General features: G+C 41.6%; 69 protein-coding genes and 3 pseudogenes (1 of these 72 cut by a window edge). 24 read left to right on the top strand and 48 right to left on the bottom strand.

All coding sequences use genetic code 11. From position 1 onward, the window contains the following. The 35 genes and pseudogenes from F899_RS07930 to F899_RS15785 form a co-directional block, all read right to left on the bottom strand. On the bottom strand, positions 1-761 hold the 5' portion of the coding sequence (locus tag F899_RS07930) for a hypothetical protein (protein WP_005221944.1). Its footprint begins 412 nt before the window's first position; only the first 761 of its 1,173 coding nucleotides appear in the window; its start codon is at positions 759-761; its stop codon lies beyond the left edge, outside the window. Beyond that, positions 758-4,840: a hypothetical protein gene (locus F899_RS07925; protein WP_005221942.1), complete on the bottom strand. Its 4,083-nt coding sequence runs from the start codon at positions 4,838-4,840 to the stop codon at positions 758-760. The genes F899_RS07930 and F899_RS07925 overlap by 4 nt, the downstream gene beginning before the upstream one ends. A 6-nt stretch (positions 4,841-4,846) precedes the next feature. Continuing rightward, positions 4,847-6,034: a WD40 repeat domain-containing protein gene (locus tag F899_RS07920; protein WP_005221941.1), complete on the bottom strand. Its 1,188-nt coding sequence runs from the start codon at positions 6,032-6,034 to the stop codon at positions 4,847-4,849. Next, entirely contained in the window at positions 6,031-6,339 is a 309-nt protein-coding gene (locus F899_RS07915) for a hypothetical protein (RefSeq protein ID WP_005221940.1), read from the bottom strand. Before F899_RS07915 ends, F899_RS07920 begins: the two co-directional genes overlap by 4 nt. Before the next feature lie 15 nt (positions 6,340-6,354). Next, on the bottom strand, positions 6,355-6,762 hold the full coding sequence (locus tag F899_RS07910; protein WP_005221939.1) for a hypothetical protein: 408 nt from the start codon (positions 6,760-6,762) through the stop codon (positions 6,355-6,357). Between the two features lie 84 nt (positions 6,763-6,846). After that, positions 6,847-7,518, bottom strand: coding sequence for a phage adaptor protein (locus tag F899_RS07905; RefSeq protein ID WP_005221938.1), 672 nt, complete (start codon positions 7,516-7,518; stop codon positions 6,847-6,849). Positions 7,519-7,520: 2 nt separating this feature from the next. Beyond that, on the bottom strand, positions 7,521-8,390 hold the full coding sequence (locus F899_RS07900) for a RyR domain-containing protein (protein WP_005221937.1): 870 nt from the start codon (positions 8,388-8,390) through the stop codon (positions 7,521-7,523). An 87-nt stretch (positions 8,391-8,477) separates the two neighbouring features. Continuing rightward, entirely contained in the window at positions 8,478-8,954 is a 477-nt protein-coding gene (locus tag F899_RS07895; RefSeq protein WP_005221936.1) for a hypothetical protein, read from the bottom strand. 56 nt (positions 8,955-9,010) lie between these two features. After that, positions 9,011-10,303: a phage capsid family protein gene (locus tag F899_RS07890; protein ID WP_004646854.1), complete on the bottom strand. Its 1,293-nt coding sequence runs from the start codon at positions 10,301-10,303 to the stop codon at positions 9,011-9,013. Positions 10,304-10,323: 20 nt separating this feature from the next. Continuing rightward, the gene (locus F899_RS07885) at positions 10,324-11,358 is read right to left on the bottom strand and encodes a hypothetical protein (RefSeq protein WP_005221934.1); all 1,035 of its coding nucleotides are present in this window, start codon (positions 11,356-11,358) and stop codon (positions 10,324-10,326) included. A 1,338-nt stretch (positions 11,359-12,696) separates the two neighbouring features. Beyond that, the gene (locus F899_RS07880) at positions 12,697-13,071 is read right to left on the bottom strand and encodes a hypothetical protein (protein WP_005221933.1); all 375 of its coding nucleotides are present in this window, start codon (positions 13,069-13,071) and stop codon (positions 12,697-12,699) included. Continuing rightward, a complete protein-coding gene (locus tag F899_RS07875) occupies positions 13,064-13,318 on the bottom strand; it encodes a hypothetical protein (RefSeq protein WP_005221929.1) in 255 nt (84 codons plus the stop codon). The genes F899_RS07880 and F899_RS07875 overlap by 8 nt, the downstream gene beginning before the upstream one ends. A gap of 10 nt (positions 13,319-13,328) precedes the next feature. Continuing rightward, positions 13,329-13,640 carry a hypothetical protein gene (locus tag F899_RS07870; RefSeq protein ID WP_228127795.1) on the bottom strand — a complete coding sequence of 104 codons (312 nt, stop codon included), beginning with the start codon at positions 13,638-13,640 and terminating at the stop codon, positions 13,329-13,331. Positions 13,641-14,476: 836 nt separating this feature from the next. Then, positions 14,477-14,782, bottom strand: a pseudogene (locus tag F899_RS16000) (Gp49 family protein); the annotation flags it as partial. Positions 14,783-14,799: 17 nt separating this feature from the next. Then, complete coding sequence (locus tag F899_RS07860; protein WP_228127794.1) at positions 14,800-14,991, bottom strand: hypothetical protein; 192 nt, start codon at positions 14,989-14,991, stop codon at positions 14,800-14,802. An 87-nt stretch (positions 14,992-15,078) separates the two neighbouring features. After that, positions 15,079-15,309, bottom strand: coding sequence for a hypothetical protein (locus tag F899_RS07855; protein ID WP_005221913.1), 231 nt, complete (start codon positions 15,307-15,309; stop codon positions 15,079-15,081). Positions 15,310-15,378: 69 nt separating this feature from the next. After that, on the bottom strand, positions 15,379-15,843 hold the full coding sequence (locus tag F899_RS07850) for a DUF2829 domain-containing protein (RefSeq protein ID WP_228127809.1): 465 nt from the start codon (positions 15,841-15,843) through the stop codon (positions 15,379-15,381). Positions 15,844-15,991: 148 nt separating this feature from the next. Continuing rightward, positions 15,992-18,289, bottom strand: coding sequence for a portal protein (locus F899_RS07845; RefSeq protein ID WP_005221909.1), 2,298 nt, complete (start codon positions 18,287-18,289; stop codon positions 15,992-15,994). A 13-nt stretch (positions 18,290-18,302) separates the two neighbouring features. Beyond that, positions 18,303-19,964: a terminase large subunit gene (locus tag F899_RS07840; RefSeq protein ID WP_005221907.1), complete on the bottom strand. Its 1,662-nt coding sequence runs from the start codon at positions 19,962-19,964 to the stop codon at positions 18,303-18,305. 88 nt (positions 19,965-20,052) lie between these two features. Next, a complete protein-coding gene (locus F899_RS07835) occupies positions 20,053-20,739 on the bottom strand; it encodes a hypothetical protein (protein WP_005221905.1) in 687 nt (228 codons plus the stop codon). A gap of 141 nt (positions 20,740-20,880) precedes the next feature. Beyond that, on the bottom strand, positions 20,881-21,264 hold the full coding sequence (locus F899_RS07830; protein ID WP_005221904.1) for a hypothetical protein: 384 nt from the start codon (positions 21,262-21,264) through the stop codon (positions 20,881-20,883). Between the two features lie 2 nt (positions 21,265-21,266). Next, positions 21,267-21,728 carry a DUF7352 domain-containing protein gene (locus F899_RS15790; protein WP_228127793.1) on the bottom strand — a complete coding sequence of 154 codons (462 nt, stop codon included), beginning with the start codon at positions 21,726-21,728 and terminating at the stop codon, positions 21,267-21,269. Then, complete coding sequence (locus F899_RS07820) at positions 21,709-22,230, bottom strand: hypothetical protein (RefSeq protein WP_005221901.1); 522 nt, start codon at positions 22,228-22,230, stop codon at positions 21,709-21,711. The genes F899_RS15790 and F899_RS07820 overlap by 20 nt, the downstream gene beginning before the upstream one ends. 10 nt (positions 22,231-22,240) lie before the next feature. Continuing rightward, positions 22,241-22,666, bottom strand: coding sequence for a DUF1064 domain-containing protein (locus F899_RS07815; RefSeq protein WP_005221899.1), 426 nt, complete (start codon positions 22,664-22,666; stop codon positions 22,241-22,243). 7 nt (positions 22,667-22,673) lie between these two features. Beyond that, positions 22,674-22,868, bottom strand: coding sequence for a hypothetical protein (locus F899_RS07810; RefSeq protein ID WP_005221897.1), 195 nt, complete (start codon positions 22,866-22,868; stop codon positions 22,674-22,676). After that, positions 22,865-23,080, bottom strand: coding sequence for a hypothetical protein (locus tag F899_RS07805; RefSeq protein WP_005221895.1), 216 nt, complete (start codon positions 23,078-23,080; stop codon positions 22,865-22,867). The genes F899_RS07810 and F899_RS07805 overlap by 4 nt, the downstream gene beginning before the upstream one ends. 16 nt (positions 23,081-23,096) lie before the next feature. After that, positions 23,097-23,798 (bottom strand): hypothetical protein, encoded by a 702-nt coding sequence (locus F899_RS07800; RefSeq protein WP_005221892.1) that lies wholly within the window; start codon positions 23,796-23,798, stop codon positions 23,097-23,099. Beyond that, entirely contained in the window at positions 23,776-24,153 is a 378-nt protein-coding gene (locus tag F899_RS07795; RefSeq protein WP_005221890.1) for a hypothetical protein, read from the bottom strand. The genes F899_RS07800 and F899_RS07795 overlap by 23 nt, the downstream gene beginning before the upstream one ends. Positions 24,154-24,219: 66 nt before the next feature. Then, a complete protein-coding gene (locus F899_RS07790; protein WP_005221889.1) occupies positions 24,220-24,624 on the bottom strand; it encodes a hypothetical protein in 405 nt (134 codons plus the stop codon). 73 nt (positions 24,625-24,697) lie between these two features. Then, positions 24,698-25,177 carry a hypothetical protein gene (locus F899_RS07785; RefSeq protein WP_005221888.1) on the bottom strand — a complete coding sequence of 160 codons (480 nt, stop codon included), beginning with the start codon at positions 25,175-25,177 and terminating at the stop codon, positions 24,698-24,700. Positions 25,178-25,236: 59 nt separating this feature from the next. After that, positions 25,237-26,184 carry a helix-turn-helix domain-containing protein gene (locus F899_RS07780; RefSeq protein WP_005221887.1) on the bottom strand — a complete coding sequence of 316 codons (948 nt, stop codon included), beginning with the start codon at positions 26,182-26,184 and terminating at the stop codon, positions 25,237-25,239. Then, the gene (locus F899_RS07775) at positions 26,181-26,426 is read right to left on the bottom strand and encodes a hypothetical protein (protein ID WP_005221886.1); all 246 of its coding nucleotides are present in this window, start codon (positions 26,424-26,426) and stop codon (positions 26,181-26,183) included. Before F899_RS07775 ends, F899_RS07780 begins: the two co-directional genes overlap by 4 nt. Further along, positions 26,423-27,196, bottom strand: a complete 774-nt coding sequence (locus tag F899_RS07770) for a phage antirepressor KilAC domain-containing protein (RefSeq protein WP_005221885.1) — start codon at positions 27,194-27,196, stop codon at positions 26,423-26,425. The genes F899_RS07775 and F899_RS07770 overlap by 4 nt, the downstream gene beginning before the upstream one ends. Positions 27,197-27,253: 57 nt before the next feature. Then, a complete protein-coding gene (locus tag F899_RS07765; RefSeq protein ID WP_005107094.1) occupies positions 27,254-27,610 on the bottom strand; it encodes a helix-turn-helix domain-containing protein in 357 nt (118 codons plus the stop codon). A 20-nt stretch (positions 27,611-27,630) separates the two neighbouring features. Continuing rightward, a complete protein-coding gene (locus tag F899_RS15785) occupies positions 27,631-27,855 on the bottom strand; it encodes a hypothetical protein (RefSeq protein ID WP_005107096.1) in 225 nt (74 codons plus the stop codon). 117 nt (positions 27,856-27,972) lie between these two features. Here F899_RS15785 and F899_RS07755 point away from each other — a divergent pair, with 117 nt between their 5' ends. The 4 genes from F899_RS07755 to F899_RS07740 all read left to right on the top strand — a co-directional run bounded on the left by F899_RS07755 (position 27,973) and on the right by F899_RS07740 (position 30,824). Continuing rightward, positions 27,973-28,746 (top strand): LexA family transcriptional regulator, encoded by a 774-nt coding sequence (locus F899_RS07755; protein ID WP_005221883.1) that lies wholly within the window; start codon positions 27,973-27,975, stop codon positions 28,744-28,746. 9 nt (positions 28,747-28,755) lie between these two features. After that, positions 28,756-28,974 (top strand): hypothetical protein, encoded by a 219-nt coding sequence (locus F899_RS07750; RefSeq protein WP_005107099.1) that lies wholly within the window; start codon positions 28,756-28,758, stop codon positions 28,972-28,974. 122 nt (positions 28,975-29,096) lie between these two features. Then, complete coding sequence (locus F899_RS07745) at positions 29,097-29,477, top strand: hypothetical protein (RefSeq protein ID WP_005221881.1); 381 nt, start codon at positions 29,097-29,099, stop codon at positions 29,475-29,477. 72 nt (positions 29,478-29,549) lie between these two features. Further along, positions 29,550-30,824 (top strand): hypothetical protein, encoded by a 1,275-nt coding sequence (locus F899_RS07740; protein WP_005221879.1) that lies wholly within the window; start codon positions 29,550-29,552, stop codon positions 30,822-30,824. Positions 30,825-31,049: 225 nt separating this feature from the next. Here the strand turns inward: F899_RS07740 and F899_RS07735 are convergent, their stop codons facing one another. Further along, positions 31,050-31,295, bottom strand: coding sequence for a hypothetical protein (locus F899_RS07735; RefSeq protein ID WP_005221874.1), 246 nt, complete (start codon positions 31,293-31,295; stop codon positions 31,050-31,052). A 216-nt stretch (positions 31,296-31,511) separates the two neighbouring features. Here F899_RS07735 and F899_RS07730 point away from each other — a divergent pair, with 216 nt between their 5' ends. From F899_RS07730 to F899_RS07690, 10 genes are all read left to right on the top strand, one after another. After that, a complete protein-coding gene (locus F899_RS07730; RefSeq protein WP_005221873.1) occupies positions 31,512-31,763 on the top strand; it encodes a hypothetical protein in 252 nt (83 codons plus the stop codon). Then, positions 31,760-32,149 carry a hypothetical protein gene (locus F899_RS07725; RefSeq protein WP_005221871.1) on the top strand — a complete coding sequence of 130 codons (390 nt, stop codon included), beginning with the start codon at positions 31,760-31,762 and terminating at the stop codon, positions 32,147-32,149. Before F899_RS07730 ends, F899_RS07725 begins: the two co-directional genes overlap by 4 nt. A gap of 26 nt (positions 32,150-32,175) precedes the next feature. Then, positions 32,176-33,261: an ATP-binding protein gene (locus F899_RS07720; protein ID WP_005221870.1), complete on the top strand. Its 1,086-nt coding sequence runs from the start codon at positions 32,176-32,178 to the stop codon at positions 33,259-33,261. 3 nt (positions 33,262-33,264) lie between these two features. Further along, positions 33,265-33,597: a hypothetical protein gene (locus F899_RS07715; RefSeq protein WP_005221869.1), complete on the top strand. Its 333-nt coding sequence runs from the start codon at positions 33,265-33,267 to the stop codon at positions 33,595-33,597. Positions 33,598-33,610: 13 nt separating this feature from the next. After that, entirely contained in the window at positions 33,611-33,835 is a 225-nt protein-coding gene (locus F899_RS07710) for a helix-turn-helix domain-containing protein (RefSeq protein WP_004646816.1), read from the top strand. Positions 33,836-33,858: 23 nt separating this feature from the next. Then, on the top strand, positions 33,859-34,755 hold the full coding sequence (locus F899_RS07705) for a hypothetical protein (protein WP_005221868.1): 897 nt from the start codon (positions 33,859-33,861) through the stop codon (positions 34,753-34,755). 226 nt (positions 34,756-34,981) lie between these two features. Further along, positions 34,982-35,227, top strand: coding sequence for a hypothetical protein (locus F899_RS07700; protein ID WP_005221867.1), 246 nt, complete (start codon positions 34,982-34,984; stop codon positions 35,225-35,227). Further along, a complete protein-coding gene (locus F899_RS07695) occupies positions 35,220-35,576 on the top strand; it encodes a hypothetical protein (RefSeq protein ID WP_004646813.1) in 357 nt (118 codons plus the stop codon). The genes F899_RS07700 and F899_RS07695 overlap by 8 nt, the downstream gene beginning before the upstream one ends. Continuing rightward, entirely contained in the window at positions 35,573-35,728 is a 156-nt protein-coding gene (locus tag F899_RS15650; protein ID WP_004646812.1) for a hypothetical protein, read from the top strand. Before F899_RS07695 ends, F899_RS15650 begins: the two co-directional genes overlap by 4 nt. Positions 35,729-35,856: 128 nt before the next feature. Beyond that, entirely contained in the window at positions 35,857-36,075 is a 219-nt protein-coding gene (locus F899_RS07690; RefSeq protein WP_227499332.1) for a hypothetical protein, read from the top strand. A gap of 93 nt (positions 36,076-36,168) precedes the next feature. Here F899_RS07690 and ybaK read toward each other — a convergent pair whose 3' ends face one another. After that, entirely contained in the window at positions 36,169-36,636 is a 468-nt protein-coding gene (ybaK, locus tag F899_RS07685; protein ID WP_005221865.1) for a Cys-tRNA(Pro) deacylase, read from the bottom strand. 871 nt (positions 36,637-37,507) lie between these two features. On the opposite strand from ybaK, the gene aroQ reads away from it, so the two are divergent. From aroQ to accC, 3 genes are read left to right on the top strand one after another with little or no spacing between them, the layout of a single operon-like run. After that, positions 37,508-37,963, top strand: coding sequence for a type II 3-dehydroquinate dehydratase (gene aroQ / locus F899_RS07680; protein ID WP_005221864.1), 456 nt, complete (start codon positions 37,508-37,510; stop codon positions 37,961-37,963). Positions 37,964-37,979: 16 nt separating this feature from the next. After that, positions 37,980-38,396 (top strand): acetyl-CoA carboxylase biotin carboxyl carrier protein, encoded by a 417-nt coding sequence (accB, locus tag F899_RS07675; RefSeq protein WP_004809213.1) that lies wholly within the window; start codon positions 37,980-37,982, stop codon positions 38,394-38,396. 21 nt (positions 38,397-38,417) lie between these two features. Further along, positions 38,418-39,782 (top strand): acetyl-CoA carboxylase biotin carboxylase subunit, encoded by a 1,365-nt coding sequence (gene accC, locus F899_RS07670; RefSeq protein ID WP_005221863.1) that lies wholly within the window; start codon positions 38,418-38,420, stop codon positions 39,780-39,782. A gap of 64 nt (positions 39,783-39,846) precedes the next feature. Here accC and F899_RS07665 read toward each other — a convergent pair whose 3' ends face one another. Further along, positions 39,847-40,272 (bottom strand): hypothetical protein, encoded by a 426-nt coding sequence (locus tag F899_RS07665; RefSeq protein ID WP_171056660.1) that lies wholly within the window; start codon positions 40,270-40,272, stop codon positions 39,847-39,849. Positions 40,273-40,601: 329 nt separating this feature from the next. Here F899_RS07665 and F899_RS07660 point away from each other — a divergent pair, with 329 nt between their 5' ends. Next, positions 40,602-42,029: a sensor domain-containing diguanylate cyclase gene (locus F899_RS07660; protein WP_004894573.1), complete on the top strand. Its 1,428-nt coding sequence runs from the start codon at positions 40,602-40,604 to the stop codon at positions 42,027-42,029. Positions 42,030-42,065: 36 nt separating this feature from the next. Further along, positions 42,066-43,556 (top strand): amidase, encoded by a 1,491-nt coding sequence (locus F899_RS07655; RefSeq protein ID WP_005221861.1) that lies wholly within the window; start codon positions 42,066-42,068, stop codon positions 43,554-43,556. A gap of 19 nt (positions 43,557-43,575) precedes the next feature. On the opposite strand, the gene F899_RS07650 is transcribed toward F899_RS07655, so the two are convergent. From F899_RS07650 to F899_RS15640, 4 genes are all read right to left on the bottom strand, one after another. Next, complete coding sequence (locus F899_RS07650; protein WP_034433981.1) at positions 43,576-44,742, bottom strand: MFS transporter; 1,167 nt, start codon at positions 44,740-44,742, stop codon at positions 43,576-43,578. A 1,359-nt stretch (positions 44,743-46,101) separates the two neighbouring features. Beyond that, the gene (locus F899_RS15645) at positions 46,102-46,242 is read right to left on the bottom strand and encodes a hypothetical protein (RefSeq protein WP_004809171.1); all 141 of its coding nucleotides are present in this window, start codon (positions 46,240-46,242) and stop codon (positions 46,102-46,104) included. 408 nt (positions 46,243-46,650) lie between these two features. After that, the gene (locus tag F899_RS07645; protein ID WP_005221855.1) at positions 46,651-47,085 is read right to left on the bottom strand and encodes an Hsp20 family protein; all 435 of its coding nucleotides are present in this window, start codon (positions 47,083-47,085) and stop codon (positions 46,651-46,653) included. Between the two features lie 708 nt (positions 47,086-47,793). Next, a complete protein-coding gene (locus F899_RS15640) occupies positions 47,794-47,934 on the bottom strand; it encodes a hypothetical protein (protein ID WP_004809164.1) in 141 nt (46 codons plus the stop codon). Positions 47,935-48,400: 466 nt separating this feature from the next. Between F899_RS15640 and F899_RS07640 the strand changes: the two genes are divergently transcribed. Beyond that, positions 48,401-49,045 carry an SOS response-associated peptidase gene (locus F899_RS07640; RefSeq protein WP_005221852.1) on the top strand — a complete coding sequence of 215 codons (645 nt, stop codon included), beginning with the start codon at positions 48,401-48,403 and terminating at the stop codon, positions 49,043-49,045. A 124-nt stretch (positions 49,046-49,169) separates the two neighbouring features. Here the strand turns inward: F899_RS07640 and F899_RS07635 are convergent, their stop codons facing one another. Beyond that, positions 49,170-49,370: a hypothetical protein gene (locus tag F899_RS07635; RefSeq protein ID WP_005221851.1), complete on the bottom strand. Its 201-nt coding sequence runs from the start codon at positions 49,368-49,370 to the stop codon at positions 49,170-49,172. A 388-nt stretch (positions 49,371-49,758) separates the two neighbouring features. Here F899_RS07635 and F899_RS07630 point away from each other — a divergent pair, with 388 nt between their 5' ends. After that, the gene (locus F899_RS07630) at positions 49,759-50,019 is read left to right on the top strand and encodes a WYL domain-containing protein (RefSeq protein ID WP_005221850.1); all 261 of its coding nucleotides are present in this window, start codon (positions 49,759-49,761) and stop codon (positions 50,017-50,019) included. A gap of 325 nt (positions 50,020-50,344) precedes the next feature. On the opposite strand, the gene F899_RS07625 is transcribed toward F899_RS07630, so the two are convergent. After that, positions 50,345-50,629 (bottom strand): hypothetical protein, encoded by a 285-nt coding sequence (locus F899_RS07625; RefSeq protein ID WP_004809157.1) that lies wholly within the window; start codon positions 50,627-50,629, stop codon positions 50,345-50,347. A 910-nt stretch (positions 50,630-51,539) separates the two neighbouring features. Next, positions 51,540-51,770: a hypothetical protein gene (locus tag F899_RS07620; protein WP_004809153.1), complete on the bottom strand. Its 231-nt coding sequence runs from the start codon at positions 51,768-51,770 to the stop codon at positions 51,540-51,542. 252 nt (positions 51,771-52,022) lie between these two features. Between F899_RS07620 and F899_RS07615 the strand changes: the two genes are divergently transcribed. Both F899_RS07615 and F899_RS07610 read left to right on the top strand, forming a co-directional pair. Further along, entirely contained in the window at positions 52,023-52,505 is a 483-nt protein-coding gene (locus F899_RS07615; protein ID WP_005221849.1) for a CinA family protein, read from the top strand. Positions 52,506-52,544: 39 nt separating this feature from the next. Beyond that, a complete protein-coding gene (locus tag F899_RS07610; protein ID WP_005221848.1) occupies positions 52,545-53,159 on the top strand; it encodes a hypothetical protein in 615 nt (204 codons plus the stop codon). 80 nt (positions 53,160-53,239) lie between these two features. Here the strand turns inward: F899_RS07610 and prpC are convergent, their stop codons facing one another. Together prpC and prpB are read right to left on the bottom strand one after the other, a co-directional pair. After that, positions 53,240-54,382 (bottom strand): bifunctional 2-methylcitrate synthase/citrate synthase, encoded by a 1,143-nt coding sequence (gene prpC / locus F899_RS07605; protein ID WP_004894563.1) that lies wholly within the window; start codon positions 54,380-54,382, stop codon positions 53,240-53,242. A gap of 4 nt (positions 54,383-54,386) precedes the next feature. Next, positions 54,387-55,271 (bottom strand): methylisocitrate lyase, encoded by an 885-nt coding sequence (gene prpB, locus F899_RS07600; RefSeq protein ID WP_004810717.1) that lies wholly within the window; start codon positions 55,269-55,271, stop codon positions 54,387-54,389. Positions 55,272-55,503: 232 nt separating this feature from the next. Between prpB and F899_RS07595 the strand changes: the two are divergent. Further along, positions 55,504-55,644 (top strand): annotated as a pseudogene (locus F899_RS07595) (TetR/AcrR family transcriptional regulator); the annotation flags it as partial. Between the two features lies 1 nt (position 55,645). Here the strand turns inward: F899_RS07595 and F899_RS15565 are convergent. Beyond that, positions 55,646-55,839 (bottom strand): annotated as a pseudogene (locus F899_RS15565) (IS30 family transposase); the annotation flags it as partial.

The raw sequence follows: 55,839 nt of genomic DNA, 5'->3' as shown, positions 1-55,839 counted from the left end.
TTATCTGCGGTCAGCAAGCGTCCACGCCATAACTTTAAAAATTTACCGGTGCGCATCGGTGAAAGGTGTTGAAACTGTGCAGCACGTGTCAGGTCTTTATCACTGCTGATTGTGAAAGTAGCTGTATTGACAGCAACAGCACCCACCTTCAACAGCTCAGATCCGTTACGCCCAGTCATATAAATCACGATCTGGTCAGCATCTTCGCTATAGTTATACGGCAAGATCAACTCAATACCGCCTTCAACATTTAAACTTAGACTTGTTGATAGTCCAGATTCACGTCCATCCTTGGACCAGGAAATTGCAACGGTGTATGTTCCATCCAAGAGTGATCCATTTGTTAAACGTGCTACCGGTTCTGGTGGAGTTTCAATCGTCAGCTTAACCACACTTGCGCCATCATATTTATACAAAGCAAGCGCATTTGAAATAATAATAAAATTATTCACCACCAGGTAATTCACACTTCCTTCTAGTTTGATACCAAGGCTTTCATGTGACCAGTCCGCCGGATTGACTTTAACCAGCTCTCCATTCAATGTGGCAAAAGTGTCGCCATGTAACGGACTATTCCATAAATTTTTATATGGTATCTCTGTAGCAATTACACCAGTATCACGCAACTCCACCCGGCCGCTTGAACTGATATTGACGTTCACAGCATCACGTAGCTTTACGAAAGGTTCACGACCGAAACTCGACATGCTTTCATCATCTGAAACATTATCAAGACCACGCAATGGAGTTAATCTTTTCATTTTGGAACACCTTTTCTATATTGATCTGAGTTTCCATCAGGTCGAATGTAATGTGTTTTCAAGCGAATATCTGGAACACCATAAACTGCTTGATTGAATGACTGTATTTCAATTGTTTTTGGTTCAATCACTTCAGCCTTCTTAACCAACACAACTTTCAGGCGACCACCAAAAGCACTTATATCCATATCCCCATTAAAACTATCAAAACCTTGCGCACTTACATCACGTACACGTAAACCGATCACTGTTTTTCCGAATACCGAAGCGTCATAACCTGCCGGGATAGTCGGCATTGGTTCGCCTACCCAAAGCCCCTTCGGTTTATATGCCTGGTCGCCATTCAGCTTGGTCCCTAATCGTGATACATCTTCACCGACTGGATAAATGTAGCGGTGGAAGAAGTCGATTTGGCTTGCAGTAAACACACTTCCCTCAAACCCTTTTACAGTCACGTATTGAGGACCGCGATAAATCGCTTCTACTCTGGCACCACCAAAACTGGTCATCGAATTTTTATTGAACTGCTCAATAGTCTGCGGTGAGCCATCAAGCAGCTGATGCCACCCCATACGAAAGGCATTAATTGACGATACGTTGATATAACGCAATCGCAAATCGATGTTAGGTTGGCCTGTGGTTAGACCATTAAATCCATTCGGACGCGCAAAACGGTGTTTATTGGTAATGATGGGTGAACCAAATACTTCAAAACTCTTAACATAGTGTCTTTCACCACGTACCGGATGGTTGTCTATCGCCTGCCCAGGTGCCTCCATGACCGCATAAATCGTATGTGGTGATAGTCTTGGCATTCCTTTCACCGAGCTTTGATCTCCAAGGCTTGGTATCTTGATCGTTCTGTTGCGTAAAACGACCGACGAATTACCAAAGTACAGATCAAAAATACCTGAATCCAGAATGATGCCATTAGATTGCGCATGATGCTCACCATAGCGCGAAGCGGAAAACCCTACTGGAAAGATGACGTTACCTTTAAACAATGGTACTGGCACCTGTCGCTCAGGTGGTGCAATACCATCTGCCGTGTAGGTATCAGGACGAACATCATTATCGTTCTTGGACACCCAATCTAGGGTAATTGTTTGCAAACTATAAGGCGGTGCACCGGTCTTGGTGGCTTTGGTTAAGCCGATACGCATAGTATCAATGCCGGATACGGTAATTAATCGGTCACGGTAGCCTATAGAATGCCGGCCAAACAGATCAGACTTAAAGCCATCAATGAAATAACTTTCTCGATCACGGCGTAAAGATGGGAAGCCAAATTCCTCAGTGACATTGCCACGTTGACGTAATTCCGGTGTGACGTTGCGCACAGCAGGATCACCGAAGTAATGGCGCAAGGTCCATCGTGGCGTAATGATATTCCACTTGATGAACAGTGATGGCCCACCAAAACGCATTAAATCAAAGCCAATTGGCTCAAGATAGCGCGTATGCAAATCAAATTTTGGTAATGGAATCGAAGGTGGATTGATCGAGTAGCGGCTTTCAATACTCAGGTTTCTCACCTTAAACGCCACCATTGATGTACCTGACTGGAAGGAATCAAATGCACCGACCCAACGATATTCGCGTCGAGTATTCACTACCGTTGCATTACCCCAGGCATCATGCTGTGCTGTAGCTGCCTTGATTACTGCTGCCTTGTTTCTCAGGTTAGCCCATGTGGAAATATACGGTGCTTCTATTGATTCTGGTCGTACCTGTCGAATACGGTCTGCAATCATGTTTAGGCCAAACAGCGATTGATCTTGACCAAGAGGAAGTATAGGACGTGCTTTGTTTTCAGGATGAGCGTAACCAAATCGCTGCGCATCAAAGGATTGAACCCCGATCACACGGTTACGGTTGTTAATCGTGGTCCAGTAGCCAAAGCCACCAGGATTCAGGCCGTCATTCGGATCAAAGATCTGATACACATATTGGCGGCTGTTCCAGACTTTTGCGGTACCGTAGCGGTCGGATGCCTGATTGCCAAAACTATGAAAGCCTAAAGGCCGGATCCATCGTTTAAATAACTCGACCTGGGCTAATCCGAAAGCATTGCTTGATAATCCCAAAGGATACAAGGACTGTCTTTCTGGAATGATACGGCTACCAAATTGGGTGGCGATAAAACCTGTAGGAACAAGGTACCGTGTGCCACCAATCTGATGATTACTTTCAAACTCACGATAGATGCTTGCCGTTACCAGGTAACGCACACGGAACCAGATTTGCGGAGAACCTAGCGCAGCATAATCCAATCCCTTGTGTAGCAATGACCGATTGCCGTGAGTAATTGTTGCAGCACCATATCTAGCCTGGTCCGCACCATTTGGTTTTAAGTTTCTGTAGCGGAACCAGGTACGTGCATCACCAAAGGCCAGATTATCCCGACCAACAGTAAAAATGTATCTACGCTTGTTACTGATAACCGCAGCACCGATCAGCATCGAATCAAATGCTTTAGGGTTTAATTCTGGTGACTTGCTGAACTGATGACGACCAAAGCGTTCCTGTTCCTGGTAGCCAAAGCCGCGAACATTTAAACGTCTTACTCTTTCAGCGATTAAGTGTGAACCGAAAGCCGCTGTATCCAAACCACCAGGAATAAGGGATGGTGTTTTATTACGGATTGCTACTGATCCAGTCGCCAGTGAATCAAAACCGGATAACTGGATATTGATCAGGTTGGAATACAGACTGGCCCAGTCGCTTAAACTGGATTGGTCCACACCGACAGGAGAAATAAGTCGACGTGTATTGCGTATTGCAATATCACCAAAGATACCACCGCTGATCTGTCCGGCAAACAATACCTTTTGTGTTGGATCGTAGGCTTTAGGGTAGCCAGATACAAAGCCTTCCACTTCACCTGGTGTGATAAATCGAGGGCTATGCGAAATCCATGCTGTACCGTAGAGGTCGTTAGTAAAACCTTTAGGTGATGGATTGCGCTGAACAATTGGATTGCCTGATGCAAAACCTAGTATTCCTTTAGGTGCCAGAAAACGTGGAGATACGTTCGGCCGCGGTATTGACTGTGCGGATAAACCGATGGCCTGAACAAACTGGTTCGCTGTGGTATTGACGACCTTTGGTGCAGTAAAGGCACTGGCATTCAGGCCGATTACATTGACGTATTTCACCCCACCAATCAGGAATGGCGTACCAAATTTTGCACTATCCAGACCATTGTATTTAACATACTGGCGCAGGTTATAAATCTTAGCTGAACCAAATTGCTGAGAAATGAATGCGGTTGGGAATAATTGTCGTGACTTGTTGACAATTGCCGCTGTACCAAAACCTTGTGCATTAAAGCCTGATACCCTGGCATCTTGAGTTGTGTTGTAAAGTGTTGCTTCACCAATAGTAGACTGGTTAAGTCCACCCGGCTTTAAGAACTGGTCGTACTTGAGCACCGTTTGACCAAACTCAGTCATACGCTCGCCAAACGGTGAAGTATGCTGTGTGGCCGGTGCGAAATAGCGGTCTACTGTCGCAGCATTCGGATAGGTGGTACGTCCGGTGATGCGTGTTGCAGGTAGCGATTCGTAATCAAAAAACCTTGCTGTGATAGCGTTACTTGTAGGTATTTCAGGTTTAATCTTTTCAGATAAAAAACCTTGCGGCTTAACCAAGAAGTTTAGATGGCGAATCGCTGAAATACCTAAAGTACATCCGTCGAAACCTTCGACCAGTGCATATTTTTCTTTAGGCTTGTCGTGCTTAATTGTAGGTGTGCTTAGGTAAACAGCACTCGCTGTAATACGAACACTGTTTAAACGCTGATAGTCCTCAAATTTTGCAGTTACAGAAGTGCTTGCAGGTGCCTTAGCACCCATACCATCTAAAAAGAAACCCTTGGCTTGAACGATTTGTGCTGAATTGTAAATCTCGCCATTTTGACCAAATGATTCAGACGAGGATGGCTGAGATACTTTTATCTTCTTCCAACGAACATCACTGTTAAAGATCGCAGTAATCTGGGTAGAAGGTTTCGATACAGAGGAAGGCAATTCACCTGTAACACCTTCACTGTGTGGTGCAAAATAAATATCAGCCATTCATCGTTACTCAGGTTGCACCCAATCTACAACCACACTGTTTTCCATATCGCTATCAGCCTGAAATAGCACAGTAAGGGGTTCTGCTGCTGCCAACAGCGGAAGCTCATAACGCCCATCTACGCCGGACACGGCTTGCCCTTGAATAGCCAAAGTTACACGATTAAGTGCAAAAACCTTACGCTGTACCGGCACATTTAAAGCATCTGTGATAGGGGTGGTATCCTCATTGGAAATTGTGCCACCGATGGGTGGAGAAAAGACAATTGCACCGGGATACCCTGCAGGACGATCAGTAAACACTGTTTTCGCCCAAGTCACTGTATCATATGACATGAGAAGTTCATTTTGATAGATACCCACTACTAGCGATTTACCATCCGGTGAAAAACCACACGCACTTGCAGCATGGCCAGGGTGACTCGGGATTGTAATTTTAGTCCAGTTGACAGTTTCAAAAACCGAAAGATATGGGTAACTACTATGTGCAACAGCAACCAATGACCCGTCCGGGGAGAAACGCACACAATAAGCTGTACCGAAACCTTTAGCACCGACAGGTGACATTCGGCTCATATCACTGAGATTGAAAATATATAAACAAGGTGCACTGTTTATAATTACTGCCAGTTTGGTGCCATCAGGAGAATATGCACAACTCTGCGATGTATCAGCAAGAGCAGGCGATATAGCAGTTTTTTTTGACCAGTCGGTAGTATTGTAAAATGTAAGAAAGGGTGTAACTAAATGTGAAACTGCCAATGTTGATCCATCTGGTGAAAAATCACAACCGAATGCTGAGTTTGGAGGGTTACCACCAGTCAGAACTTTCTTAGACCAATCCGCTGTGTTATATACAGTGAGATAAGGACTACTATCATGCCCTACGGCTAAGTATGAACCGTCTGGAGAAAAAGCAGCAGACCGTCCAATACCGCCAGGAAAGCCACCTGCAAGTGTGATTTTGCTCCAATCCGAAGTTCTATATATATGTAGATAAGGATAGCCATAGTTGATCACTGCCAATAAACTACCATCAGGAGAAAATGCCCCTGCCATGTTAGTGTTAGCGAAACTTCCAGAATTGGTTAGACCGATCTGTTGCATTCTCGCTTTAGTTTTCCAGTCATATATCGAAAGGTAATTTGTTGCAGTTGAGCCGTTGCTAGGCACAAATAAAAAGGTTCGCTTCATTTCAATTCACCAAATACCGTTTCGTTGTTCCAATAGCCTTTTTTATCGTGCCATTCGCTATATTGATGAAAGAATGTTTGTTCACCATTAGAACGTGACTGATCCTGTACAAAACCAACAATCCATTCCATTACGTTTCCATGATCGCCATAACGACCTGCCGACATCTCCAAAGCAAACATTTGAAATTTGGGTATGTGAATTAGATCATGCCAGGGGATCTTAACTTCATCACTTGCATATACATCGGCTTTAAATCCTTCTACACCCACGGATTGAGTGGGTGGCTTTTGGTTGTTTTCCATACACCACCTAATAAATTAAACCTTAAAGATTTTATTTGTTCCGTTATCCCAGGTCACAATAATGTCACCGCCGTTTGGCGTGATCGGTAAGCCTGTTGCAGTATCGATATATGCAATTAATGGGCTTGTTGCTTCTACACCAGTATCGGCATAAATAATGATGGCTTCAATGGATGCACCGGTTACAGACGTAAATGTACAGTCAGCAGCATCGGCAGCACCACCAGTTGTGGCCTTGGATGTGAGTGTGACCGGACCTGCAATACGTGCCGATGTTGGAATGTCTGATAAATATTGGTGAACCGCTGTTTGCGGTGTGTACGCACCGGTATCGACCAGAACAACTTTAATCGTATCGGTCATCCAGTTAATCTGTGCTTCCAAAAACCGCTGACGTGCGAAGTCATAGAGAGTATTCGCCATGATAATTATCCAAATAATAAAAACATGGCTTTATGATGTGAAAGTAGGGTTAGACTAGACCAACCCTACACGGGCTTTAGGGGGTTATGGCCAGAAAGGTGTGACATGATGTTCAAAATCCTCTCGAACCTCACGACGTAAGTTGCTATCAGGCCGATCACCAAAGTAGTCAATAAATTTATACTCTGCGATCTGTGCACGGTTCGGATCCATGAACTCGGTGTCTGGGATACTGAATGCTTTGTGCAGTGCCCATTGCACTAAGTGTGCATGATGTGCCTGATTAATTTCAGGCTGATCCGTATCCTCTACCATATCAACAAGTGGTAAACGATAGCCTTCAATGATCAAGGTGCCGTCTTGTTCAGGACGTGGTACCAGACGCAAACCTGTGTCAGATTGAATGGCATGCTCTGGATCACCGATTCTCGTACGCCAGTTGCTATGGTAGCGATGACTTAGAATCTCCTCAGAAGCCAACTTCACTTCACTTTCACATTGGCCATGTCCAAGATCAAAGCGTAAATGTGTCAATTCATAGATACGCGGATCAAGCGGGTACTGTGCCTGCCCTGCTGTAATTTGAATACGGCAGATTGTGGCATCTTCTGCTTCATGCAAAAGACGACCACGGATACAGGCCTCATGAACTGCGTCATTTAGCCATGCATCCACATCTTCATCACTGGTAAAGTATGGCTGTACCGAATCACCGGCTTCAACACGAAAGCGTCGACGCAATTCCTTTAAGTCCATATTTAGATCGCTCCAAACTGACGTACTTTTTCAATCGCTTTGTCTTTCAGTTCATCGAGCTTGAATGAGTTAGGATTTACCTTTTCACCGTAGTTCGCTTCGATGTAATCCGTCACAGCCTTTTTGGTACCGAACTGCTTGATCGATTCAACCTCATTGAAAATTCGATCCTGTTCCTGCTTCAGCTTGTCCTGTTCGGCCTTTTGCTGTGCCAGAATTGCATCAGTATCATCCAGACCTTCTGCTGCAGGTGCATCACCTGCTTCTACTTCTTTGAATTCAGGATGACTCAGGAACTGCTTGGCAAAGTTGCTTGGTACCGTACGTGGCTGGCCACAGTTAAATACCAGTTTGGTGCCGTACAAGTTGTCTGTGAACTGGTCTTTCGGCCCGTCATAGACAATGGTCACGCCCGCTGTTTTAACTTGCGCTGCTGCCGCTGCACCAATTGATTGTGTCTTTTGAGCTGCTACCTGCAACTGTAGTTTTACAAGTTCGCCATTCAATGCAGACACATCATCTGGATCTGGTAGGTCTTTAAGTAAAGTCACAACCGCTTTAAACAGATAGTCTTTGGTTTTCTGTTCTGCAGGTAACTGGTCATATGGCAGGATGCAAGGATGGGTTTTCTTTTCCAGATCTTTTACTTCACCATAGGTCCAGCCATCGGTTTCTTTCTGTGCCAGCCATGATGCATGTGACTGTTCTGGCGTAGTATCAGGGTTTTCCAAATGCAGTTTTACACCATACTCAATACTTTTTTTCAGCTCATCTGAGGTTTCTTCCCAGGGTAAATGAGACTGATCACCCAGTGATGCGGAATATGCCAGATTCATTCCATGTGCAATTGCTGCCAATAAAGCGATTTTCATAATGATTCCTCATGTGAAATATAAAAAAGGGATGGTGACTCGCTGAAAATCATCCATCCCATAAACTTCATGTTTTTATACTTTTACTTAACGCGGGCCAGTCAATTCACCAGACACCACAATCTTGATGTCTGATGCTTTGGCATTGGCCGCACCACCAGTGGTGAGCGTTAAAATCGCTGGCTTTGGTAAAGTCACCAACTTGGTACCGGTTGCACGTAAACGCGCTGCGGTCGCCAGTGCACCACCACTAATAAAATACGCTGCATCCTGCGGCACTTCTGTTGAGTCCACACCATCGGCATACTTAAAGCCCAGTGATCCAGTCACTGATGCTGTCATTGCTGTATTGATTAGCACCTGCGCATCATCCAGTCTGAAGCCCACTGGCAATAAACCCAACTCGATTACATCACCTGAAGCCACTGCCACATCGGAATTGGAATCCAGTACTGCGCCTGCCGCATTGGTAGCCAATGAGAAGACAAAGGCTGTCACATTGCCGTATGGCACTGCACCACCGAAGCGATTCGCAAATCCGCTTTTACGTTTAATTGTAGCCATGAGTTAAATACTCCTAAAATTTGACGGAGGGCCAATCACTCAGCCCTGTTTCAGCCTTAGCCTTGGATTTTCACTACGGTATCGACTGCAATCACACCATGATCGGTGTATTGCATGTTGCTACCATCGCCATCCACATCAACATCAAAGCGGATTTTCTTCACGCCACGAATTGTTCCGATCAAAAGCTCAGCCTTATCGCCATGATCCAGATCACCCTTTTCAGACCAGAAGTAAGGCACACCCGAGGTTTTATGTGCAGCAAATGCTTCTGCAAGCGCCTGACCACCCAAGATGATGGAACGGTCCACCGCATGCGTTTTACCAAAGCTTGCAGGTACAAGCGCTGACGCTTCTGCTTCAGAGGTATAGCTCGTTGCATACTTGATTGCATTGCCTGCAAAGAAGCGGATGGCATGTGACATTTTGCGGATCAGGAAACCATTCCAAATACCCACATCACCACGGAACAACGGATGCAACTTGGCATTCGATGCACGTGCTACTGCATCAGCTACGAACTGACGAAAGTTTGGCTGTTTTGCGAACCAGTTATACTGTGCTGGAGATACCAGCCATACACGTAATGGCGAATCTTCCGACCCATCATCACCTTCAACCTTTATGCAAGGTGGCGGCAAGATCATGTCATCCAGTACCTGCTTCATTGAATCCACAGTATCCAGGGTGAACAGGTCTGTAGTTGCCAAAGATGCTTCACCAGCATTGGTGGTAAATGATTTAACGCCTTGGCCATCAACCATGAAGTGACGGTTTTTGGTAGGTGCCAGAACCTTGTTCACCATAATTTTGGCAAACTTCGGATCTTCCTCGGTTGGAATTGGCCATTCCACATTTTTAACGAAACCACGTGCACCACACAGATGAACTAAAAGAGACATATCGCTATAGCGATCCATCAAGTCCTGTGCAATTGGACGACCCATACGGCGGAAATCTACTGGTGAACGGATCTGAGTCATCACATTACCCAGATCTACAGGGAAACGTGCCTGGTCTACACGCAGACGATCTTCAACGATCGACATGCCGACACCGCGACCTTCAGCATATTCGCTACCCATGATCGGATAAGCATTTACTGGCTGGATCAGGTTGTAGGTAACTTCATCACCCAGGCCTTTGCCTAAGTCCTGAACACGTACAATCGGCATGTGTTTGGAAGTTTGTTTTTTAATGGTCGCTTCTGCACTACCTTCACCTTTTGGCATTGGGCCAACCAGGTTGTTCAGCGTGCTTTTACGACGTAGGCTTTTTGCAAAAAGTCCAACGGACTGTTGCATCATATTGGTTTTATCGCCGTATGCGGCATGGGTTTTATCAGTCATGGTATTCTCCACTAACAAATTTATGCACGACGGCTCATGTACGCTTCGACTTGATCAGGCGACCAGTTCTCCATTTCTGCGAGAAGTTCAGGCCCACTTAAATTCGACAAACGTTCATCAGCGGATAATGCTGCAGGTGAACCTGCAGGTAGATCCGTCACGCTGTGCGGTACTTTGGATGGAGCGTTCTGTACAGCTTGCTTGGCTTTCTCCACCATGGCCTGTGTTGGCGCTGGTGTATCAACCTTTGGACTGACATTATTTTGGGACTTGTACAAACTTAAGAGTTCAACCACCTGCTCTGCACTGCCTTTATTCAATACATCTTCATAGGCACTGCGTATAAAGCTGGGTTGCGCATCTTTCCATGCCTGAAACTCTTGCGATTCTGGAATCGATTCATAGTCAGGATGTGATGATCCGATATAAGCAAAGTGTTGTTGCTCCGCACTCAGCTGTTGTTGCTGCTTAAACGGTGCAAGGGCTGCATCCATCATGCTCTGCACTTGTGCAGATACACGCTGGCTCACCAGTGCTTCAACTCCTTTGGCAATCGCTTCTTCCGAGAAGTCACCAAACATGGCCATCACATCAGCATTGTTTCCGCTTGCCTCAATGACCGCCTCTGCTACAGCTGCATTCTGCTGTGCGACCTGAGTGTTACCAGGTGTCTGCTGTGCTGCTAGCTGTGCAGTGAGTTGTTCCACTTGCTGCTTATACTGCTGTACTTGTTCACGGGTTTCTTGCAGTCGTTCATAAGGAATGGTGTGTTTACCATCCTTTGCCAAGACCACAGAATTTTCCGCATTTTCTTCAACTGGTGGCGTTGGTTCAGTGGCCGGCGGTGTTACCACAGGTTCTGACGGTACCGGATCAGGTGAAGTTGTCCCTGCATCTGCTTTTACGTCTTCTGGTGTAGTGGCTGGCACACTACCTGTTTCTGCAGCTGGTTCTGCAGTCTCGCCAAATAGCGCAGCTTCTAATAAGCTTGCGCCCAGATTCTGTTGATCAGCATCCGCGTTAATGTCTGTCGTTAAATGCTCTGTATTACTCATGCCTTTCCTGCCACTTATCGCTGTAGCCGCATATAGGTGAAGTGCTGACTTTTAAGAGTCGCTTGCTGTCGATTGCTCAACGTAGGCTTGAGTATTTGGGATATGGCAATAGATGGTCGAACCCTACACAGGGGCTATAGTTAGGCAATAAAAAAGCCACTAATTAAGTGGCTTAAACACATTCTAAAAAAAAGCCCACCCTTGGGGAAAGGTGGGCAAAAAAGGGTAAGAACCCACAGCGTAATTAGAATCCCTTTGACCGGCACAGATAAGGGTGATCTGCTTCAAGGTACAGTAACAACCCGCCTAAACGGTTATTTCTTCAATTAAGCGTCTCCCGATACTCAATTGCAGAACTGTTGATTGCACGGTACTTTTATAAATGCGCCAGGATCGCGCTTCCCATCTCCACAATGTGGATTATCCATTCCTGCCGAAGCCTGTCTGGACTGTGCAAACGCCACCGTTCTAATGGCACTCCAAAATATATGGCCCTGAGCGTAGGATTCGAACCTACTGTGCATTGCAACTTGAGGGAAGAAGCAAAAGCACACACACCGCCTGTGGCCAAGGGTAAATGCCGTCTTTCCGAGCTGTCAGACCACACTCATGCACTCTGTATTTTGTCTATACGCAATAACCCTTCTGCATGTAGGGGCTTCGGGCTGTCCTCTCATGTAACCCTAGGCAAGCTGTAACGCATCTTTCGATGTTGGACATTCAGCTGTATTCTCAGAACCTATATTAAAAAGAGCATCCTGATCTATTACTCACAGGCTTGGAATGCCTTTCATTATGTAGACCACTGTTTTTCATGTCCGCACTCTTTAATATAGGTACTCGTCTTTCCGAGTTGTCATCAGTTAGGTACTTTTGCCCATAGCGGCAGTTATGGCTCATTTCAAACTGAAAAACTTTTCGGCCAATAATGTGCTATGCCATCCGAAGTACGTCGCACATCCCTTCGGCAGTCCTCATCGCTTGCATGGGGTTTTTATGCCATGTCCTGCAATGGTGCGCTGTCCCATGACCTTTCGGTTTCGCTTGAGTCTCACAAGCTCATCAGATGGGTTCGCCTGTCTTTCCAGGCTGTCCGTGCTTTTAGTTCAACACCTGAACGCACCGCTGTGCTCACGCTCTTTGATTGGCGACTCGTTTCGATTTACAGTATTTGTGGGTCGCTACCGCTGATCTTCAATCAATGTGTTCGTCTTTCCGAACCGTCAATGGAGATTAAACAAACCTTGGCTTGTTCACCGAACGATGCTCACCACCACCCGATATATTTATAGTAAGTCGCCGGTTTACGACGACGTGTATAAAAAAAATACAAACAGATCAAAGTGGTAAATATTTTAATTGCTCGACAAAAAACTCGAAGGTTTCCTGCTGGATCGTTTCTGATTCATTGACGAATAGCAGACTATAACGGTCATCGATACGACGGAATGAGAACGGAATACTATCGGCTGTCATGCGGTACAGATCAATTGCAAGTGCATCGTATGACTCATGTTCAATCGTGAACTCAGTATCATCAGTCCAGCTATTCAGGAAGTTATCGAAGCGCTGTGCCAGTGGTCCTTCTTCCGCATCCAACCAATGCGGTTCATCTTCCTGCTTTGGCTGAGTTGCAATGGCCACAACTATAGCCATGGTCAATGCAGAAAGTTTGAATGGTGTGCTAATTACACCAGTATTAATCTTAGTCATAACGGATTGTTGCTCCTTTCAACCAGCCACTGCACACAGTACCAGCCACACGCTCACCCTTTGGATTCGTCGCAGTAAACTTAGTAGCAAATGTGTCATCCTCAGAGCACGCAAAGAATGCACGGCCATAAGTTTCAATATCCGTAAAGCCTTGGGCCTTCAATGCCTTGGTTGTATCATTCGGTGATGAACACGCCGTGAATGCAGCTGCAAACAATAGAATTAAAGTTGCTTGTAAGAATTTCATATAAATCCCCTCAATCCATTTGAGAGTGGACATAGCAGTCCACACCTTTGGACTTTAGATAATCTTTAGCTGCTTCAATGCCAGCTGTGTTTTTATTGCCTTGGCCATATGAGCGACTTATTACAAAGTCACCAGCATATGACCAGTGCTTATAACAATTGATTCCAGCATTCTTCAAAGTTGATTCTCTTACCCCTTTCAAACCACTGATAACCAACTTGTCTAAGTTCGCAGTACCACCATCATCAGTCTTATCTGCGGCCTGCTGACCGATGGACAATGCCTCATCGATCAGCTTTGTGAGTTCTGAATACTTACTCAACCCAGCACCCATTCATTTTTATAGGCTATTTCTTTAAGTGTGCGGATTGCCGCTGCAAATGCCACCTCTTCAGTAATACCGCTCTGTGTAATTGATGGCGTAGGTTCTGGCGCATGATTCACAGAAATCGTGCAAGTCCAATAATCCTGCTGCTCATTGGTAACTGCCCAGACATATGCAAATGCCACAGGGCCTACATACTTAAGAACCTGCTGTGTTGGAATACTTTCCCAAGGGAACTCGGGTAGTAGATCGCCTAAACCACGATTCGACGCTTCTGCTAAAGCATCTGAAGATGCTGTATCACAATTGTTTGCACATTTCTGAGCGCTTGAATTGACTTTGATATCATCAGCGGATCCACCGAGTTCTTTTGCTAATCGCACTACAACCAATTCATGCAAGCCATAAGACTTAATATGGCGATTACCGAGACATTCCTGCAATTGTGCAATAAGATTTGGATCGGTGAAAGTTGAGCTATAACCAACCGCTGATCCTGAGCAAAGCTTCGATCCTTCCTCTGACTCTGACGGCTCTTTAGGATCTTCTGGCAGAACTTCACCTAGTTCAGCTTTAGGACTATTACTAAAACTTACGCTCGCAATGCCTTCACCTATACCAAGCGCAAGAGCTTGATTCACCAATTCACTTATTGGCTCACGTAAAGCACCAGCCTTAGTAACTGCATCCGTTAGTTCTGGTGATGCACCACATTTTTCAATAGCTAGACACAGATCATAAATTTGATCCAAAATTGGAATACGTGTTTCAAGGAGCTTATTAATACCAGCACCAATATTTTCATGTGTACTACATTCCATCATCGGATTACGGTACAGGTTATAACCTTCAAGTTCCCATAATTTATCTTGAGCCTTCTGAGCTGCTTCTTCTTGTGCATACTTAATACCAAGCGATGGATCAAAGTTTTCTTTGGATATACAAGCGGTATGGCCAGTTGCTAAATAGAAATCACCATTTAGAAATGCATGAGCGAATGTAGATGTCGTACCTTCTGGCTGCTCAAAGACGTATTGCACACGCTTCATCATCTCCTTGATCTGATCAAGTGTGACGCGTGGAGCTTCCAAACCTTTGTCTTGAATCTCTTGTTCCATCTGTTCATCTGTGTGTGACATGAATGTCTCCTAGTGGATTATTTGTGGTGATCTTTAGAGTTAATGTCTTTGATATATGCATGCTCCATCAGGTACGACGCAGCCATGATAATCAGTGCGCAGATCGTCAATGAAATGACGACCGCAGCAAGACCGAGGCGTTCCGTGTGATAGAGAATTAATGAAAAGATCAGCAAGCTGAGAAGGATCAGAAGAATTATTTTTTTCATATGCATCATCATCTCAAAGACTATGTAGATGATGATGCTGTTATGGTTTACGTCATGCTGTATAAAAATCAGGCGAATAGTTGAATATTACTTTTCCCATAGAACCAATTTTTTCAAGTCACTCAACTTGTAATGCGTATGTTTGTTATGCACACCAACAACAAACTTATCTGCATAGAATCCCTGTGTATTCGTATGCTCTGAATGTTCATCCACGTAATACAAACACTGAGGATCCTTAGGTGCAGCATTTAAAATACGGATCACACCTGCATGGCCTGTTTTGTTTAGAAACGTTCGAGCCTGTTCAATGTCCATAAAAATAGCCTCATCTGGTAATGAGGCTATTGTTTGGTACTGGGTTACGTCTTGTTGATTATTTAATCATCAATCCAAAACAACCCAGTCGTTTGCGAATAAATCACCTTGACTTGGCACCCATCCCATTTGAATTTGATCTTGCACATTCTTAATCGTGATACACGGCATGACAGTTGCAGTTCCGCCATTATCACGTGCAAATGCTGCATTATGTGGTGACCAGAAGTTGTCAGCCTTTACCTCTGCTGTACCTATATTGGAAACAGTTAGCCATTGCAGATCATTCCATGCGGTTCGAGCAATACGCTCACCTTCTTTTAATTCTTTAAGTGCATCACCAAAAGATAAAGATCCATTTTGACGATAAGCATCCTTGAATACACAAGCTGGAGACCAAGAAATATAACCCGTATGACGGCTATCGCAAGGTTTTCCACCGTCCTGGTATTCAACTAGATAACCTTGTTCGCTTGGATCTTCATTTTCAGGAATTTGCCAGCCACGATAATGGTTATAGTCCCCGCGCGTCATGGGAGTTGCATAAACTTTTTTTGTTCCAATATAACTATGCATCGGTTCAAATTGCACATCATTCATTATCAACACCTTAAATAATAAAAAAAGAGAGAATTCTCATCTCTCTATTCTTCATAAGGCTCTACGTCTTACAGCTTAATATTTAACCAAGATTATCACTGGTCCGCGCCGTCTCAATTCCTTGCAGCCCAGTAGAAGGCTGTTGTGGTACCGGAGGATTCATCGGACTGGTATTCTGCTGCACCTGCATCTCGGCAATACCTTCACTGCCGATCTGAGCACCTTCCCCTTCCAGATATGGTGAACGTATATCACGTGCTGCTACTTCACCAGGTATAGGCAAGTTCGGATCATCGCCCATTGGATTAGGTCGCTGATAACCTGCACCCTGCATGATATGGTCGGCAATTGGTGCCACCTGTGGAATCGTAGCGACCTGTACCGCACCTTGAACTGCACTGTATTGTGACTGAACGCCTGTCTGTACAGCTTTAGCATCCACCAACTTGATATCACTTTCTGTCTTACGCTCTTTCAAGCGCAATTCTTGCAGCTTGATCTCATTGCCAGATTCTTTCAGAGCTTGAGCCACTGCATCCTTAATACGTTGTTCCACTTCCTCAGGTGTCGGTGCATCCACTGCATCACGAATGCTTTGAATGATGTCACGCTTAAACGGCGTATCTGTAAGCGCAATAAGGTACGGTAGAATCGTCTGCTGAATATTTGGTGGCAACGACTTGGTAACTTCGGACAAGGCTGCAAGCTGCTGTGCACGGAATCCACTGGTACTTGGCACATCCTCAAGAATGACTTTGATCCGGGTACGCTGTACATCATTAGACAGATAGGTATAACCCATTGGATCTGTCTCAGGCTTATTGATATGCACACGACGCTCTGCAGTAATCGCATCACCTTCGATCACCACTACTTCTTCCTTGCTGCCTAAGTCTTCTACAATCATAGAAAGTAATAACTCACCGACCAGGGTTCGAGATTCCTTAAAGTGATCCATGATTTTACGCAATGCCTGATTCGACTGGTCAATCTGCAGCTGCTCTTGTCGTCCACTGGTTGCGGTACCCTGTCGACCTTGGAAGCCTGAAGTAATACTACTGGTACGCTCAATCGAGATCCGGCTATCTTCAAGCAACTTAAATTGGTGCTGATTCAATTCAAAGTCACGCTCAACTTCAAACTTTGCCCCAGTCTTGGCCATGTGCTGCTGATTCAGCTCGATGTAGGCATCTGGACGTGCAATCTGCTGCATGATCTGGCCACGTGTCATCTGAGATGCACCACGTGTTGTGGTTACACGTACCGAACTTAAACCCCAACGCAGTTTAGCCTGTGTTGAATTGATCAGGTCCTGGCTGTACTTCATATCTCGTACAAAGCCATATGGAATGCCGGTATTGTCCTCACGGAATCCTATGAACGGGACATATGGGAAACTTTCATGCGGATATGGTGTCGGCCCATCATATAGACAATGTGGTCCCATCCAATAGCTACGACGCATTTTAGCCACTGGTGCACGCTCAGGAATCGCATAACCATTTGCTGCAGCATAAATATGTGCTGGATTGCTTTCGTCAAACTCAACGATCCGGCCATCATCAAAACGCAACATGGTCAGCTCTACCCAACGGCGATACCATACTTCTGAGACATTAATCTCTTTAGAAGTCTGATCGAACCAGAAACGCTCGGTCTTAGACCAGGCTTGAGCATCTCCCCAGGCATTACGCAGACCGGTAGAGTTGCCACCATCAATCATGCTGTCATGCTGCCACCACAAAGCACCGTGTCGGCCAATCGTTTCAATCAGTTCTTTATGCTGAGGGAATGCAATCTTAAGACGCTGCGGATGTACCCAGCGATTACGACGCAACCAGCGTGCATCACTTAGGTCATCTTCCTGGGCTTTCATATCCCAATGGATTTCATTACGGTTCACTGCAACACAGCGATAGGGATACTTCAGAGGATCTGCTTCACGCTTAACCTCAACCCAGCCGATACCACAGCCGATCATCGGCCGGAATGCATCACTACATGCCTTATCTGCCTTGGATAATCGCTCAGCCTGATTCAATTTATAGTTCAGTGCATCTGCAACATCTTGTCCACCAGGCTCACCATTGGGTGTCACACGCCAGTCTGTCCGTGTTTCCAGCTCATGACCTTCAATGGCACGCAATGCAGGACCAATCATATTCTCAATGGCAGGAGGAATACCGATCAGCTTCATCCGGGTCAGTAATTCACTGTCCAGCTGGTTGCCGTCGGCATAGTCCATTTCTTTATCTGCAGTCGTACGCCAGTGTGGTTGCTGCTCTATCTCGTCATGGATCTCATTGAGCTCCTGAAGGTTCAATGCCATTTCATCTATAACTTCTGGCGTATCAGTCACTGAGTTTTCATCATTCTGCATGCTGCTACCTGTTCTACATTAGTCGCCAGTCGACTGGCTCATCGTTGTAGTTATCTTGGCGTTTTGGCTCATCTTCTGCGAACCCTACACGGCTCGTCATGTCTGCTATGTCTTCAATCATTCCTGCATCTTTGGCCTGTGCCCATTGACGCAAAGCATCGGCACCTTCAGAGCAGCCATTGGCCTTGTTCGGCTGATCAATGAAGCATTTATCTGCTTTGGAGAATTTCTTCTGATAGCCTTCGATACGCTCAATACCCAATTTGCAGCCGTCTTTATCGAACCAGGCATTCTTTAGATGCTTACGTGTGGACTGAATACCGTGGATCAGTTGAGTAATACGCGGCACAATCACAAAGTTATGCCCTGGTAATAGTTCTTCCAGCTGCTCCATAACAGACTTGTTAAAGTCACCGAGACGCTGGTGTGCTGCATCATGTGGCAGGAAGTGGGTGTGGTAGATGTAATCGTGTGATTTGATCTCTGCTACATAGTGTCTTAGATCTTGGCCATGTTTCTCGTAGTAGCGAATAAAACGGTCTTGGCCATTCATGATCTGCTGGTACCAGATTGCACAGCCGTCATGATTCCCAATATCCCAATAGGTATAAGTCGGCACATCCAACACTTCGATCTGACCAATACCACCACGCTTACGCAGTGCCAGCATATCCTTGGCATAGTAGTTACCATCTTTGGCCACCTGGAATGCTTCATCAGGGAATGATGGGTATTCCTGCCACATCTTGGCACTATCACCGCGAAGGTCGTTGTCCCGTGTCAGCACATACCAGGCACGCTGATCAGGATCGAGACGCATCTTAATCCCCATTTTCTGGCGTACGATCAGCTCAACTTCATCCAGTTCTTCATGATCTCTGGCTGAGATAGTGACTTGAGTAGAATCAATTCGGTACTTCGGCTCTTGCCACCAGGCATAGAAATGGAATCGATAGTCTTTGGAAGTAAGGACTTTGCGCAGCAAGTAGTTGGTCTGTGCTGCCTGAACCATTGCATAGAATGAACCATTACGCCCTTCCGCCGTGGATTCGATTACCAGCACACCGTTGGTCGGTACAGTTGGGATCGAACCGGTAATAACCTCATCATCTTTGGCTGGATCACTCGCACAGATCTTACCAAACTCGGAAATCAGCATGCGGTGGATGGTACCGGAACGGAATGATGTCGCTACACGGATGCTTGATCCATTGTGGCCAAACTCAATTTCTGACTTGTTATAGGCTTTTAAAGGAAAGCGTGCTCTGATTTCATCTGGGAGGTTGTCATAGGCAAACTTGATCTTGTCCTTGAAGATACTGAAAACCGTCGGCAAGTCCTGAGCGATAATGGCGCAGTTCTGGTTAGCATTGAACAGTGCATGATCCAGCCACAAGATACAGATCAGTGTAGTAAAACCGAGCTGACGTGCTTTTAAAATAATATTGCGGTGCCACAGCCGGTTTAAAAATTTGATCTGTGCAGCGTTCGGCTTAAATGGCAGCTCAAAGGTATCGGCTTCAATGACATTACCCAGCTCATCCTTGAAGTCATCACCCTTAATTTTGATCTTGTACAGACAGCCGGAAAAAATACGCCATTGTGGGTCAGCAAGGCATCTTTCCAGTTCTTCTTTATTTGTGGGTAGTTCCGCTAAGTTGGTGTTATACATCATATAATCACCACTTCTGCACAATCATGGTGCACTTTTATTGTACGTATGCGCATGAAATGATTTTGATGTGGGGCGTTAGTCGTTCTATTCACGTAGCGTCCCCATTTTCATTATCGAACTCAGGGTCATGTGCTACAGGCTGGAATGTAGAGGAGTTGCTTTGTGCAATTCGATTGATCAATGCAGTCAGGTCATCGGCTTTTTCTTCTTGTTTTTTATCCAGGCCATAAGCTTGTACTTCCAGACCAACCAAAGTCTTGAGTGTGTCGCCCAGATCCTTCATCGACTTCACCCGGTTCGGCAGCTGGATGATCTTCATGTACAGGTCATTCAGCCTGTCTTGGCCTTTGTCATCTTCCTTGCGCATGACATCGCCGAAGTCATCGAGTAGTGCAATGTTGTCCAGTCCGATCATGTGTTCAAGTTCATCAAACAGGCCCATACATAAATTTCGGGCACGTTGGATATCTTTACGCTGATTGATCTGGATGCTGGCGATCAGATTGGCATTGGCATCAATGGTCTCTTTTTCAGTGGCCTTATATTCAGGTGAGTTGCGTACCTCAGTGCGTACTACTTCAGTGCGTACTATTGCTTCGGCTTTTGCTTTGATCTTGCCGTTTAAATCGCGGGTCCATTCTTGGGTTTTTGCACGCTTGCGAATAGCACCGTCAGATACGCCAAAGGCTTGTGCTATCTGTCTTATAGACTGCACGCCTGCACGATATTCGATTTCAATACGTTCCCAATCAGGAGCTATTTTCTTCTCTGACATCACACCACCTTTGTTTACAAGGTGATGATGAGAGTGCGCAGTGCGTACTGTCGAACCCTACAGTTTTACGCAGTGCGTACGGTGGGTATATGTTCCACGGAAAGGTATAGGCATTAAAAAACCCTCAGTTGAGGGTTATGGTTATGGTTTTGGTTTTGGTTCCAGCACAATGGGCTTATAGCTTTCCCATACAGCAAACTTTTTTATTTTCTGCACATTTCCTTCATAGAAAGCTTTGTACTCTTTCAAAGTAACAACCTTGTACGCATACACATCCTGAAGAATGACCGGAATACCGTATAAAATAGGTAGCATCACCTCATTGGTTTTTAAGTCTGGTTTAGTGTGCTGGGTTTCCTGTAGGAGTTTTTCAAAGTTCTCTTGATCCACCAGGATTGCATAAGGTTCATCGTCAAATTCAACCTTAATGGCTTCCATCTTGGCGTGAGCTTCATGCATCTTTTCAATCATGGACTGACCATCACCTAGTACTGGGTGCTCCATTTCGTTGTATGTCACATTCATAATTATTCTTCTCTATATTTTTTCAAGGTGTATGTATTCACCAAATCAAAGCCTAACTGCGAATCTGTGACTCTTACATGTTTGTTATCAATAAGCTCATAGTAATAACCATCATTATAATCCTTGTGAAACAGTCGATCCTTACCCAATTCTTCTGCATAAAAGAAATACCAGTCAGGTGAAATAACTTGTGGCTTACTAAAGAAATGCGTCACGATCTGCTGCCCAAGGTTATTAAATACATGCAGAGTCTTTATATATATTCCACGCTCGTGTCGAAGCGGTTGGCCAGTGTGAGCAGCAAAGATGGTTAAGGGCACCTTAGGTGCATTTGGATCTATCAATATCCAAACACATGGTTGTCCATTGCTCAGCTCAATATCCAAAACCTGAGCACCTTCTGATACTTCAAAAGTTTGCTCCCATGCTTGGGTAATAGGAAATTTATGCACCACTTTCATCAAACAGGCCTCCTTGAATCTTATCTTCATGGATCCGTTCAATACTGCGAGCCAATTTGCTTACCTGAGTAGCAATATTGTTGGTGACATAGTTCATGCTACGCCCCATCTCAATATTGCTGTACTGCATGGCATCACTCACCATTAAACAGCCAAAATCCCGTGCTTCTTTAGGTGTTAATGTCAGCACAATATCATCACCAATTTCAATCTTTACTGTACCGTCGTTAAGCACTGTCTTTGTAATCATGCGTGCAGGACGATGCTGTTGTACTGGCATATAAACGCCACGCTCTACACGATTTACCTGATTGGTATCGACCAGATAACTTAGACGGTCATCAATTTGACCTCTGGACAGATGTGGAAGTGCAATCTGCAAGGTATCACGTGTAATCAGCTGCCCTTGGTTATGCAGATCAATACATGCCTCAAGGATCATGATAGTCGATGACTTTTTATCATCGTTCTGCTCTGCGTCTGTGTGTCTTTTACGCTCAGCCATGGTATTCCCCTTAAACCTCAATAATCTCTATGCCATGCACCGACATCATCAGATGACGCTTAATGCGATAGGTATCGTTTTTGCGTGTGGCCACACTCTTAACATCTTCCACAATTTGCTGGCCATTACGCATATAAACAAAGTCTGCAACGTAACGTAGCTCTGGTTTAGCCCGTGATTCATTGCTGAATCTCACCTTAGGTGCAAGTACAAAGGCCTGTTGCAGCTTTAGATCCTGGATGATTCCATTCCGCTCCATGGCTTTAAGCGTGTTGTATCGACGTTCTTCTTTCTTCGAATCAAATTTAATGCCGTTTGTTTCAGTCTTGGTATTGTTGTACTTGGGCTTTTTCGCATCAGATTCAGTGACAGGCTTAGCGCATAAGTGCCCCAGGCCTGCTCGACGAAGTTCCTTTTCAGACAATACCGCAGACATAGGCTATTTACTCAGCCAGGTCCCAGGCACACACCAGCCCGGTATTTTCAGCCATAAGCTCGTCTAAAGATTTAACTTCAGGTAAGCCAGTCACTGCTTTATCGGTATTCGAATTAAACGCTGCCATAATGCGACGTTCAAAATTGAAGTACATTCCCGCACCAGCCAAGGCCAGATGTAAAGTATTTGGTTTCAACATCATATTGTTCCCCGATTATTCTGAATCATTTGATAAGCCTTATAACCAACTCGAACCGGCATATAGCGGTATTCATCGCCGTCACGTAAAAATAATGCCGTCCCACGATTGGCCAGTAAGGTTGGGTAAAAATCCTGTGCCTTCACCCAGTCCTGATAATCCGCATGCAGATCAAATGCAGCCTCATCCTTATGTTTCTTAGATTCACACTGCATTCTTCTCTCCAAAAAATTATGCTTGTTGCTGCGCAATTTGTTCATAAACCCATAATTGCCGCAGGTTTCTTTCAGCAACTTCAATGCCCTGTTCTAGCCATGAGTTCACAGCCAGATATTCCTTGTAGGCCGCAAGGCTCTTAAAATCGACATCAGCGCTGATATATATCTGCATATACTCAATAGCATGGCCTTCTGGTATATCCTTCCGGGCATCAATGGCATCAGACAGTTCTTGCTTTAAGCCCTTCCAACCTACTTTCTTTAAACCCATGCCCAGATCTACCCGAGCATCTGCTTTACCTTGCCAAAGTTCACAGTGATGCATCTCTGGAACTCTCTGCTCATACGGCACGGTAATCATGTTTGTTTCTTCATCTTCCACATTCATCAAATGAATATTGGTATGAATAAACCACTCACACGGCTTGATATGATCGAGCGCCAGAACGACACCCATGTTCTGCCAATCGTATGCCCCTAACGCTATATGGAACGGTAACGTCTTGCTGTCTGAAAAAAGATCAAATAATTCTTTTTCATCTAATTTCTTGCGTTCAATGTACTCATGCACATGATGGCCGACATATTCCATTTCCATTGGGAACTTTTGGGCCATGTCACGACGCAATGATGCGTCGTGCTGGTACTGTCTAATCGCTGCCGGCGATACCCGGTTTGGGTTAAATTTCTTCTTACGAACTTTTAGCTTGGACATTCTTCTTTCTCGATTTCGCACAATCCACACAAGCACTATTTGAAACGTAACGCAGTTTTAAACCACATTTTTTACATGGATTACCTTCATAGGTATCTGCCTCATGTGTTCTATAAACCGTAGTGGACTGCCGTGCTCCACCTTTGCTTTGTCTGCCCTTGCTGGCATATTCCATTTCAGTTGATTGATAACCGCTTTGCCCTCTCGGGATCTGAGTAATCTGATTACCCTGTTTCTTAAACTTTGCGACTTCCTTTTCCCAGTACTCGCGCTGTGTCTGCTTCAACTCTGGATTTGTAAATTTGTGAACGACTAGCTCAACACGTGGCATAAATGTGTCTTGGCCTAAACTCATGCGGTAATCACCCTGTAATACTTGATTGAAATTTTGATAAAGCATTTGAAGCGTTTAAAAAATTACTCACCCATCAATCTCCACAGTCATACCTGCATGATCCTGCTCAACTACAGACATTCCCCGTGTAATTGCTGCTTTACTTGGTAGTTTTTTGAAGTCAATGAGATTCACTTCATGGCAGTGTTTGCACATGAATGAGTTTTTCTTTTCCAGTTTTTTATAAATCTCTCGGGCTTCGGATAGAGCACTGTTATTTCTTTGCGTTGCCCGATTGAGATGCTTCAGATGCTTTTGGATCCACCAGATCGGATTTAAGCGAACATTGCAGTCAGTGCATAAAACTTCATTTTCTTCCGCTGAGATCTGAATGTTTTTATGCTCACAGTTACCGCGTTCAAACTTCCGTGAAAACTTAATAACGTTTTCTGCGGTATTAATACTTATCGTATGATCTTCTTTGTAGCTCACACCCCACCCCCTAATCTCACCAAAGCAGCACCGATCAACATAAAAATAAACAGCAGTGTCTTGTTTAGATCTTTCACGACACATCCCCAAAATCAAAAGCTGATTGGTGAACAGCAGGCTGACGATCCAGGAAAGGTCTGGTCATATCAGCTAACAAACGCTGCTCTTCTGCTTCCACCAGTGGCATGGCATTCATAATATTGCGGTACTCACGGTTACTTAGGCTCTGCTCATTGGCTGGCAGGGTGATATACAGCACCTGGTCTTCAGTCATATCCACAAACTTTAAAATCATCTTGCGACGTGACAGGTTTTTAGTGCCGGCATTGAACCAGTTCTTGATTCGGCTTAATTTGATCAGACCGCAAAACTCATTTGGATCTTCACAGTGGTGGTGAACAGGACGTGGTTTAAAGTTTGGCCCTGGTAACTCAGTGATCTTCCCCTTGTACCCCTTTAGCATTTCATCCAGTGCACGACGTTGAGCCTGCTTCTCTGAATAATTCCCCACGTAACGTGCCGCTTTTTGTGCTTCTATGTGCTGTAAAGTCATCTCAATTCCCCTCGAAGATGCTTAATTAATTTTTGATTGAGATCCTGAACCTGCCTGTGTTATGCAGCGATATCAGATAAATCCCCATTAAATCCAACCTGTTTTAAATAACCTTCCCACTTCTTCGCCTGGGCCGGATCTTTGAGTTTCACGGCGATACGGGCAGCAAGTTTTTCGTAAGTCTCACCTGGTTCACTGAACTTGCTTGTGAACTCTGGGTGGTGTGAAAGTTTTTCAGCGAATACAAAAATCTGTTTTTCAGAAAGGTGCTGGCTTTGGTATTTCGTACCTGCAGGTTTTTCAGAATTCGGTTTACTCGAGTATTTGTTTTTGAATGCGTTGATCACCCAGTCAGCGAAGTGATAAATCATCAACTCATCGCTCATTGGTTTTTCAGCGTTGTAACTTTCAAAGGCACGTTTTTCACGTTCAATCCATTTCGAATCCACGATGATTTCAAAATCGATACTGTCATCGGTCAAAAACATTTCTTCACGAAGTTTGTTAAAACAAAACCATGATTTTTTATTTTTAGATTCTATTGATAGATTCTTTGAAAGATTCCGTGTCCCAACGTTGGGACTCTTTCCACGGAACGTTGGGACTCTTTCCACGGAACGTTGGAACTGTTCCGTTGTTGGGACTGTTCCAATATTGGTACCCTTTAAACCCTCGTTTTCAGCGTTAAAGGATTCCATTGTTGGGACTGTTTCACGGCCATTTACACCGACCAAACGATAGACTTTAACCTGCTTGGTTCTGCCCTTTCTTTCACCGGTATCTTCGATCAATCCATCCTGAATTAACTCATCAATAATCTTGAGTACAGTCTTCCGATCCATCTCTGTATCTTCAACCAGACGTGCAACGCTCGGATAAGCACAGTGATCTTCACCTGCTCGATCAGCCAGTGACAGAAGAACTAACCGCTTAAGAGGTTTAGTACTTCCACCTGGCTTTTGTTTCTGGCGCACTTTCCATGCCCAGGTTGTTGCATCTAAGCTCATGCTGCTACCCTCGCATGACTATTATTCTCAATACTGTTTTTCGCACCCAGTAAGAGATGTGGTTTATAACGAGGGATATAGCAGCACTTGCACACTGACAAAGCGCGACGCACAACACCTTGTGTTTTGGTTTTACGGTTTTCGAAGTACCAAAACTCATCATCCAATGGCCAATGTTCTTGGCATTCAATACAAAGCTTTTCAGTGCCAAGCTCAGTTTCTATATAACGTTGTTTTTTCATGCAGCCACCTTCCGATTTTTATTGACCAACCCAGTAATGCGGGTCAGGCCAAATGCAGTAACGCGCATATGTAAGAAAACGCGTTCTTTCCCATCATTGCGATTCACGATCACTGGTGACGTACGATTGGTGAATACCTTGTTCAAAACATATTGAGCATGCGGCTGCAGCTTGCGATCCGCATCTCGATAGATCCATTTTTTGTCTATCAGAAGTTTGATTAGATCGGATTCACGGATGCCGATGGTTTTGGCACAGTCCCGTAAACAGTAGGTATTGGTGGTGTCTGCAATGGTGTCGAGTGCTTCAGCCTTGGGTGCCAGTTCAGCAACTTGTTGTTGTGCCAATTGCTTGGCTTCAAATTGTTCTGCCCAGGCACGTGCAGCAGCAGCTGGATCTGCAAAGTCTGGAAGCAATGCGACAGGTTGCTTCAGGGCTTCTTCCATGGCTGTCATGCGGTCAAAGACTTGAGCCTGTAACTCATAGCTGTATGACATGGCCAAAAGGCAAGATTCGCGTTTTGGAAAGTGATAACAGGGATATGTGCGACCACGCCCGTCCTGATAATCTCCCAAAAAATTGGGAGCTACTTTTTCACCTAAAACTTTAGGTACTTTTGCCATAAAGTGGTCATGACGAAGTTCGATATATGGCTTTTCTACAGTCGCAACTTCTTTACGATGTTTATTAATAAATTCAACAAGTTCCGGTGATGACATGGTGACTTGCTGTGTGCTATTATTAGGCTGAATTTGTATGATTGAATTCATTGTTTGAATCTCCTGAGATTGAAACATTCAAAAGCCTGATCTCGTAAATCAGGCTTTTTAATATCCAAGTTTTTCTTTTTGTCCGCTGATTTCGTCATGAAATAAGTCATCTACTGATTCAATACGACTCATCCAACTTTTAGACATAACAAGAAGTGCTTCGACCCTAGACTTATCAATGCTTTGATATTCCTTTGGCACAATCTTTAAGCCAAGGCAGCTCAATAACTCGCAAAACATTTCAATTTCAGTCAAGCTATTGTTTTTCAATTCATTTTTCATACGCGATAATGTGCTAGGGTCTACTCCTAACTGATCGGCTAGATCTCCCTGTTTGCTTGTTGCAAGTGCTTGCAAAATGCGCGATACGCCATTTCTGGCACTTGCGCTTAGCTCAATAGATACTTTGCTCATGGGGTTTCCTTAAATTGGTTTTAAGCGGCGCTAGGTGTCTTTTTTAAGAAAAAGTCAAACAACTTCTTATGGGATAGCTTGTTATTGCTGGCATCAACGATTGCTTGAATTGTTTCCATACGGGGTTTTTTTCGACCATGAATCAAATGTGATTCCATATAGCCGTAAGACACTCCTACACGGGAGCAAAAAATACGCTTTTCATCCTCGCTTAAGGACTTCCAGTATTCGTATAGGTTTCGCATGAAAATACACCTTATAGGTAAATTATTATCAAATATACCTCTTAGGTAAAATTTATTCAACCTATCAGGGTATTTATTTTTTCTACCTAACAGGTAAATTTAGCAATGGGATTAACAATGGGATTTATCATGACCGGTTTGATGCAAATTCATGAAATACGGCTTAAGAATGCTCGAGATTTAATGAAAGAGTCTGGATTGAGTCGCACTGATTTTGCTGAAAAGGTAGGGCTTTCTTACAATCTAGTTAGTCAATACATAGGTAAAAATCCAACCAAGAATATTGGCGATGAAACGGCTGCCAAAATAGAAGAGGCATTTCGCAAGCCAAAAGGGTTTTTGGACCAAGCAAATGCTGTCGCCATCCCTTTGGGTGACATCTCAAGTAAAAGTGGAATCCAGATTTCACCCATTGAATTTCGTGGTGCTGAAGGAAGTAAAAAGAATAGTGTGAGAATACCGGTGTACAGGGATGTAAAAGCTTCTTGTGGAAGCGGCATAGAGAATTTTTTAGAAGACCCAAGTGAATATTTAGATATAGACCCATCACTGTTAAGGATTTTAGGCATACAGGCTAAGCCAGAAAATCTACGTGTAATTTATTCTGATGAATATAGTATGTGGCCAACCGTAGCACCTGACAGCCCTCTTTTTATTGATGTGGCTGACAAGGATCCAGGCATGCTTAAAAGTGGGTCAGTTTATGTCTTTAAGCATAACTATGAGCTAAGAATGAAAAGGATATTCATAAGCTACGCAGGTGGAACAACAGTAAGACTTGCAAGTGATAATCCTGACAAGATCCGCTATCCAGATGAATTTATTACCAATGAGCAGCTTAATGAAATTGATTTCATTGGACGCTTAGAGTCAGCCTTAGTTAAGCCGTGAGAGATAAAAATGAGTAACTCGAAATTACCTATCAACCAGATTATCAGCCGAATCAATGACGCTGCTGCTAACGATGAGACAATAGTTCTTAGCGCTCAAGAGGTGAAAATTTTAGCTGAAGAAATTGGTGATCTTTATTATGTACCAGTGTTGACTAATGAGCAGATCGTTCAGCTTTGCAAAGAAGGAAAGCTGGGCCAGAAGATGGTTGATAAAAAAGACGAATAAATATGACCGCATACAACTAGGTCTGCTTTTTACAGAATTAGCCACTAGCATGAGTTTCAATGGTTTTTAAACTAAGAGCCTATGTGGGTCTATGATTGAAAAATATTTAATAGGGGAAATTTATGAAAATAGCTCTTGGTTTTCTTGCTTTATTTTTACTATCTGGCTGTTCCAGCAAGTGTGATGATGGTTGTTTAATCGTTAATGGCGAAAAGATGCCCTTTTTTGATGCCGAAACACTTGTATCCAATTGCAATCATTTTATAAATAGCTCATCAAGTAGGCTGGCTGTGGGTTTAAGTTATGAGGAAATAGCGGAAAGAACTAATAACGATCCTAATGCCCCGCTTATGAGCACCCATATGAGTTATATCTCTATTTCAGAGAGTCCTCTAGTTTTTAATAGAAATGAAGAAAATTCACATCTTAAGCACAATGAAATTAGACAAGCCTGCCTTCAACTTAGGCATGACTTTAATGGTGACAGATATTGGGTGAATTAACTTTATTGCTGAGTAGTATAAATTAAAAAAGCCGCATACCCGAGCGGCTCTTGGATCGGGTGGAATATATATATGACAGCTGAAATTGCCATTCTCAATCCACATGGTGTTGCGTTAGCAGCAGATAGTGCTGTAACTATAGGGACACAAAAAATCATTAACAGTGCCATTAAGTTGTTTTCACTCTCGAAAACTGCTCCTGTTGGTGTAATGGTATACGGTAATGCTTCTTTGCTTGGAATGCCCTGGGAAACATTAATTAAGTTTTATCGAAAGAGGAGATTAGATCAAAATTTTAACTCATTAGAAGAATATGGCCGAGACTTTATCAACTTTATAAATGAGAACATAAACCTATTCCCTGAATCACTTCAGGTTAATTGGTTTAAAACAGAACTCAATACATTCATACAAGTTATACTAAATGACGCTTGTCTGTTAGAGGAACAAGCTACAAACTCTAACCCAGAACATGATATGAATTTTCTTAACTTCTTTAATGAAGCATTAGAAATCGCTATTAATTTTCTAACCCAAAGAACTGAAACATGTACGAATATTAATTTTGATGAGGTTAAAGTAAAAGAAAAGATTAGCGCAGACAGTGAGGAGCTTTTCCTCCAGTTAAAAACTAATAATAATCTATTAGAATTAGATAATAATAAGCTTCTTCAATTATCAATCCTAATTATTAAGAATCATTTATCATCTCAAACTAATGCTGGTATTGTAATTTCTGGTTTTGGCGAGTCCGAAATTTACCCGTCTATTTTAACTTATGATATATCTGGTATATATTTAAATACCCTAATCTTCAAGGTGGAAGAAGATAAAACCTTCTTTAATCGAAATGGTGAAGAACCCCAATCTCAAGTGCTTGCATTTGCTCAAGAAGATGTTGTAGTTTCGTTTTTGAAGGGTGTAAATTCAGATGTTAGACAATTTGTTACCAGAGCTTTTGATGATTTAATTACAAATTTATACCAAATTCCACTTAAAGATGTGCCTATTGAAGCCAGCTGGTACAAATGTATTGAGGAAAAGAAAGATGAGCTAATAAACAATTTCAATATAGAATTTGAGCAATTCTTGAATCAAAATTATTTAAGTCCAATGTACAATATGATACATTTCCTTCCGAAAGATGAATTAGCAGCAATGGCTGAATCTCTAGTAAATATCACAGCATTTAAGCGAAAAATGTTATTTTCAAGCTTAGAAACTGTCGGTGGTCCAATTGATGTTGCAGTTATTTCTAAAGGTGATGGGTTGGTTTGGGTCAAACGCAAGCACTACTTTGATGCAAATTTAAATCGTCATTTTTTTGATAATTATTTTAAGGGTTAAGATATGATCAATATAACTTCTTTCTACGATCAAAAACCTAACAAGACAATTCCTTCGGTTAGCCATAATTCATCAAGTGATAAACATTTTTTTGACATTCAAAAACGCAATAACGATATTCGTATCACTAGGGATGCGAATGCGAGTGTAAAGAAAATTTTATCTACTTTAAAATAAAAATGTAAGATTATAAGAGCCCACCTTTTAAGGTGGGTTTTCTTTTGATTAATACATCCAGTTATTATTTTTTCCGCCTAACTTGCCACCTGATTTTCTTGAATCAGTGGCTTTGGGTTTTGGATTACTGACCACTCCAATTCCTTTATTGAAATTTTCTTGTTCTTTAAGGATGTAATTAAGATTATCTTGATTCCCTTCTACACTAGCATCTTCTAGTAAAGTGTATGAACAGCCCATAATTTGAATTTTTGTACCCTTTGGAATTATCGCAAGTTCTTTCTGATCAACCATAACAAACTCCAAACAACCCACCCCAGCGGTGGGTTTTCTTTTGTCTATTAAAACTTATTTCACCTGAAGAGTAAAAATAATTTTACCAATTTTACCTATCAGGTATTTACTTTATTTTACCTCGTAGGTATATTTATCTCACAGACAAAGAAAAGCCCCAGCGTAGCGCGAACTACCTGGAGCGTGACCCACAACCAATCTGTGAGTGAAATTATTATGAATGACAACCCTATCCAAAGCAACTTGCCAGAGTTCGGCCAGTCACGCATGACTTCTGAACGCTTGTTGCAACACCCTGCTCCAAAACCAAAGCAATCCATGATGAAAGAAGTCACTTCAAATGTGGCTGCCTGGATGGTTGTGTTTTCGGTCTTTCTTGGTCTGGCAATTATGGTTCTTCACGCATCAGACAAAGAAGCTGCGTATCAAGCCGAAGCCATCGCCAAAGCTGTAGGAGAAGCGAAATGAAATTTGCAGAACACATCGACAGCTTCCAGCAGGAAGATCCCAATTTTCTAACCTACCACTGTGAACGCTACCGTGTAGGTACAGATCGCCCAGTGATTTATGTGCTTAAGCGCAAAAGCAGTGTAAATGCCCATAAAGCGGGAAACATCGCAGGCTTTGAAGTTCATAAGCAGGCAATTGACGGCAGCATGATGCTGATCGAACTGGCTGATCAAAAAGAATGGCTAGTCAAGGCATTAAACCAAGCTAGACAACCAGTTGTCACAGCTCAACTACGCAGAAAACGTGAAGTGCGTAATGAAGCACAGCAGATGCTGGCGAACTCGGGTTTTTATGGTTCGGCTGAGCACCGTGACTGGGTGCGTCGTCACCGGTCACATCCTTAATTTTTTGGTTTTTTGAGGGAAAAATCATGACAAACGTATTTTTTAAACCGGCTCAACGTAAAAATGCAAAGTTACGCTTAGCTGTCTCTGGTCCTACTGGTGCGGGTAAAACCTATGGCGCTTTAATGCTGGCCAAAGGTATTGGTGGTCGTATTGCGGTTGCAGACACGGAAAACAGTAGTGCTGAACTGTATGAAGATATCGTTGCATTTGAACATGCAAATTTACAGCCGCCTTATACACCTGAAAAATTCATTGATGCCATCAAAGCAGCTGAAGCAGCAGGTTTTGACACTTTAATCCTGGACAGCATTACACACGAGTGGTCGGGTGTAGGTGGCTGTCTGGAAATTGTAGATAAGCTCGGCAGTACAACGTTCCGTGGTAATACCTGGGGAGCATGGAGTGAAGTAACACCGCGTCATCGTAAATTTATTGATGCGATGTTGCAGTCCAGCATCAATATCATTGTGACCTTACGCTCAAAAATGGAAACCGTGCAAACCAACAATGGCGGAAAAAAGAAAGTTGAAAAAGTGGGCATGAAGGCCGAGCAGCGTGAAGGTATTGAATACGAGTTCACCACAGTTCTGGATCTTACTCATGAAAACTTAGCCATTGCCACTAAAGACCGTACACGTTTATTCATTGAACCAAGACCGCTGACTGAAGCCGATGGTATAGCACTTAAGCGGTGGCTGAATTCTGGTTCTGCTGATGCATGTATCGACGGTAATCAGTTTTTAGAACTTCAATATCTCATGCAACAGGCAGGTATTGATATTGAGAAGTACTGCGCAAAACGTGGATTGAACAGTCTGCATGACGTTCAGCAACAAAAATTTGAAGAAACCTGTGAAGGTATCCGGGGAATTATTGCCCAGAAGTCTAGTCAAGCCGCTGCACAACAGCAAAGCACCCAGAACACGCAAAAAGACGATTTGAAAACTCGTTTCAACCAGGCTCTTAAAACCATACCTCAGGTTGAAGATATGAGTGTTTTAAGTAGCGCTCTGGAGATCTTCCGAAATTCTGAGTTTTATCCAACGATCCTGAAAACGTGTCAAGCACGTGCGGATCAGCTGGGTTACGAATTCACAGGCCGAGAATAAACAATGCAAGACGTACAAATTGAACAAAAGGGTCTGACCTACCTGAACCATTTACCAGATCCCACCAAGCCGGTGGGGTCGATTGACCTGACCATGAGAAAGGCATTCTTTGCATTCTTACTCAATGATCAGTACCGCATTTTAAGCGTCTGTAAAAAGAAAAATATGGTGACTCTGGTACACCCTACCCGTGGCCAAGTCACGATCACTTCTTCAGAGCACCTCAATGCGGAAGGGAAAAAGCGTTACCAGGTATTTTTTAAAGTTTATTTCAAACAAGGCTCGGCCTTTATCAAAAAATTGAATTCACAGATTCGCGTCATTCAAACGTCTTAAGGGGAAATACAGCATGGTTGAGAAAAATTTATTGACGATCAGCAAGGAAGAACTTGAGCACATCGTTGAAATCAGTAAAGGGGATGCATTCCGCGCTGCAGTTGAACAACTGGAAGTACATTTGCTGCAAATAGCAATTGTTAAGTGCCGGGGGAATCAAACGCTTACAGCGGAGACTCTAGGTTTGAATCGGGGAACACTGCGTAAAAAGTTAAAACATCACGGCATGATGCACTAATTTTACTATTCGGAACTTTGCTCATGACAAATATTAAAGATCTTAACAGCATAAAAATGGATAAAAACCTAGGCAAGGTGGTCGACACATTGGCCAATGATCCGTTTGGTTTATCAGCTGCGCAAATTGCGAACAATTCTAAGATGTCGCTGAAAACAGTTAAAAACTGCCTTGCTGTGTTGTTGCAAGACGAAAAAATTCACCTGGATGAGTTAGGTGTCTATCACACCACACAGACAACCGATCAAGTACATGCTGAGCCAGTAGTTCAAAAAGAAACTCTATTGGTGGTGAGTGCAAAGACTGGTGCTGTTCAGGAAGTAGTTAAAGACCAGACCAAAATTAATGACCCTACTCCTCCAGCACCTCAGGTCGTTGGTGTAGAAGGCTTCGATGCCAAAATCACACCGACAAATTTGCTTAATATTATTCCAGGGACACCTTTCAAGATAGAACAACCTCTACCTGAAACTCCTCAAGATGAAAGCAAACCTATTCGTGCACGAATTATTGAGTGTATTAAATCAGAAAGTCACGGTGCCAAGCCTGCAACAGTCGCTACTGCCTTAGGTCTTACTGCCCGTCAGGTGCGTAATTCTTGTTATTCACTTGAAAACCTTGGTTGCTTACGCTCAGAGAATTCAGGTGATGAACGTACATTTTTCTATGTAAAAGATATCCCTCGTGTACGTGCTGAACCCCGCATGAGTAAAGTCTCTACGCTTAAAAAGGGAAAAGATGCCAAGTCTCCATTCGACAACTGGATCGAGCATCGTGTGGTTGAAACCAAAACTGTAAAGCTTACTGAAAGCCAGCTGGAAGAAGTACTGAAGCATGTCTTCAAAATGGACAATGTCACCTTCCTGACTCCACTGCCAGATCCATATGTGGTGGAGCTCAAAATGGAGGTGATTCGTTGAAGCACGGGACAATCTCTGCATATACAAACCACGGGTGTCGCTGCGATGAATGTCGCGCAGCGAACACCAACTGGAAAAAGTTGTATGTATGCGGACTGGTAGAAAAAAGACAACGTAAACACGGCACGATGAGCATGTATAACACTGGCTGCCGTTGCCCTCAATGTATATCAGCATGCCGTGCTTATGCCCGTGCTCGGTATCAAAAATTAAAACAGGTGGCATGATGGAAATTAAGAGAGAGCGGTGTGTAAATACTGGCAACTGGATCCAGATGTGTGATGTCTTAAACGAAGTCACTCGCAATGAATATGGTGATATCCAAGCACAGCGCATGAGCCACCGTGAAATAAATTCAGCCAGACTTCAAATTGTTGCAGGTCGGTTTAAGAAGAACCGTGTGGTTTTGAATCACTGCCCTTTCTGTGGTGTTGATATTCACACTGAGCATAAGGAGCCAGCCAATGACTGAAGTTCAAAAATCTATGCACTGGCTACTTAATGCGAATACAGGCATGTCGAGTAAGTGTCTGATGGCAACACTGCTTAATAATGGTCCAGTGGCGGGCAAAGCATGGGAAACCAATTTCCACCCACATGATCCGGCCGACTTTGAGCGCTGCGTAGGATTACTTAATGCAGTACCGGAATTTCGTGAACGTCTTGGCCAAATGAAAACAGTCTCTAAACATTGGGCTGTTCTGGTTGATCACTGGGATGAAATTGAGACTCTATTGAATGAAGAAGTTAAACAGCGTTTTGCCCCTAAAACTTACGATCTGATGAAGTCGTTATTTAAAAGTATTGAGGTGACTGAGTGAGCATTCAAATTGTTCAACCTACACCATACGATGATGCCCAATTTCTGTGGTGTACCACCTGGTGTGAGAAAAAAGGTTTAAATCCATATGATGCGGATCATTGGGCAGCTGCTAAAGCGGAATATCTAAAGACTCAAGGAGGACAACAGTGACTGAATACTGTTTCATCTGTAAAAAGTTCACGGTTCATTGTGACGTGTTTTGTTCAATTTGTGGATTTAAGTGAGGTGTTATGAAAGCTAATACTGAGTATGAGTTGCTTCAGGCAATACATAGCGAGATGCAGGAGCTTAGAAAAGCACTCAAGGCGAGCAGTGAACGCCGGATTGGTCGAATTGAGTTTGCTAAATTGCTTAATATCGAACCTGAGACACTGGATTCCAGAATTCGAGACGGTCGCTACATGAAACCGCATAAGGATGGAAGAAAGAGTTTCTGGCTAAGTTCCTATGTTCAATCTGTCATTCTTGATATAGAGTTAAAAGATAAAGTCGCCTAGAGCGGCTTTATCTTTTTCAGGCGCTTCACTTTGTGAGTATCATTGTGAGTAACCCTTAGAACTAAGAGCAAAATATCAAGTTTTAAAACTTAATTATTCATCCACAATATCGGCAAATTCTGCACCTAAAATTCGCGCTAAATCTTGCGGATTTAACCCGATATCTAGCCCCCTTTTTCCACCGCTTACATACATCTTTTTAAGCTGGCTAGCACTACAACAAATTACTGTTTTTAAACGTTTCTTTTGTCCCACTGGGCTGATTCCACCCACCAGATATCCGGTTAATCGTTCTGCCTGTTTAGGATCTGCCATCTGCAATTTTTTACAACCGAATGCAGCAGCTACTTTTTTAAGATTAAGCTGATGATTGACTGGCAACACGGCAACGAAATACTGTTTTTCATCCGTGACTAATAGCGTTTTAAAAACCTCTTCAACAGCTAGGCCCAGTTTCTCTGCTGCTTCTAAACCAAAGCTTTTAGCATTGGCATCATGTTCATATTCGTGAATGCTATATTCGATTTTACTGGCTTTTAAAAGTTTGCAAGCTGGAGTCATGATATTTGACTATTTTGTTTTAGATAGCTGCATTATATAAAATTCACACCTTTCTCGAACATGGCTAGACTATTTATAAACCATATTATTCGATAAAGTTTCTACGAAAAGCCTTATTGCAAGAGGGTGAGTATCGTTGAGTTGACCTCCTACGACCATTCACCGACTTAGTAGACGACCTTTTGCCAATTTAAATGCTTTATCTTTTGGCTGAATATTCAGCATTGAATACAATTCTATGAACATTTCAGTCAATCTCACCATTTTGCGATACAGGAATTAAAAATAGGGCGACTCAGTAAGTTTAACTCACTACCTGATTCCACTGTTAAGCTCAGGAGTTGACTCTTTTTCTATGCATACTCACAACTCTAAGGGACCTTAAAATAATAGCTAACTGATAGATTTTTTAATTTAAAATAAATTAAATTCAATAACTTATTTAATAAAATCTCATATAATTAGAATTATTATATAAAAACCAGTCATGAGCACTTTTTAAACAGACTTTTTTTTCACTAAAATTTAAGATGAATAAGCTTTAAACCTTAAATACTGCAAACATCTAGTAGGATCTGATCAAAAATAGTTGACTTCTTTATTATCTGTCGGCAATGTTACATAAACATTATTAACTGTTTTAGCCAATTAGGCTTACAATGTAAAAATCCGACATAACTCCCATAAATGTCATTTTTTAACATTGCCAATTCCTTGCAAAGTTCTCATTATATAGCCCACTATCAGGCAGGCAATTTCTACACCAATTCAGACAAAATTTTTATAAAATGTAGAATTTCATGCCATAATGAAGGAAGTTTGCTGACATCTTGCAAACTTCTTTTGAAACTTTTGAATTGGAGCAAGCTGAATGAGTTCGACCATTTTGGTCATTCATGGACCGAATCTTAATTTGCTGGGAAAGCGTGAACCAGAAGTATATGGTCACTTGACTCTTGATGACATCAATCAGCAGCTCAGCGCTCAGGCTAAAAATGCCACTTTAGAATTAGACTCTTTCCAAAGCAACTGGGAAGGTGCCATTGTCGACCGAATTCATCAAGCACAACAAGACGGCGTGCAATACATCATTATTAATCCTGCAGCTTTAACGCATACCTCTGTTGCAGTGCGTGATGCACTTCTTGGCGTTGCCATTCCATTTGTTGAAGTCCATTTGTCTAACGTTCATGCACGTGAGGCATTTCGACATCATTCATATCTGTCCGATAAGGCGATCGGCGTGATCTGTGGTCTGGGTGCAAAAGGCTATGTCGCTGCCCTCGATTACATCATTGAAAAAATTCAATCTTCTAAGCAATCTTAATTAGGAATACTGTCTCATGGATATCCGTAAAATCAAGAAACTCATCGACCTGATGATTGAGTCTGACTTACAGGCGATCGAAGTTAAGGAAGGAGATCAATCCATTGCCCTGACTCGTCGCAATCCAGTGGTTGCAGCAGCTGTTCCTGCAATGCCTGCACCTGCAGCTGATGTACCTGCTGCGAAATCTCCACGTGGTGCTGTGGAAAAATCTCCGATGGTTGGTGTGTTCTATGCAGCACCAAGTCCAGGCGAAGCACCATTTGTGAAAGTGGGTCAAACTGTTTCTGCTGGTGAAACACTTGGTATTATTGAAGCCATGAAAATCATGAACCCGATTGAAGCAACTCAGAGCGGTGTGATTGAAGAAATTCTGGTGAAAAATGGTGAAGTGATTCAGTTCGGTCAGCCACTTTTCCGTTACCGCGCTTAATCACCTCGGGGATTCATAATAATGTTGCAAAAAGTTTTAATTGCAAACCGTGGTGAAATTGCCCTGCGCATCACCCGAGCTTGCAAAACTTTAGGAATTAAAACTGTCGGTGTCTATTCAGATGCTGACAAGGACTTGATGCATCTACGTTTCTGCGATGAAGCAGTATGTATCGGTCCTGGCGCAAGCAGTGACAGTTACCTAAATATTCCAGCAATTATCACAGCAGCTGAGATTACTGGTGCGGATGCGATCCACCCAGGTTATGGCTTTCTGTCTGAAAATGCTGAATTTGCTGAAATTGTTGAAAGTTCTGGCTTTATCTTTATTGGCCCACGTCCTGAACACATTCGCCTGATGGGTAATAAGGTTTCTGCCATTATTGCCATGAAAAAAGCCGGCGTACCAACAGTACCAGGCTGTGACCATGCAGTAACCATCCACAATGCCCTTGCTGAAGCCAAAGAAATCGGCTTTCCGCTGATCGTAAAAGCTGCTGCGGGTGGTGGCGGACGTGGTATGCGTATCGTTGAACGCGTAGATACCCTGCTCGAGTCTGTACAAGCGGCGCAACGTGATGCAGAAATGTGGTTCGGCGATGATACGGTTTATATGGAACGTTTCCTGCAAAAGCCGCGTCATGTTGAAGTACAGATCCTGGGCGATGGTAATGGCCATGCGATCCACTTGTATGATCGTGACTGTTCTTTACAGCGCCGTCATCAGAAAGTACTGGAAGAAGCTCCTGCACCAAACTTGCCTGAACAGGCACGTGCTGACATTCTGGAAGCTTGCGTAAATGCATGTAAGTTAATGCAATACCGCGGTGCTGGTACCTTTGAATTCCTGTTTGAAGACGGCGAATTCTTCTTTATTGAAATGAATACCCGTGTTCAGGTAGAACATCCTGTCACTGAAATGGTGACTGGTGTTGACATCATTGAACAACAGCTTCGTGTCGCTGCTGGTCTGGGTCTGGATATTCAGCAAGAAGATATCATCGTTAAAGGTCATGCGATTGAATGCCGTATTAATGCGGAAGATCCATCTACCTTTATGCCATCTCCAGGCATGATTGAGACTTTTTACACACCAGGTGGTGCAGGTATCCGTTTAGATTCGCATATCTACCCAGGTTATAGCATTCCACCGTATTATGACTCGATGATTGCCAAGCTGATTTCACATGGTAAAGATCGTGAAACAGCCATTGCCCGTATGAAGCAGGCGCTTGATGAAATGATTCTGACTGGCATCAAGACCAATATCCCGCTGCATAAAGATCTGATCCTTCAGGATGAGAACTTCTGTGAGCAGGCAATGGATATTCACTATCTCGAAAAACATCTGCTTAAACAACTTGAAGGTGCTGAAGAAAAGGCTTAATCCTCTTTCAGTATCCTTAATAAAAAACCGCTGATCATTCAGCGGTTTTTTATTATCTGTAACCTTAAGGAAGAATACGTCTTAAAGTTGCAAAACACTGCTCTGCCTTTTCAGTAGCACAGAAATTAATCGTATGTGGATTCTGCCATTTCACAAAATACTGTGAGACTTCACCGGACTGATCTTCTTGATTGCCAGAACAGTCTTTCTGGTTATTGTCATATTTCACCTGAAGAATTAAGGCCGGAACCTGAGCGGTGGTATCTTGCGGCAACTGATAGTCATAGATGCCTGATGACCATTCATCACCACTTTTAATAATCACATTGTTATCACTTTTAAAATTATAATATTCAACACACTTGCGGTTAGTCGGGATTTCCATTCCCCATAAGCCCATGATTTCAGGACGTGTTACGATACGGAAGGTATTGGCAACAGCTGAAGCTTGTGCTGCTGTTTGGGTATTTTTATTTATATCTGCAGCCATCGCCCAGGTGGTTAAGGTAAGCAGCATAAGGCTTAGACATGTTTTTTTCATATTAAAAATAGTATTCCTTGGATTGTCCCTAACTTAGCATATTTTTGACAGTGGGGAGTATGGCGAAAAATCATTTCATCTACTTAAATAAAAATATCAGCTAGATACATAATAGCCATTTCTTTTCCACATTATTTTGTTTATATTTTGTACTTATGCGATTTTAAGTATTGATTAAATTACAAACAATCAAAAACAAAAAGAAAGATCTCAAAGCTTATTTAACTAAAAAAACAGCATGTGATTTTTCATTGTAAATATACTAAGGTAGCTTCATTTTGCGATTTGCTGATTTTAAAGAAAAACAACTGGATCCGGATAGCTCTGCATATCTCATTATTGCGCTGTTAATTCTTATCTGTAGCTTTATTGGCATTGCAACGCGACCAACCGGCTATTTAGCATTTTTATGGCCAGCCAATGCAGCCCTACTCGCCTTCTTTTTACGCTTTCCACAGCTCAACAATAAAGGTGGCTGGCTAGGTGCGTTCAGTGCTTATATGTTTGCAGACCTGCTCACAGGTGACTTTTTTCTACAAAGCTTTTTTCTGACACTTTCAAATCTGTTAAGCACTATCGTTTCCCTATTCTGTATTCGCTATTTCAAAATTAATTATAAGTACTACAACAGCGGGTTTACCTTTATTCATCTGTTCGGTATCTGTGCCTTCGCAGGATGTCTTGCCAGCGCAGCATTTGCAGTGATTACTCTGGTGAATATCCCCGGTTCCTTTATCACTCCGGAAAACATGAAAATTGACTTTTTCCTGTGGTGGACTGGGGAAATGGTTAACTATATTATCATCCTGCCTTTGGTACTGGCATTCCCTACGGCCAAGCAAATTCGTTATTTTGCGAAAAATCGCAGGAAAAAATCTTATTCTTTCAGTTATTTTTTTCCGATGATCACTGTCGCGGTCTGTGTGGTCTTAACTCATATTTTTGCCGGGCCTGGCGCATTAATCTATCCTCTGGCCGCCTTAATCTGGGCAGCACTCACTTATCGTATTTTTACAATCTCGATTATTAATACACTGGTTCTGATCACCACTTATAGCAGCCTGACACAGATCTATCTGGCTGATCAAACCCTGGCAGATTCTACGACTTTTGTGTCCTTACGCATCGGCCTGTTTATGCTGGCACTGGCACCACTGATTCTGTGCATTATCAGCCAAAACCGGAATGAGCTGTATAAACATGTGCTTTATCTCGCCAATTATGACAGTTTAACCCGTACCATGAACCGCCATTACTTCTTTAAAGAAGGTGAAAGTTTACTGAAACAGTCTAGAAAATTGTCGTTCTCTCTTATTATGCTGGATATTGATTACTTTAAACGCTTAAATGATCAATACGGCCATCATGTTGGTGATGCAGTTTTACAGCAATTCTCTGAATTGGTGCGTACCAATCTGCGTAGCTGCGATCTGTTTGCCCGGATTGGTGGTGAAGAGTTTGTCGTCTTAATGTGGGATATAGAGCACGATGAAGCGCATTGGGTGGCTGAACGTATCCGTGAGCTGGTACAGCAAACACCAATTTATCTGGAACATGGCAAATCGGTGCATATCACGGTAAGTTTGGGTATTACCCATCAGGAAGCACCACAGCAGACCGAACTGCAGGATCTGATCAATATTGCAGATCAGGCGCTTTATCAGGCCAAGCATATGGGTCGTAATCAAGTCGTACTTGCATCTTAAAATTTTTAACTTTTATTTATTCAAACAGGGAATGTCATGAATTATCAGGAATATCTTAGCTATGATGGTCTGGGACTGGCCGAGCTGGTCGCAAAAAAAGAAATCCATGCTTCAGAGTTACTGAATATTGCTTTAGAACGCAGTAATCAGGTCAATCCTGAATTAAATGCCATCGTGATCCCGATGCATGATTATGCCTTAAAACGTACTGAGGCAAATTTATCAGGTCCTTTTGCAGGTGTGCCCTTCTTGGTTAAAGATCTGTTTCAGGAGTATGCCGGTTATCCGACTTCTTATGGCTGTACTGGTTTTAAACGTATTGGCTATATTCCGGATACCAATGCGGAAATTGTGAATCGCTGGGAAAAGTCCGGCATTGTAACTTTTGGCCGCACCAATACACCTGAATTTGGAATCAAAGGCATTACCGAGCCAGATGCCTGGGGTAGCTGTAAAAACCCTTGGAACTTAGCCCATAACAGTGGCGGTTCATCAGGTGGTTCTGCTTCTGCTGTTGCCGGGGGGATCGTGCCGATTGCGGGTGCGGGTGATGGCGGTGGTTCGATTCGAATTCCTGCTTCTTATTGCGGTCTGTTTGGTTTGAAACCAAGCCGGGGACGTACACCTTGGGGGCCACAAATGAGTGAAGCCATGCATGGTGCAGCGATTCAGCACGTTCTGACCAAAACCGTTCGTGACAGCGCTGCGATGCTGGATGCTACGCATGGTGAAGATCATCATTCCATGTTCAAGATCGAACGACCACATACGCATTATCTGGAGATTATTCAGCAACCACCGAAAAAACTGAAAATTGCATTCAATACCAAATCTCCTATTGGCACCAAAATCTCCAAAGATGCAGTTCAGGCCATTGACCAGACAGTGAAACTTTTGGAATCATTAGGACATGAGGTAATTGAAGATCATCCAGCGATTGACGGGATGCAATTGGCTAAGGATTTTATTACCACCTGGTTCAGTCAGTTCTCTTATATGCTTGAGGAAATCCGTAGGCAATATCCGTCTAAATCAACTGATTTTGAGCTAGATTCTCTGGTGTTATGTGCTTTTGGTGCCAAAACCACGGCGATTGAATATATCCAGAACCTGAACAACTGGGGTGTCTATGTTTCCCAGATGAATCATTTCTTTGAACGCTATGATTTATACCTGACACCAGCAACGGCGTCGGTGGCACCACGCAATGGTGAAGTAAAAACACCCGCTTGGCAAAAACCGATTATGAAAGCATTACTGGGTATGGGAAAGGCACATCTATTGGCGCAGGGTAAACTGATTGATCAGATCGTCAAGGAAAACCTGAAATGGGTGCCATTTACCCAGTTATCCAATATCACTGGCCTACCCGCCATGTCAGTACCACTATACTGGAACGAGCAGAATCTACCATTAGGATCTCAATTTATCGCGCCGTTTGCTCGTGAAGATCTGTTATTACAACTGGCTGCGCAACTAGAAGAAGCGCAACCATGGTTCGATCGTTATAAAGATATTCAGATCTAATAATTCAAGAATCATTATTTCAGGTGGACTTTGTGGGTTCCACCTGATTGGGTAAACCAGATAAAAATAGTAAACCCATTAGCGTAGCCACAGCGGCATATATAAAGATAGTCGCACCGCCAAATTGATCCCAGTACTGACCAGCAAGAATACTGCCACTAGCGACGCCAATCCCCCACATGGTGCTATAGAGTGCTTGACCTCGTCCCTGCTGTCCTGCCGAGAAATTCTGGAAAATCACCCGCATCGCAATCATATGAAACAGGCCAAAACTAAAAGCATGAATACTTTGTGCCATAAACTGCACTATAAATAGCGAAGGCAGCAGACCTACAATCAGCCAACGCAATCCTGTCAGCAACAAACAGATTATTACCAGTGTTCGCCACGACCAGCGATTAAAAAATAAAGTCGCATAAGCAAACATGATAATTTCCGCAATCACCCCAACCGACCACAGTAGTCCAATCTGACTGGTACTATATCCATGCTGACTGAGAAAATTGCTATAGAAGCTATAAAATGGCGCATGGGAAAAAAGCATAATCAGCTCAATGATGAAAAAGCTGTAAACCACTGGCCGTTTCAAGATTGGCCATAACGGTTCAAGCTGTTTTTGTGCAGATGGCGCCGTCGAAGGTTCCTTAATGCTAAAGGACCAGATAAAAGCAAGAAATGAAATACACAGTAATAATACTGGCAGCATACTGACCGGGATAATTTCAAATATTGCTCCAACAGCAAAAACACCAACAATAAAACCCACCGATCCCCATTTACGCACTTTGCCATATAGCTCGGCACGTTTTTCTCCGAGCCAGAAAAGCGTCACACCTTCAAATTGCGCCAGAATCGCATTTTGGAAAAAGCTAAAAATTAGCATCAGCAATGCCACAGACTGAAAGCTGTTTGGAACGATAAAAATCATAAACCAGATACAGGCTTCCATCCAAGTAGCAATGCGCACCAGCAGCATGCGTTTGCCAGATTTGTCAGCAATCCAGCCCCAAATGAGGGGTGCAAAAAAGCGAGTGACAATGGCAATTGAAGATAGAATCCCGATCTCTGAATAACTGAAACCTTGATCTTCAAGATACAAACTCCAGAATGGCATGAATGCGCCTACAATGGCGTAATAAAAGAAATAGAATCCGCCAAGTCGCGACTGGATGGGAAGATTGAGCATTAAAATAGGCTTACCTAATGATTTATAAACTTAAAAGATTTAAAAATGAATCACATTGTATTCGTTTGTCTCCATTTCAACTCAACAATCTATAAAATTTATTTTTTGTGAATTTTTAGATTTTACGAAATTACTTTTCCAAAATTTTAATCAATTTTTTGTTAATTAAATCATTGTCATACCTCAAATAATGTCAGAAGCTTCTAATTATCAATAAGAATATTCATCCTATTTCATTAACATTTGATCCTTGGTATATTTTTATGAGCTTTTGGTTCATTACAGCTTTATATTAACAAGTACCCAAAAATAACACTTCATAAAAAAACCTCCCAAAGGAGGTTTAATTACAAAGTATGGGCCAATACGTAGATCACTGTACTAATAATTATGATAGCCAATAAAGTTATCAATATTTCAAGTTTAGTCATTAAAGTGCACTCTGACTTCTTGTTGCTTATATTGTAGCTTATCTTAACATTCAATCCTAAATATAAAGGGTTACTAGAAATTTTAAAATATTTGCACTTTATTAATTCAGATTAAATCTCATGACTCAAGTTAATTGTCTTTTCTATTATTAAATCGACACACGGCTTTAAAAATTTGACTTTCATTATTCACCATGATCATTTTCATCAAAATCATTGAACCACGTACAAAGATTTATCATTATTAATTTCTATTGAATATTTAATGATATTTTTTTAGCTTCTAATAGACCAGCCCTGACTTCACCTTAAGAAACAGGGTAACTTTATATCCAAATGTATCTAGCCCTACTGTACTAAACCTATTTAATTTCTTTCAAGCAATCGCGACATAACTTAATTTCTTCGCTATCAGCCGTACATTCAAACTCAATGGTACTATGTAGGCCAAATAAGCAAAGCACGAACTGGAACATATCGATCTCCTTGCTTTAGTGCTCCCCTATTCAAGATATAAGGAGAATGATCCCTAGAATTTAAAAATCTCATCTAACTATATAAAATTAATAGAAAATTAAACCGATCAATCCCTAATTACCATTTTATAGTCCTTAGCCAAATATTTTCTCTTTAAACTATTTAAAGATAACTTATGAATAGATTTATGTAAGTATAGGAAATATATATTAATAGTTCTTACCCGTTAGTTTTATGTTTCTTTAAGTACTTGTTAAACTAATTGAGGACTTCTCATAAATATATAAATTAATTAGAAAGCTACTAATTGCAAAATCAACAAATACTCAGCCTAGTCGTTTCTTCAGTTAAACAAGGCCAAGGATTAATTTAGCCAATATTTGCATTTGATTGTTATTTTTCCTTTCTAAATAGTCGAAGACCTCACTCATTTGTGAGGTCTTTTATCAATTTATTCAGGGGTATTTGGTGCCTTAGATTCTGTCTCCGCTTCATGATGAGAACAGTTTTTTGCATTTCCCTTTTTGTATTTAGCCTTTTTATAACAGTATCCAGCCAATACGCCTGCGCCAATCAATGTTAATAATTTCATTGCTCACCTCAATAGATTAGAAATAACAACCTCTATAGGTATCATCTATATGGATTGCATTCCAAAGCTATTTGGAAAGTTTTTTTAAATGAAAGGTTAATTTATGTGTATAAAATAAAAAAGCCCACATTCCTGTGAGCTTTCCCCTTAACCATTTTGCGCTGATTTAGGATAGTTGATAAAACATACAACGATCAAACAATAGACAATCTATAAAAAATATAAATATATATACGAATTATATATATATCCATATTAAATAAGTCTGAAATTTAATTATTGCAATAAATAGTCAAACCAGCAACCTAGTTCTGGAGGCAATAAAAAAACCACCCTAAGGTGGCTTAAATTTGTTCTATTCTTATTAGAAAATTATTTTTATTATTGAGTCTTCGACTCTCCCCATACCTATTCATTAATTTTACGACCAATAGGAATCTGGCGTGCCATCGCCTCTTCAGGGACATTCCGTTGCAGATCTATAGTCAATAAACCATTATCATAATCTGCCTGCTGAACCTCTACATGTTCATCCAGGCGTAACGATAACTTAAATGAACGGCTTGCGATTCCCTTATATAAATATTCAACGTTTGGATCGTTTTTTTCTTCTACTATTTTACCAGTTATAGTCAGTACCTTATTTTCCAAATTAATCTCAAGTTGATCTTGATTAAATCCTGCAGTTGCAACAGAAATACGATAATTATTATCTCCTGTTTTTTCAATATTATAGTGGGGAAAGTTTGGCGTATCACTTTGTAATGCAAAATCGAATAGATCACTTAAGCGGTCAAAACCAATACTCCGACGGAATAGTGGTGATAAACTGAAATTACTCATCGTAACACCCTCCTGATTTTATAAACCAGCTGAGACTTCATTATCGATTTTGATAATAGAGTAAGAAGCAGTATCTGGATTGCTATCTTATTTATCAGGGTACATGCAGGTATTTTCAACGGCAGAAATAAATGAAAATACATTTCTTGCCCTATTTATATTTTTCCCGGCACATTTAGAAAAAATTAAATTTAAGTGAGTATTTAAAACATCGTTTTTTTCTTAGGAAAGGCAAAAAATTAATATTTTTTATAAAAAAACCGCACCTTGGGGAAGATGCGGATAAAACTCGATATTTAATCAAGTGTGGAGCTTTTTGAACACCTAGTAAAATAATCAAGATTCAAGAGACTGTCAATAAAATATTTAACTAAAATCTTAATTGATAAGGATAAAATTTTCTCTCTGCCGGGTTTTATGAGCGTCTATCTAATTAGACTCAATCCTTATTGTCACCTACCTCGCCCCCATGGACCTGATGATCAATTTCAGTTGCACCCTTCAAAGCCAATAAACAAAATATAAGGTTTAGCATAATTTTTCTTCCTATGAATAAGTTTATGGGAATGTTTAAGTATTTTCCTCTTTTAACTGCCTTGATTTAAATATCATCTTATTAAAGATTAAATAAGATCATTTACGTCACATTGAGAATTTCCTGAATCTAAGAAAATTTGAGGAATCTACTTAACAATATTGTTCCAGCAATTAAGCCGAGAACTCTTTTAATAAAAATCGCTTTACTGTCTCATCAAAATCCGGATTTGCGAGAATTGGCTGATTATTTTTAATAACTTGATAGCAACAGCTTGCAGCCACACCTACACCTAATAATGTCAACAATTTCATTGTTCACCTCAGATACTAAAAATTTAAACTTAAACTATCATTCAAAATTGTAGCCTTCCAACTTAGTTTTGATGATTTTATGTTCTGTATGTAATTGAATGTAGGTAAGATAAATAGTATTGAGTAAAAAATATACAGTTAAGTAAACATTGTAATTAACCTACAGTCTTGCACCACAGTTTTGTCAAAAAGGTCAATTCAAGTTAATTATGACTTAAATTCCTTCTGTTTAATTATGTCCTTATTCTAATAAAAATAAAATAATAGTCATCCGGCATACTAGGTCTGAGTGCATTACATGATCAATTTCTTAAAGATTAAAATGTTTATATTTCATGTTTAATGCCTAGTGGAAAGATATTCCAAACCTGCAAAAAGTGTAATTACGTTTTTAAGTGGTTTTGTGTCTATATTCATCTTATCTTAATTTTTATTAAAGACAAAAATTAGAATGTAGAGGTTAAGTATGTGTTCAAACTATGAGTTTCCGTCGAAACAACGCTTGTCTTTACTCGACATTCATGAAGAGCAGCTAGAATTAGAAATTAAATCTCATGTCTATCCACTTGCACCTGCTCCTATCATTATGCGTGGTACGGAAAATTTTGAACTCGATATTGCCCATTTTGGATTAATCCCTTCCTGGGCGAAAGAATTAAAATTTGGTCGTCACACCTATAATGCACGTACTGAAACAGTTGCCGGCAAACCCAGTTTTCGGCATGCCTGGGTAAAAAATCAATTTGCATTGGTGCCTGTAGAGGTCTTCTATGAACCTAAATATATAGAGGGAAATTCACATTGGTTCGGAATTTCACGTGCAGACGGTAACCCTTTTACTGTTGCTGCAATTTATGATGATGCCCATATTGATGGCAAGAGAATCAGATCTTTTTCAATGTTGACCATGAACGCAGATAAACATCCATTTATGAAACAGTTTCACCGTCCGAACGATGAAAAGCGTTCGATTATTGTCATCCCGGAAGAATTGCGGTATGACTGGTTGCACTGTACTCATGAAGAAGCCAATGATTTTTTTATTGAAATGAAAGACGAATTTATTGTCAAGCCTCAGAATAAAGAAAATTCATTAGATAAGAAAAATTAAGTATCCCTAACAGCATTCAGTTTACTTATTTAAATACTTAAAGAGCAAAAGTATTTTATTAAAACTTTTTAAAAGACAATTAAAAGCCCAAATAAAATTGGGCTTTATTGGAGTAAAATTAGTTTCACTCTTCCACTTCTAGAGGATCACCATCTTCCGGACGTGTATGACGCGTAGCATCATCTGCCGGGTCAACACTTGAACCATCTTTAGTAATTGCATTATATAATTCATCTTCCTTCTTATCATCAATAAATTCCTCGTCATCAAATTCCAGAGGCTCATTATCATCATCAAAGTTTAAAGGCTTTTCTTCATCTTTCATGGCGATCCCTTCATAGTTATCATGAGAAATTCTTATGCTCAAACATTGGTTAAAGTTATTCAATAGTCAACAATCATCATTTGTGTAACTAAAAAGAAAGACGAGTAGAATCTAAAATATTTAAAAAAAACTATCCGCTAATTTTTCTCTTAGCCGAAATCTATAATTTAAATGATTTAAAAATAAAATTTTTCTTGAAAGTAAGCTAACAAAGATAATCAGTTATCTTATACCTGATTAAAATAGAAATTTTATTAAGGGATGGATACACAACAAAACCATAACCTTCTAGAGATACCACATAATAAAGCTCTGATTAGAATTATTTTTAAAACATGAGTTTATCAGTTGTATTTCATGCGATATTTATATTGATATCGAGGTTAATATGAGTAATCGGAATATCAAAGAAATAATTTCCTCAGCTGGACGTAACTTGCATACCATTATCATCACTGCGCGAGAAGATGACGGTTCAATTGAAACACGCGAGGCGGAACCTTATAGTTATCGTCGTAAAGGTAAGACTGAGAAATTTTTTTGTTATGACATTCGCAGAGATGGTATCCGAAATTTTCATGTTGATAATATTATTTTCGTTGAAGAAACAGAAAATACTTTTTATCCACGCTGGATCGTAGAGGTTTAGGCTCAAATTTCATCAATAAAAATCAGACTGTCCTATCAAAGTCCACCTATTACAATGCAGGCCAACTTTAACAAGTCTAATAATAAATGAAACTAATATATTTTTTATTGATTAATTTACAATCAATTTAGCTTCTTTGATTTATAGAATGATCAAAAATTTAATTAACTATTATCTATTTACATAACTTTTAAAAATAAGATGCATAATTTTTGAGACAGTACTTTATTCTACATTTTCTTCATCAACGTCTTTCCAAACTTAAATTCAGTTATGAAGCCCAAAAGAAAACCGCCTTATGGCGGCTTTCTTCGAGTTTCAATACTTAGCGCTGTTGTCCGCGTTGATTTTGTTGATCACGCTGATGAGCTTGTTGTGTTGAATCTTGCTGTTGACCTTGTTGATTAGGCTGCTGTTGCTGTTGCAGATCCTGCTGATTCTGTTGATCTTGCTGGTTCTGCTGATTTTGCTGACGTTGATTTGGGTTCTGTTGATTTTGCTGGTTAGGCTGTTGCTGTTGCTGTTGATTTGGATTTTGCCATTGGTCTTGCTGATTTTGCTGACGCTGTTGCTGATTCTGGTTCGGATTTTGTTGGTTTTGGTTAGCCATTGGAGACGCTCCTTTTTCCTTTATAAGTAAATGAACCGATCTTTACGAGTTCAGTATTTACTCTACAGCCTTCTGCATAAACTCCAAGTCATAACCTGTTACAGACTAATTCAATGTAAAATAAATTGATTTAAACTATTGATAATCCATTTTTACACTTACATTATTTACCCAAGCATCTCGTAAATAATAAGAATAGCTACTAATATGTGCAGATGAAATCTATATCTTAAAAAATGCAAAATTCTAATTTTTTAAAATATAAATATTTTATTTATAATTCGTAAAATTATTAACTATAAAACTTAGATTTAATATTTTTTCAAGACATCAAAACCTATATAAAGATTCTAAATACTTTATACAGGGAAGATCAAAAATTGATTATACACTCAATTAAAATATAAGTCATTTTTGAGAAGATTAAACAATTGGGTTAAGTATGGGGCGAAGACCCAATTACCGATCATTCTAGTCTAAATATAGTTAAGTCAATTAGTATATCTTTCCATCATATTATAATTTTGTATATAAGCAGAATCGTCAATCCCATGCGCTACGACATAGTTTCCGCAATCTGTAACCATCTGAAGATTGATCAATACATTCACTTATGCAAAAAGACCAAAAATAAAAACCAAAGGAATCGCCGCTGATAAAAGTTTTTCATGATATTCCCCTAAAAATGAAGGGAAATTTTATTTTTAATTATTAATATATGATTAAAACGAGGAACAAAAACAAAAAAAGTAACCCTTTTAAGATATTAATTACTGCATTATAAACACTTTAATTAAACATAATAATAAATAAAAATAAGTAAGCAAACATTTTATAATATATTGTTATCTAATAGTTTATTAAAAAACCTCTAAAAAAGAGGTTTTTTCAATCTTATTCAAATTATTAATTAAATCGCGACCATTTTTACAATAATCGTTTGAGTATCTTCTTTTTCATCGGGTAATTGCAAACGTTTTAACTCCTTGCTTTTCACCTTTAGTTTTAAATTCTGGTAGGTAATAATCGCAGGAATCTGATCAAAATACTGTGCATCCGCATCAATTTCTTCCTGAAATAAAGGGGTACCCAACTGATAGTCCAGACTTTTCAGGACTACATATTTAACTGTAGTTTTCATTGTAACAACCTACTTTCATCAAGCACTTTATTTTTATTTTTACCACTGTTTAAGCTTAGATGATACCGTTAAATGCAAATTTTGCTTAACTCTTGGTCAAACACACTCATTCGCTGAATTTTGAACATGTGTATCTCATATTTAGCTTTTAACAGCATGTTTTGTATAAATGTATACAATCGTAAGGGTGATTGAAGAATCCGCATTTCGTCTATACATTGAATACATCACCCTCAAATAAAAATGATAGCCATGTTAAAAGAATGTTGTGATTTACTCGAACAAAAAAAACTGAAAGTTGCTTTTGTAGAAAGTGCAAGCTCAGGCTATTTAAGCAGCCAGTTTTCGCTTTATAAAGAATGTGGTGCACAAATTTTACTCGTTGGACTGGTTTGTTATGATGCCAATCTGAAAATGTCAATCTTAGGGGTACCTCAGGATTTAATTGATAAATATTCACCTGAATCCCCGGAAGTGACGAATGCGCTTGCGATTACCGGCCAGAAGCTGTTTCAAGAAGCCGATTTGATCGTAGCGTGTACCGGCTTGCTCAAACCTGGTGGTAGTGAATGTAAAGAAAAGCCGGTAGGAACGTTTTTTGTTTCGGTTTTCTATGAAGGTCAAACTTATGATTATCGCTATCTGATTGATGGTACACCTGAGGAACGCCTGGATATATTGACGGAACAGATTGCTGATCAAATGATGGATTTAATTGATAGCAAAACTGCTTAATTTCGCGTCTTTATAAAAAATTAGTGGATGAGGATAATGATGAAAGTCAATATTAGTTTGTTTTTACTTGGTATTTGTCTTAGTCCATTGAGCCTTGCGACGGTGGGTGGCCCACAAAACCTTGAAGTTTTGGGTTATGAAGCCAAGGACCAAAAACTATATCTGTTGCGCCATTATCTGGATGGGCGTGGACGTCTGCCTCAACTGTATTATTATAATTTTAAATCCAAGATGCCAAACCAGCTGATTCAGGTCAATTCCCTATATATCAATCCTAAAACCAAGAAAATTGACTATGATCAGAATAGCAAGAAGTTTGATCAGGAAATTGCCAAAATCAAGAAACGTTTGACTCCGGTAGTTCCTCTTCCGAAGCAGAATATTCAGCTCAAGTTACTAAAGACCAGAAAAGGCACTGCACCTGCATGGCATGATCCGAAACAAAGCGTACCTAAATGGACCTATCAATATCGGATTGAATCAGGTCACTATAAGAGTCCAATACAACAGGCTATCAGCTATAAACCCGATTTAAGGTTAAATCAGATCTATAAAATTCCGAAACAGGATAAATTACTGGTCACTGTAAAATATTTAGGCATTCAATTTGAAACTGGGTATCACATTGAAGATCCCGCCCTGCTCAGCCATTAAATGAAGATTAAATAAATATAACCTATAAAAAAATAAGGTCTGACGAGAGACCTTATTTTTTTATTTACAATAGCTGTAACTTAAACTGCTACAGCGCCGCGCTCAGCAATTGGAATCACTTTACGTAGTTCCGGACCCGTATAGTCTGCGCTTGGACGGATAATACGGTTATCTGCACGCTGTTCCATCACATGCGCTGCCCAACCGGTAACGCGTGACATCACAAAGATCGGTGTAAACAGTTTGGTTGGAATACCCATGAAGTGATAAGCAGATGCATGGAAGAAATCAGCATTACAGAATAATTTCTTCTCACGCCACATGACTTCTTCACAACGGACTGAGACTGGATAAAGTACGGTGTCGCCTACATCTTTCGCCAGCTTCTCTGACCACTGCTTGATAATACCGTTACGCGGATCATTGTCTTTGTAGATTGCATGACCGAAGCCCATGATCTTTTCTTTACGTTCCAGCATACCCAGCATTTCACGCTCAGCTTCTTCTGGCGACGTCCAGTTTTCAATCATATCCATCGCGGCTTCATTGGCACCACCATGCAGGGGACCACGTAGTGAGCCAATCGCACCGGTAATACAAGAATGCAAATCAGACAATGTCGATGCACATACGCGTGCGGTGAAAGTTGAAGCATTGAATTCATGCTCTGCATATAGAATCAGTGATACATTCATCACCTGCTCATGCAGCGCATTTGGCTTTTCACCACGCAGTAAGTGCAGGAATTGAGCACCGATTGAATCATCATCGGTATTTTCATCAATACGGATGCCGTCATGGCTATAGCGATACCAGTAACAGATAATCGCGGGTAGCGTTGCCAGAATACGATCCGCTACATCCTGCTGTTCAGCAAAAGACTTTTCTGTTTCCAGATTACCCAGCATGGAGACGCCGGTACGCATCACATCCATTGGATGCGAGTCCGCCGGAATGCGTTCCAGCACTTCTTTCAGTGCTTGCGGAAGGCGACGTAATGACTTAAGTTTTGCCTTATAAGCTGCAAGCTGCTCGGCAGTTGGCAATTCACCAAAGAAAATCAGATAGGCTACTTCTTCAAACTGGCAGTGTTCTGCCAGATCCTGCACATCGTAACCACGATATGTCAGTCCTGCACCGCTTTTGCCTACTGTTGAAAGTGCCGTTTTCCCTGCGACTTGTCCACGCAATCCTGCGCCAGTGAGTACTTTTCCTTCAGCCATTGTTTTAATTCTCCTGCTTAAACAGTTTATCTAATGTGTCTTCGAAGCTGTGATAATCTAAAAATTCGTAGAGTTCTTTTCGTTGTTGCATTTTGTCCAGTACATTTACCTGAGTACCGTTTTGACGGATCGACTGCATCACTTCTAAAGCCGCCTTTTGCATTGCACGGGTAGCTGACAGTGGATATAGCACCATACGAATGCCCTGCTCAGCCAGTTCTTCGGTGGTGTAATACGGTGTATCACCAAATTCGGTGATATTTGCCAAAACAGGTACACCCACCGCATCGCAGACTGTTCTATACATGGTGATGTCCGTCATTGCCTCAGCAAAGATCGCATCCGCACCCGCTTCTACACAGGCGCAAGCACGATCAATCACAGCCTGTAAGCCTTCTTTTTGCAAGGCATCGGTACGTGCCATGACCACAAAGTTAGAATCCGTTTTGGCATCCACTGCCGCCTTGATCCGGTCTACCATTTCCTGTTGCGATACGATTTCTTTATTTGGACGGTGGCCGCAACGCTTTTGTGCTACCTGGTCTTCAATATGTACTGCTGCTGCGCCAGCTGCAATCATCTGCTTAATGCTACGAGCAATATTAAATGCACCACCCCAGCCTGTATCAATATCTACCAGTAATGGCGTATCCACACGTTCAGTAATACGGCGTACATCTTCAAGGACATTATCAAGACTGGTCATACCCAGGTCAGGCAATCCATAAGAATAATTGGCCACACCGGCACCAGAGACATAAAGGGCTTTATAACCGACCTGTTTCGCCATCATGGCTGCATAGGCATTTACGGTTCCAATGATTTGTAGTGGTTTCTCAGTTTCTAATGCTTCTCTAAACTTTAAACCTGCAGACATTTGTTGTGTCATCTTCCCTTTCCACAGTGTTGGCTATAATTATTGAAGTTCGAGTATACCTATTCAAAACGCTCAATCCATGGCCTGATAGAATAAAAACTCTAAAACTTTAGTCAAATAATGCGGATAGATTTAGCATAAATCTTAGTCGAGATAATAGATACAGCAGTCTCCATGAAATGTGCGCACAACTTTGTTATGATGGCAACTGAAATAATCGAAAAGTGCTGATTTAGTCGTCAATATGCAGGATCTCGTTCAACTGGAACCCTTAGCCAAAGATGTGCCACAGACCAAGCGTGGTCATGAGCGCTGTCTCGCCCTTTTGATCAGTGCAACAGAGCTGTTCCTGGAACATGGTTATGATGCTGTATCACTGGGCGAATTCAAACATGAGGTGCGACAGTTTCAAAAGCCATATGATAATCAACAAGCTGAGCAAATTTCTCTAATGGTGTAAGCCAATCTAACGCCTTTCTAGGACGAGTATTCAGTGACATGGCAACTTGATTTAAATAATGCTGATCTGCCTGATTTAAATCAATCCCTTTAGGTAAATATTGCCTAATTAAACCATTCA

Origin of the sequence: Acinetobacter sp. CIP 101934, from assembly GCF_000369585.1 — a bacterium.
GTDB lineage: Bacteria > Pseudomonadota > Gammaproteobacteria > Pseudomonadales > Moraxellaceae > Acinetobacter > Acinetobacter schindleri.
This window is presented reverse-complemented; position numbering and strand designations above follow the sequence as displayed.

What these genes read in the sequence shown, in the direction of transcription:
- F899_RS07925 (WP_005221942.1), bottom strand. Translation starts at nt 4,840, where the DNA reads ATGGCTGATATTTATTTTGCACCACACAGTGAAGGTGTTACAGGTGAA.
- F899_RS07920 (WP_005221941.1), bottom strand. Translation starts at nt 6,034, where the DNA reads ATGAAGCGAACCTTTTTATTTGTGCCTAGCAACGGCTCAACTGCAACA.
- F899_RS07915 (WP_005221940.1), bottom strand. Translation starts at nt 6,339, where the DNA reads ATGGAAAACAACCAAAAGCCACCCACTCAATCCGTGGGTGTAGAAGGA.
- F899_RS07910 (WP_005221939.1), bottom strand. Translation starts at nt 6,762, where the DNA reads ATGGCGAATACTCTCTATGACTTCGCACGTCAGCGGTTTTTGGAAGCA.
- F899_RS07905 (WP_005221938.1), bottom strand. Translation starts at nt 7,518, where the DNA reads ATGGACTTAAAGGAATTGCGTCGACGCTTTCGTGTTGAAGCCGGTGAT.
- F899_RS07900 (WP_005221937.1), bottom strand. Translation starts at nt 8,390, where the DNA reads ATGAAAATCGCTTTATTGGCAGCAATTGCACATGGAATGAATCTGGCA.
- F899_RS07895 (WP_005221936.1), bottom strand. Translation starts at nt 8,954, where the DNA reads ATGGCTACAATTAAACGTAAAAGCGGATTTGCGAATCGCTTCGGTGGT.
- F899_RS07890 (WP_004646854.1), bottom strand. Translation starts at nt 10,303, where the DNA reads ATGACTGATAAAACCCATGCCGCATACGGCGATAAAACCAATATGATG.
- F899_RS07885 (WP_005221934.1), bottom strand. Translation starts at nt 11,358, where the DNA reads ATGAGTAATACAGAGCATTTAACGACAGACATTAACGCGGATGCTGAT.
- F899_RS07880 (WP_005221933.1), bottom strand. Translation starts at nt 13,071, where the DNA reads ATGACTAAGATTAATACTGGTGTAATTAGCACACCATTCAAACTTTCT.
- F899_RS07875 (WP_005221929.1), bottom strand. Translation starts at nt 13,318, where the DNA reads ATGAAATTCTTACAAGCAACTTTAATTCTATTGTTTGCAGCTGCATTC.
- F899_RS07860 (WP_228127794.1), bottom strand. Translation starts at nt 14,991, where the DNA reads ATGAAAAAAATAATTCTTCTGATCCTTCTCAGCTTGCTGATCTTTTCA.
- F899_RS07855 (WP_005221913.1), bottom strand. Translation starts at nt 15,309, where the DNA reads ATGGACATTGAACAGGCTCGAACGTTTCTAAACAAAACAGGCCATGCA.
- F899_RS07850 (WP_228127809.1), bottom strand. Translation starts at nt 15,843, where the DNA reads ATGACGCGCGGGGACTATAACCATTATCGTGGCTGGCAAATTCCTGAA.
- F899_RS07845 (WP_005221909.1), bottom strand. Translation starts at nt 18,289, where the DNA reads ATGCAGAATGATGAAAACTCAGTGACTGATACGCCAGAAGTTATAGAT.
- F899_RS07840 (WP_005221907.1), bottom strand. Translation starts at nt 19,964, where the DNA reads ATGATGTATAACACCAACTTAGCGGAACTACCCACAAATAAAGAAGAA.
- F899_RS07835 (WP_005221905.1), bottom strand. Translation starts at nt 20,739, where the DNA reads ATGTCAGAGAAGAAAATAGCTCCTGATTGGGAACGTATTGAAATCGAA.
- F899_RS07830 (WP_005221904.1), bottom strand. Translation starts at nt 21,264, where the DNA reads ATGAATGTGACATACAACGAAATGGAGCACCCAGTACTAGGTGATGGT.
- F899_RS07820 (WP_005221901.1), bottom strand. Translation starts at nt 22,230, where the DNA reads ATGGCTGAGCGTAAAAGACACACAGACGCAGAGCAGAACGATGATAAA.
- F899_RS07815 (WP_005221899.1), bottom strand. Translation starts at nt 22,666, where the DNA reads ATGTCTGCGGTATTGTCTGAAAAGGAACTTCGTCGAGCAGGCCTGGGG.
- F899_RS07810 (WP_005221897.1), bottom strand. Translation starts at nt 22,868, where the DNA reads ATGATGTTGAAACCAAATACTTTACATCTGGCCTTGGCTGGTGCGGGA.
- F899_RS07805 (WP_005221895.1), bottom strand. Translation starts at nt 23,080, where the DNA reads ATGCAGTGTGAATCTAAGAAACATAAGGATGAGGCTGCATTTGATCTG.
- F899_RS07800 (WP_005221892.1), bottom strand. Translation starts at nt 23,798, where the DNA reads ATGTCCAAGCTAAAAGTTCGTAAGAAGAAATTTAACCCAAACCGGGTA.
- F899_RS07795 (WP_005221890.1), bottom strand. Translation starts at nt 24,153, where the DNA reads ATGAGTTTAGGCCAAGACACATTTATGCCACGTGTTGAGCTAGTCGTT.
- F899_RS07785 (WP_005221888.1), bottom strand. Translation starts at nt 25,177, where the DNA reads ATGACTTTACAGCACATAGAAGCACAAAAAGCGGCACGTTACGTGGGG.
- F899_RS07780 (WP_005221887.1), bottom strand. Translation starts at nt 26,184, where the DNA reads ATGAGCTTAGATGCAACAACCTGGGCATGGAAAGTGCGCCAGAAACAA.
- F899_RS07775 (WP_005221886.1), bottom strand. Translation starts at nt 26,426, where the DNA reads ATGAAAAAACAACGTTATATAGAAACTGAGCTTGGCACTGAAAAGCTT.
- F899_RS07770 (WP_005221885.1), bottom strand. Translation starts at nt 27,196, where the DNA reads ATGAATTCAATCATACAAATTCAGCCTAATAATAGCACACAGCAAGTC.
- F899_RS07765 (WP_005107094.1), bottom strand. Translation starts at nt 27,610, where the DNA reads ATGAGCAAAGTATCTATTGAGCTAAGCGCAAGTGCCAGAAATGGCGTA.
- F899_RS15785 (WP_005107096.1), bottom strand. Translation starts at nt 27,855, where the DNA reads ATGCGAAACCTATACGAATACTGGAAGTCCTTAAGCGAGGATGAAAAG.
- F899_RS07755 (WP_005221883.1), top strand. Translation starts at nt 27,973, where the DNA reads ATGGGATTTATCATGACCGGTTTGATGCAAATTCATGAAATACGGCTT.
- F899_RS07750 (WP_005107099.1), top strand. Translation starts at nt 28,756, where the DNA reads ATGAGTAACTCGAAATTACCTATCAACCAGATTATCAGCCGAATCAAT.
- F899_RS07745 (WP_005221881.1), top strand. Translation starts at nt 29,097, where the DNA reads ATGAAAATAGCTCTTGGTTTTCTTGCTTTATTTTTACTATCTGGCTGT.
- F899_RS07740 (WP_005221879.1), top strand. Translation starts at nt 29,550, where the DNA reads ATGACAGCTGAAATTGCCATTCTCAATCCACATGGTGTTGCGTTAGCA.
- F899_RS07735 (WP_005221874.1), bottom strand. Translation starts at nt 31,295, where the DNA reads ATGGTTGATCAGAAAGAACTTGCGATAATTCCAAAGGGTACAAAAATT.
- F899_RS07730 (WP_005221873.1), top strand. Translation starts at nt 31,512, where the DNA reads ATGAATGACAACCCTATCCAAAGCAACTTGCCAGAGTTCGGCCAGTCA.
- F899_RS07725 (WP_005221871.1), top strand. Translation starts at nt 31,760, where the DNA reads ATGAAATTTGCAGAACACATCGACAGCTTCCAGCAGGAAGATCCCAAT.
- F899_RS07720 (WP_005221870.1), top strand. Translation starts at nt 32,176, where the DNA reads ATGACAAACGTATTTTTTAAACCGGCTCAACGTAAAAATGCAAAGTTA.
- F899_RS07715 (WP_005221869.1), top strand. Translation starts at nt 33,265, where the DNA reads ATGCAAGACGTACAAATTGAACAAAAGGGTCTGACCTACCTGAACCAT.
- F899_RS07710 (WP_004646816.1), top strand. Translation starts at nt 33,611, where the DNA reads ATGGTTGAGAAAAATTTATTGACGATCAGCAAGGAAGAACTTGAGCAC.
- F899_RS07705 (WP_005221868.1), top strand. Translation starts at nt 33,859, where the DNA reads ATGACAAATATTAAAGATCTTAACAGCATAAAAATGGATAAAAACCTA.
- F899_RS07700 (WP_005221867.1), top strand. Translation starts at nt 34,982, where the DNA reads ATGGAAATTAAGAGAGAGCGGTGTGTAAATACTGGCAACTGGATCCAG.
- F899_RS07695 (WP_004646813.1), top strand. Translation starts at nt 35,220, where the DNA reads ATGACTGAAGTTCAAAAATCTATGCACTGGCTACTTAATGCGAATACA.
- F899_RS07690 (WP_227499332.1), top strand. Translation starts at nt 35,857, where the DNA reads ATGCAGGAGCTTAGAAAAGCACTCAAGGCGAGCAGTGAACGCCGGATT.
- ybaK (WP_005221865.1), bottom strand. Translation starts at nt 36,636, where the DNA reads ATGACTCCAGCTTGCAAACTTTTAAAAGCCAGTAAAATCGAATATAGC.
- aroQ (WP_005221864.1), top strand. Translation starts at nt 37,508, where the DNA reads ATGAGTTCGACCATTTTGGTCATTCATGGACCGAATCTTAATTTGCTG.
- accB (WP_004809213.1), top strand. Translation starts at nt 37,980, where the DNA reads ATGGATATCCGTAAAATCAAGAAACTCATCGACCTGATGATTGAGTCT.
- accC (WP_005221863.1), top strand. Translation starts at nt 38,418, where the DNA reads ATGTTGCAAAAAGTTTTAATTGCAAACCGTGGTGAAATTGCCCTGCGC.
- F899_RS07665 (WP_171056660.1), bottom strand. Translation starts at nt 40,272, where the DNA reads ATGGCTGCAGATATAAATAAAAATACCCAAACAGCAGCACAAGCTTCA.
- F899_RS07655 (WP_005221861.1), top strand. Translation starts at nt 42,066, where the DNA reads ATGAATTATCAGGAATATCTTAGCTATGATGGTCTGGGACTGGCCGAG.
- F899_RS07650 (WP_034433981.1), bottom strand. Translation starts at nt 44,742, where the DNA reads ATGCTCAATCTTCCCATCCAGTCGCGACTTGGCGGATTCTATTTCTTT.
- F899_RS15645 (WP_004809171.1), bottom strand. Translation starts at nt 46,242, where the DNA reads ATGAAATTATTAACATTGATTGGCGCAGGCGTATTGGCTGGATACTGT.
- F899_RS07645 (WP_005221855.1), bottom strand. Translation starts at nt 47,085, where the DNA reads ATGAGTAATTTCAGTTTATCACCACTATTCCGTCGGAGTATTGGTTTT.
- F899_RS15640 (WP_004809164.1), bottom strand. Translation starts at nt 47,934, where the DNA reads ATGAAATTGTTGACATTATTAGGTGTAGGTGTGGCTGCAAGCTGTTGC.
- F899_RS07640 (WP_005221852.1), top strand. Translation starts at nt 48,401, where the DNA reads ATGTGTTCAAACTATGAGTTTCCGTCGAAACAACGCTTGTCTTTACTC.
- F899_RS07635 (WP_005221851.1), bottom strand. Translation starts at nt 49,370, where the DNA reads ATGAAAGATGAAGAAAAGCCTTTAAACTTTGATGATGATAATGAGCCT.
- F899_RS07630 (WP_005221850.1), top strand. Translation starts at nt 49,759, where the DNA reads ATGAGTAATCGGAATATCAAAGAAATAATTTCCTCAGCTGGACGTAAC.
- F899_RS07625 (WP_004809157.1), bottom strand. Translation starts at nt 50,629, where the DNA reads ATGGCTAACCAAAACCAACAAAATCCGAACCAGAATCAGCAACAGCGT.
- F899_RS07620 (WP_004809153.1), bottom strand. Translation starts at nt 51,770, where the DNA reads ATGAAAACTACAGTTAAATATGTAGTCCTGAAAAGTCTGGACTATCAG.
- F899_RS07615 (WP_005221849.1), top strand. Translation starts at nt 52,023, where the DNA reads ATGTTAAAAGAATGTTGTGATTTACTCGAACAAAAAAAACTGAAAGTT.
- F899_RS07610 (WP_005221848.1), top strand. Translation starts at nt 52,545, where the DNA reads ATGAAAGTCAATATTAGTTTGTTTTTACTTGGTATTTGTCTTAGTCCA.
- prpC (WP_004894563.1), bottom strand. Translation starts at nt 54,382, where the DNA reads ATGGCTGAAGGAAAAGTACTCACTGGCGCAGGATTGCGTGGACAAGTC.
- prpB (WP_004810717.1), bottom strand. Translation starts at nt 55,271, where the DNA reads ATGACACAACAAATGTCTGCAGGTTTAAAGTTTAGAGAAGCATTAGAA.